This is a genomic window from Kurthia sp. ISK08, assembly GCF_046159805.1.
GTDB classification, from domain to species: domain Bacteria; phylum Bacillota; class Bacilli; order Bacillales_A; family Planococcaceae; genus Kurthia; species Kurthia gibsonii.
This window is the reverse complement of sequence record NZ_JBJXHL010000001.1, coordinates 288,357-346,027: the sequence shown is the minus strand read 5'-3', so window position 1 is coordinate 346,027 and position 57,671 is coordinate 288,357. Positions and strand designations below refer to the sequence as shown.

Annotated in this window: 62 protein-coding genes (2 of these 62 cut by a window edge); 61 read left to right on the top strand and 1 reads right to left on the bottom strand. The window is 36.0% G+C overall.

Annotated features, from left to right (window positions below):
* The 19 genes from recG to ACKVQX_RS01565 all read left to right on the top strand — a co-directional run.
* Positions 1–155 carry the final stretch of an ATP-dependent DNA helicase RecG gene (gene recG, locus ACKVQX_RS01655; protein ID WP_409135964.1) on the top strand. The gene continues 1,894 nt to the left of window position 1, outside the view, so only the last 155 of its 2,049 coding nucleotides appear in the window; the start codon falls outside the window, past its left edge; the stop codon is at positions 153–155.
* A 103-nt stretch (positions 156–258) separates the two neighbouring features.
* On the top strand, positions 259–837 hold the full coding sequence (gene fapR / locus ACKVQX_RS01650; RefSeq protein WP_068454973.1) for a transcription factor FapR: 579 nt from the start codon (positions 259–261) through the stop codon (positions 835–837).
* Complete coding sequence (gene plsX / locus ACKVQX_RS01645) at positions 834–1,826, top strand: phosphate acyltransferase PlsX (RefSeq protein ID WP_068454970.1); 993 nt, start codon at positions 834–836, stop codon at positions 1,824–1,826. The genes fapR and plsX overlap by 4 nt, the downstream gene beginning before the upstream one ends.
* Positions 1,826–2,785 carry an ACP S-malonyltransferase gene (gene fabD, locus ACKVQX_RS01640; protein WP_068454967.1) on the top strand — a complete coding sequence of 320 codons (960 nt, stop codon included), beginning with the start codon at positions 1,826–1,828 and terminating at the stop codon, positions 2,783–2,785. The genes plsX and fabD overlap by 1 nt, the downstream gene beginning before the upstream one ends.
* The gene (gene fabG, locus ACKVQX_RS01635; RefSeq protein WP_121178146.1) at positions 2,775–3,518 is read left to right on the top strand and encodes a 3-oxoacyl-[acyl-carrier-protein] reductase; all 744 of its coding nucleotides are present in this window, start codon (positions 2,775–2,777) and stop codon (positions 3,516–3,518) included. Before fabD ends, fabG begins: the two co-directional genes overlap by 11 nt.
* A 117-nt stretch (positions 3,519–3,635) precedes the next feature.
* Positions 3,636–3,872: an acyl carrier protein gene (gene acpP / locus ACKVQX_RS01630; RefSeq protein WP_068454961.1), complete on the top strand. Its 237-nt coding sequence runs from the start codon at positions 3,636–3,638 to the stop codon at positions 3,870–3,872.
* A gap of 161 nt (positions 3,873–4,033) precedes the next feature.
* Positions 4,034–4,786, top strand: a complete 753-nt coding sequence (gene rnc / locus ACKVQX_RS01625; RefSeq protein WP_068454959.1) for a ribonuclease III — start codon at positions 4,034–4,036, stop codon at positions 4,784–4,786.
* A gap of 10 nt (positions 4,787–4,796) precedes the next feature.
* Complete coding sequence (smc, locus tag ACKVQX_RS01620) at positions 4,797–8,357, top strand: chromosome segregation protein SMC (protein ID WP_068454957.1); 3,561 nt, start codon at positions 4,797–4,799, stop codon at positions 8,355–8,357.
* A 15-nt stretch (positions 8,358–8,372) separates the two neighbouring features.
* A complete protein-coding gene (ftsY, locus tag ACKVQX_RS01615; protein WP_068454955.1) occupies positions 8,373–9,623 on the top strand; it encodes a signal recognition particle-docking protein FtsY in 1,251 nt (416 codons plus the stop codon).
* 338 nt (positions 9,624–9,961) lie between these two features.
* Entirely contained in the window at positions 9,962–10,294 is a 333-nt protein-coding gene (locus ACKVQX_RS01610) for a putative DNA-binding protein (protein ID WP_068454951.1), read from the top strand.
* A 12-nt stretch (positions 10,295–10,306) separates the two neighbouring features.
* A complete protein-coding gene (gene ffh, locus ACKVQX_RS01605; RefSeq protein WP_068454948.1) occupies positions 10,307–11,662 on the top strand; it encodes a signal recognition particle protein in 1,356 nt (451 codons plus the stop codon).
* Positions 11,663–11,818: 156 nt separating this feature from the next.
* Positions 11,819–12,091 (top strand): 30S ribosomal protein S16, encoded by a 273-nt coding sequence (gene rpsP, locus ACKVQX_RS01600; RefSeq protein ID WP_068454945.1) that lies wholly within the window; start codon positions 11,819–11,821, stop codon positions 12,089–12,091.
* Between the two features lie 32 nt (positions 12,092–12,123).
* Positions 12,124–12,357 carry a KH domain-containing protein gene (locus tag ACKVQX_RS01595; RefSeq protein ID WP_068454942.1) on the top strand — a complete coding sequence of 78 codons (234 nt, stop codon included), beginning with the start codon at positions 12,124–12,126 and terminating at the stop codon, positions 12,355–12,357.
* Positions 12,358–12,421: 64 nt separating this feature from the next.
* Positions 12,422–12,937 (top strand): ribosome maturation factor RimM, encoded by a 516-nt coding sequence (gene rimM / locus ACKVQX_RS01590; RefSeq protein WP_068454939.1) that lies wholly within the window; start codon positions 12,422–12,424, stop codon positions 12,935–12,937.
* The gene (gene trmD / locus ACKVQX_RS01585; protein ID WP_068457516.1) at positions 12,937–13,674 is read left to right on the top strand and encodes a tRNA (guanosine(37)-N1)-methyltransferase TrmD; all 738 of its coding nucleotides are present in this window, start codon (positions 12,937–12,939) and stop codon (positions 13,672–13,674) included. The genes rimM and trmD overlap by 1 nt, the downstream gene beginning before the upstream one ends.
* Before the next feature lie 136 nt (positions 13,675–13,810).
* A complete protein-coding gene (gene rplS / locus ACKVQX_RS01580) occupies positions 13,811–14,155 on the top strand; it encodes a 50S ribosomal protein L19 (protein WP_068454936.1) in 345 nt (114 codons plus the stop codon).
* A gap of 117 nt (positions 14,156–14,272) precedes the next feature.
* Positions 14,273–14,839: a signal peptidase I gene (gene lepB / locus ACKVQX_RS01575; RefSeq protein WP_068454933.1), complete on the top strand. Its 567-nt coding sequence runs from the start codon at positions 14,273–14,275 to the stop codon at positions 14,837–14,839.
* A 450-nt stretch (positions 14,840–15,289) separates the two neighbouring features.
* On the top strand, positions 15,290–16,993 hold the full coding sequence (locus ACKVQX_RS01570) for a site-specific DNA-methyltransferase (protein WP_409135963.1): 1,704 nt from the start codon (positions 15,290–15,292) through the stop codon (positions 16,991–16,993).
* On the top strand, positions 16,990–19,230 hold the full coding sequence (locus ACKVQX_RS01565; RefSeq protein WP_409135962.1) for a DEAD/DEAH box helicase: 2,241 nt from the start codon (positions 16,990–16,992) through the stop codon (positions 19,228–19,230). Before ACKVQX_RS01570 ends, ACKVQX_RS01565 begins: the two co-directional genes overlap by 4 nt.
* An 89-nt stretch (positions 19,231–19,319) precedes the next feature.
* Here ACKVQX_RS01565 and ACKVQX_RS01560 read toward each other — a convergent pair whose 3' ends face one another.
* Positions 19,320–20,387 carry a hypothetical protein gene (locus ACKVQX_RS01560; RefSeq protein ID WP_409135961.1) on the bottom strand — a complete coding sequence of 356 codons (1,068 nt, stop codon included), beginning with the start codon at positions 20,385–20,387 and terminating at the stop codon, positions 19,320–19,322.
* 178 nt (positions 20,388–20,565) lie between these two features.
* On the opposite strand from ACKVQX_RS01560, the gene ACKVQX_RS01555 reads away from it, so the two are divergent.
* The 42 genes from ACKVQX_RS01555 to flhB form a co-directional block, all read left to right on the top strand.
* Entirely contained in the window at positions 20,566–20,976 is a 411-nt protein-coding gene (locus ACKVQX_RS01555) for a hypothetical protein (RefSeq protein WP_409135960.1), read from the top strand.
* The gene (locus ACKVQX_RS01550; RefSeq protein WP_409135959.1) at positions 20,976–21,137 is read left to right on the top strand and encodes a hypothetical protein; all 162 of its coding nucleotides are present in this window, start codon (positions 20,976–20,978) and stop codon (positions 21,135–21,137) included. The genes ACKVQX_RS01555 and ACKVQX_RS01550 overlap by 1 nt, the downstream gene beginning before the upstream one ends.
* Entirely contained in the window at positions 21,134–22,594 is a 1,461-nt protein-coding gene (locus tag ACKVQX_RS01545) for an FtsK/SpoIIIE domain-containing protein (RefSeq protein ID WP_409135958.1), read from the top strand. Before ACKVQX_RS01550 ends, ACKVQX_RS01545 begins: the two co-directional genes overlap by 4 nt.
* Positions 22,595–22,658: 64 nt before the next feature.
* A complete protein-coding gene (locus ACKVQX_RS01540) occupies positions 22,659–23,510 on the top strand; it encodes a hypothetical protein (RefSeq protein WP_409135957.1) in 852 nt (283 codons plus the stop codon).
* A gap of 60 nt (positions 23,511–23,570) precedes the next feature.
* Complete coding sequence (locus tag ACKVQX_RS01535) at positions 23,571–23,819, top strand: DNA-binding protein (protein ID WP_165713594.1); 249 nt, start codon at positions 23,571–23,573, stop codon at positions 23,817–23,819.
* A gap of 81 nt (positions 23,820–23,900) precedes the next feature.
* A complete protein-coding gene (locus ACKVQX_RS01530; protein ID WP_409135956.1) occupies positions 23,901–25,157 on the top strand; it encodes a tyrosine-type recombinase/integrase in 1,257 nt (418 codons plus the stop codon).
* A 91-nt stretch (positions 25,158–25,248) separates the two neighbouring features.
* Positions 25,249–26,103, top strand: a complete 855-nt coding sequence (ylqF, locus tag ACKVQX_RS01525; protein WP_068454930.1) for a ribosome biogenesis GTPase YlqF — start codon at positions 25,249–25,251, stop codon at positions 26,101–26,103.
* Positions 26,104–26,207: 104 nt separating this feature from the next.
* A complete protein-coding gene (locus tag ACKVQX_RS01520; protein WP_087680173.1) occupies positions 26,208–26,978 on the top strand; it encodes a ribonuclease HII in 771 nt (256 codons plus the stop codon).
* A gap of 7 nt (positions 26,979–26,985) precedes the next feature.
* Entirely contained in the window at positions 26,986–28,989 is a 2,004-nt protein-coding gene (locus ACKVQX_RS01515; RefSeq protein WP_087680172.1) for a hypothetical protein, read from the top strand.
* Positions 28,986–29,264 (top strand): EscU/YscU/HrcU family type III secretion system export apparatus switch protein, encoded by a 279-nt coding sequence (locus tag ACKVQX_RS01510; protein WP_087680171.1) that lies wholly within the window; start codon positions 28,986–28,988, stop codon positions 29,262–29,264. The genes ACKVQX_RS01515 and ACKVQX_RS01510 overlap by 4 nt, the downstream gene beginning before the upstream one ends.
* 171 nt (positions 29,265–29,435) lie before the next feature.
* Positions 29,436–30,596, top strand: coding sequence for an ADP-forming succinate--CoA ligase subunit beta (sucC, locus tag ACKVQX_RS01505; protein ID WP_068454917.1), 1,161 nt, complete (start codon positions 29,436–29,438; stop codon positions 30,594–30,596).
* 17 nt (positions 30,597–30,613) lie between these two features.
* Positions 30,614–31,516, top strand: a complete 903-nt coding sequence (gene sucD / locus ACKVQX_RS01500; RefSeq protein ID WP_068454914.1) for a succinate--CoA ligase subunit alpha — start codon at positions 30,614–30,616, stop codon at positions 31,514–31,516.
* A gap of 118 nt (positions 31,517–31,634) precedes the next feature.
* Positions 31,635–32,525: a DNA-processing protein DprA gene (dprA, locus tag ACKVQX_RS01495; protein ID WP_409135955.1), complete on the top strand. Its 891-nt coding sequence runs from the start codon at positions 31,635–31,637 to the stop codon at positions 32,523–32,525.
* 94 nt (positions 32,526–32,619) lie between these two features.
* Positions 32,620–34,707 (top strand): type I DNA topoisomerase, encoded by a 2,088-nt coding sequence (gene topA / locus ACKVQX_RS01490; RefSeq protein WP_087680169.1) that lies wholly within the window; start codon positions 32,620–32,622, stop codon positions 34,705–34,707.
* A gap of 151 nt (positions 34,708–34,858) precedes the next feature.
* Positions 34,859–36,169, top strand: coding sequence for an FADH(2)-oxidizing methylenetetrahydrofolate--tRNA-(uracil(54)-C(5))-methyltransferase TrmFO (trmFO, locus tag ACKVQX_RS01485; protein WP_409135954.1), 1,311 nt, complete (start codon positions 34,859–34,861; stop codon positions 36,167–36,169).
* Positions 36,170–36,432: 263 nt separating this feature from the next.
* The gene (gene xerC, locus ACKVQX_RS01480) at positions 36,433–37,332 is read left to right on the top strand and encodes a tyrosine recombinase XerC (protein WP_068454902.1); all 900 of its coding nucleotides are present in this window, start codon (positions 36,433–36,435) and stop codon (positions 37,330–37,332) included.
* A 20-nt stretch (positions 37,333–37,352) separates the two neighbouring features.
* Complete coding sequence (gene hslV / locus ACKVQX_RS01475; RefSeq protein ID WP_068454899.1) at positions 37,353–37,898, top strand: ATP-dependent protease subunit HslV; 546 nt, start codon at positions 37,353–37,355, stop codon at positions 37,896–37,898.
* Complete coding sequence (hslU, locus tag ACKVQX_RS01470) at positions 37,895–39,289, top strand: ATP-dependent protease ATPase subunit HslU (protein WP_068454896.1); 1,395 nt, start codon at positions 37,895–37,897, stop codon at positions 39,287–39,289. The genes hslV and hslU overlap by 4 nt, the downstream gene beginning before the upstream one ends.
* Positions 39,290–39,372: 83 nt before the next feature.
* The gene (gene codY / locus ACKVQX_RS01465; protein WP_068454893.1) at positions 39,373–40,152 is read left to right on the top strand and encodes a GTP-sensing pleiotropic transcriptional regulator CodY; all 780 of its coding nucleotides are present in this window, start codon (positions 39,373–39,375) and stop codon (positions 40,150–40,152) included.
* 704 nt (positions 40,153–40,856) lie between these two features.
* The gene (gene flgB / locus ACKVQX_RS01460; RefSeq protein ID WP_068454890.1) at positions 40,857–41,249 is read left to right on the top strand and encodes a flagellar basal body rod protein FlgB; all 393 of its coding nucleotides are present in this window, start codon (positions 40,857–40,859) and stop codon (positions 41,247–41,249) included.
* A gap of 2 nt (positions 41,250–41,251) precedes the next feature.
* A complete protein-coding gene (gene flgC / locus ACKVQX_RS01455) occupies positions 41,252–41,716 on the top strand; it encodes a flagellar basal body rod protein FlgC (RefSeq protein ID WP_068454887.1) in 465 nt (154 codons plus the stop codon).
* Positions 41,717–41,740: 24 nt separating this feature from the next.
* Positions 41,741–42,043, top strand: coding sequence for a flagellar hook-basal body complex protein FliE (gene fliE, locus ACKVQX_RS01450; RefSeq protein WP_087680168.1), 303 nt, complete (start codon positions 41,741–41,743; stop codon positions 42,041–42,043).
* A gap of 45 nt (positions 42,044–42,088) precedes the next feature.
* Positions 42,089–43,693: a flagellar basal-body MS-ring/collar protein FliF gene (gene fliF / locus ACKVQX_RS01445; RefSeq protein WP_409135953.1), complete on the top strand. Its 1,605-nt coding sequence runs from the start codon at positions 42,089–42,091 to the stop codon at positions 43,691–43,693.
* Positions 43,694–43,711: 18 nt separating this feature from the next.
* Positions 43,712–44,728: a flagellar motor switch protein FliG gene (gene fliG / locus ACKVQX_RS01440; protein WP_068454878.1), complete on the top strand. Its 1,017-nt coding sequence runs from the start codon at positions 43,712–43,714 to the stop codon at positions 44,726–44,728.
* A complete protein-coding gene (fliH, locus tag ACKVQX_RS01435; protein ID WP_409135952.1) occupies positions 44,721–45,491 on the top strand; it encodes a flagellar assembly protein FliH in 771 nt (256 codons plus the stop codon). The genes fliG and fliH overlap by 8 nt, the downstream gene beginning before the upstream one ends.
* Before the next feature lie 6 nt (positions 45,492–45,497).
* The gene (gene fliI / locus ACKVQX_RS01430) at positions 45,498–46,820 is read left to right on the top strand and encodes a flagellar protein export ATPase FliI (protein WP_409135951.1); all 1,323 of its coding nucleotides are present in this window, start codon (positions 45,498–45,500) and stop codon (positions 46,818–46,820) included.
* Complete coding sequence (gene fliJ, locus ACKVQX_RS01425; RefSeq protein WP_409135950.1) at positions 46,820–47,272, top strand: flagellar export protein FliJ; 453 nt, start codon at positions 46,820–46,822, stop codon at positions 47,270–47,272. Before fliI ends, fliJ begins: the two co-directional genes overlap by 1 nt.
* A gap of 4 nt (positions 47,273–47,276) precedes the next feature.
* Entirely contained in the window at positions 47,277–47,912 is a 636-nt protein-coding gene (locus tag ACKVQX_RS01420; RefSeq protein WP_409135949.1) for a MotE family protein, read from the top strand.
* 24 nt (positions 47,913–47,936) lie between these two features.
* Entirely contained in the window at positions 47,937–49,307 is a 1,371-nt protein-coding gene (locus ACKVQX_RS01415) for a flagellar hook-length control protein FliK (protein ID WP_409135948.1), read from the top strand.
* Positions 49,308–49,310: 3 nt separating this feature from the next.
* The gene (gene flgD, locus ACKVQX_RS01410; protein ID WP_409135947.1) at positions 49,311–49,955 is read left to right on the top strand and encodes a flagellar hook assembly protein FlgD; all 645 of its coding nucleotides are present in this window, start codon (positions 49,311–49,313) and stop codon (positions 49,953–49,955) included.
* 13 nt (positions 49,956–49,968) lie between these two features.
* Positions 49,969–50,337: a TIGR02530 family flagellar biosynthesis protein gene (locus ACKVQX_RS01405; protein ID WP_409135946.1), complete on the top strand. Its 369-nt coding sequence runs from the start codon at positions 49,969–49,971 to the stop codon at positions 50,335–50,337.
* An 87-nt stretch (positions 50,338–50,424) separates the two neighbouring features.
* Positions 50,425–51,216: a flagellar basal body rod protein FlgG gene (gene flgG, locus ACKVQX_RS01400; protein WP_068454860.1), complete on the top strand. Its 792-nt coding sequence runs from the start codon at positions 50,425–50,427 to the stop codon at positions 51,214–51,216.
* 69 nt (positions 51,217–51,285) lie between these two features.
* The gene (locus ACKVQX_RS01395; protein ID WP_068454857.1) at positions 51,286–51,513 is read left to right on the top strand and encodes a flagellar FlbD family protein; all 228 of its coding nucleotides are present in this window, start codon (positions 51,286–51,288) and stop codon (positions 51,511–51,513) included.
* Positions 51,500–51,931 (top strand): flagellar basal body-associated protein FliL, encoded by a 432-nt coding sequence (fliL, locus tag ACKVQX_RS01390; protein WP_068457502.1) that lies wholly within the window; start codon positions 51,500–51,502, stop codon positions 51,929–51,931. Before ACKVQX_RS01395 ends, fliL begins: the two co-directional genes overlap by 14 nt.
* Before the next feature lie 33 nt (positions 51,932–51,964).
* Positions 51,965–52,963, top strand: coding sequence for a flagellar motor switch protein FliM (fliM, locus tag ACKVQX_RS01385; RefSeq protein ID WP_068454854.1), 999 nt, complete (start codon positions 51,965–51,967; stop codon positions 52,961–52,963).
* Complete coding sequence (gene fliY / locus ACKVQX_RS01380; RefSeq protein WP_342302616.1) at positions 52,956–54,245, top strand: flagellar motor switch phosphatase FliY; 1,290 nt, start codon at positions 52,956–52,958, stop codon at positions 54,243–54,245. Before fliM ends, fliY begins: the two co-directional genes overlap by 8 nt.
* A 22-nt stretch (positions 54,246–54,267) precedes the next feature.
* Entirely contained in the window at positions 54,268–54,630 is a 363-nt protein-coding gene (locus ACKVQX_RS01375) for a response regulator (RefSeq protein ID WP_068454851.1), read from the top strand.
* A 5-nt stretch (positions 54,631–54,635) separates the two neighbouring features.
* Positions 54,636–55,322: a flagellar biosynthetic protein FliO gene (locus tag ACKVQX_RS01370; RefSeq protein ID WP_068454848.1), complete on the top strand. Its 687-nt coding sequence runs from the start codon at positions 54,636–54,638 to the stop codon at positions 55,320–55,322.
* Entirely contained in the window at positions 55,315–55,980 is a 666-nt protein-coding gene (gene fliP, locus ACKVQX_RS01365; RefSeq protein ID WP_087680164.1) for a flagellar type III secretion system pore protein FliP, read from the top strand. Before ACKVQX_RS01370 ends, fliP begins: the two co-directional genes overlap by 8 nt.
* 18 nt (positions 55,981–55,998) lie before the next feature.
* Positions 55,999–56,268 carry a flagellar biosynthesis protein FliQ gene (fliQ, locus tag ACKVQX_RS01360; protein ID WP_068454841.1) on the top strand — a complete coding sequence of 90 codons (270 nt, stop codon included), beginning with the start codon at positions 55,999–56,001 and terminating at the stop codon, positions 56,266–56,268.
* Positions 56,269–56,272: 4 nt separating this feature from the next.
* Positions 56,273–57,049, top strand: a complete 777-nt coding sequence (gene fliR / locus ACKVQX_RS01355; RefSeq protein ID WP_068454838.1) for a flagellar biosynthetic protein FliR — start codon at positions 56,273–56,275, stop codon at positions 57,047–57,049.
* 3 nt (positions 57,050–57,052) lie between these two features.
* Positions 57,053–57,671: the 5' portion of a flagellar biosynthesis protein FlhB gene (gene flhB / locus ACKVQX_RS01350; RefSeq protein ID WP_087680163.1), read on the top strand. It continues 464 nt past the right edge of the window; only the first 619 of its 1,083 coding nucleotides appear in the window; it begins with the start codon at positions 57,053–57,055; its stop codon lies off the right edge, out of view.

Below are 57,671 nucleotides of genomic sequence, written 5' to 3'. Positions count from 1 at the left end.
CAGACTTAGTACATGACTATCGTGCGCTTGAAACGGCAAGACAAGATGCAACAAACTTTGTAGCTTCTGAAGCTTTTTGGCAAGAAGAAGCTTATGCACCATTACGTCGTGTGATTGAATCATCTGGTATTTTAGAAGGCGAACGAATTGATTAAGCGAGAGAATGTTAGGTGTTTAAAAAACAACACTTGCATTCTCTTTTTTATATTTATATACTGATATTAGTACCAAGTGCTAAAATAAGGGGCGGAAAAAACAATGAAGTATTCAAAAAAAGAGCGACAAAAATTGTTGAAGCAAACCATTGAAGATAATCCATTCGTTACGGATGATCAATTGGCGAGTAAATTTAACGTCAGTGTCCAGACAATTCGTTTGGACCGTATGGAATTATCCATCCCAGAGCTACGCGAACGGATTAAAGATGTAGCAGCACATAATTTTGAAAATGAAGTCAAGACACTGCCGATTGATGAAGTCATTGGTGAGATTATTGATATTGATTTAGATGACCGAGCGATTTCGATTTTTGATGTAAAGGAAGAACATGTTTTTCAACGAAATGGTATTGCGAGGGGACACCATCTTTTTGCGCAAGCCAACTCACTAGCAGTTGCTGTCATTGACGATGATTTAGCCTTAACGGTAAAATCAGACTTAACGTACACAAAACCTGTACACGCTGGAAACCGTGTTGTAGCAAAAGCAGTTGTTACAAAGCAGGATGCGGATACGAACCGCACGTATGTAACTGTGACATCAACAGTTGAAGGAAAAACGGTATTTATCGGGAATTTTGAAATGTTCCGTACGAAAGGTAAGGGTGGAAACGAATGAAAATAGCAATTGATGCAATGGGTGGCGACCATGCACCAAAGGAAATCGTTGAAGGTGTATTTCAGGCAGTAGAAGATTTTAAAGATGTAGAGTTCTTACTATATGGTGACGAAGTGAAAATGGCACCTTATTTAAAACAACACGAACGTGTACAAGTCATTCATTGTTCAGAAGTAATTGAAGGAACAGATGAACCAGTACGTGCAGTTCGTCGTAAAAAAGATGCATCGATGGTGCGTATGGCACAAGCTGTAGCAGATGGCGAAGCAGATGCGTGTGTATCAGCAGGTAATACAGGTGCATTAATGGCAGCAGGGCTATTCATTGTTCATCGTATTGATGGTATTGACCGTCCAGCGCTAGCAACGACATTACCAACTTTAGATGGTGCAGGTTTTGACATGCTCGACTTAGGTGCAAATGCCGATGCTAAACCAGAAAACATTTTACAATATGCCATTATGGGTAGTATTTATGCAAAACAAGTACGCGGTATTGAAAAACCAACAGTTGGTCTATTAAATATCGGTACAGAAGATAAAAAAGGGAACGACTTAACAAAACAAGCGTTCAAATTGTTGAAAGAACAAAATGACATCAACTTTATCGGCAATGTGGAAGCACGTGAATTATTAAACCACGCAGCAGATGTCGTTGTAACAGATGGCTTCACGGGCAACATGGTATTAAAAACAATCGAAGGTGTTGCAGGGAATATTTTTGCGATGTTAAAAGAAGAGTTTTTATCATCGACAAAAACAAAAGTAGCAGCTATGATGATGAAAAATAATTTAAAGAATTTAAAAACAAAGATGGACTACTCAGAATATGGTGGCGCACCATTATTCGGTTTAAAAGCACCTGTTATTAAGGCGCATGGTTCATCGAAAGCACAGGCCATCTACAGCGCGATTCGTCAAACGCATATTATGGTCGAACACCGCGTATGCCAAACAATTGACCAAACGATTTCAAAGGAGAATGCATAATGACAAAAGTAGCGTTTATTTTCCCAGGACAAGGTTCACAAACAGTTGGAATGGGTGCAGAATTAATCGAAGCGAATGCATCAAGTAAAGCGTTTTACACAGAAGCAGATCAATTATTAGGTTTTGACTTATCAAAATTAATGTTAGAAGGACCACAAGAAGAATTAACATTAACATATCATGCGCAACCAGCTTTATTAACAACAGGTGTAATGGTTGCACAGCAATTAATGGATCATGGTATCCATCCAAACTTCACAGCGGGACACAGTTTAGGTGAATATGCTGCACTTGTTGCTTCAGGTGTTATGCGTTTTGAAGATGCGGTTGTAGCCGTACATAAACGTGGTCTTTTTATGAATGATGCAGTTCCAGCAGGACAAGGTTCAATGGCAGCTGTACTTGGTTTAGATGCAGAAGCATTACAAGCTGTAACAGATGCTGCTTCAGAAGAAGTGGGAGAAGTTGTACAATTAGCAAACTTGAACTGCCCAGGACAAATTGTTATTTCGGGTACAGCGAAAGCAGTAGAAGTAGCAAGTGAAAAAGCAAAAGAAGCAGGCGCGCGTCGCGTATTACCATTGGTTGTGAGTGGACCGTTCCATTCAGAATTAATGCGTCCAGCTGCTTCGAAATTACAAGAGATGTTAGCAGACATTCAGATGAATGATGCGAAAGCACCTGTAATTGCAAATGTCACAGCAAAAGCAGTAACGGATGCTACAGAAATTCGTTCACTATTAGTCGAACAACTATACTCACCTGTTCGTTGGGAAGAAACAGTACGTCAACTAGTAGCAGAAGGCGTAGATACATTCATTGAATGTGGTCCAGGTAAAGTATTAAGTGGATTAGTGAAAAAAGTAGATCGTAAATTAACAACATACTGTGTATTTGATGAAGCATCATTACAACAAGTTGTAGAAGCAGCGAAGGAGTGGAATACAAGTGAAGTTTAATGGACAAGCAGCAATCGTAACAGGGGCATCGCGTGGAATCGGACGCGAGATCGCACTTAAATTAGCAGAAGAAGGCGCTAAAGTAGTTGTAAACTATAGCGGTTCAAAAGAAAAAGCAGAAGCAGTAGCAGCAGAGATTATTGCAAAAGGTGGCGAAGCAATTGTACACCAAGCAAATGTTGCCAATGCGGATGAAGTAAAAGGTTTAGTTGATGCGACAATGGCTGCTTTTGGCTCTGTAGATATTTTAGTGAATAATGCGGGTATTACACGCGATAACCTGATTATGCGTATGAAAGAAGAAGATTGGGATGCAGTAATTGATACGAACTTAAAATCAGTATTCTTATGTACAAAAGCAGTAAGTCGTCAAATGATGAAACAACGCTCAGGTAGTATTGTAAACGTTGCATCTATCGTAGGTGTGGCTGGTAATGCAGGTCAAGCAAACTATGTAGCATCTAAAGCAGGCGTGATTGGTTTAACTAAAACGACTGCAAAAGAATTTGCAGCACGTCATATTCGTGTAAATGCAGTAGCACCAGGATTCATCGAGACAGAAATGACAGATGTACTACCAGAAGATGTAAAAGAAACAATGTTAACACAAATTCCACTTGCAAAATTAGGGCAAGCAAAAGAAATTGCAAATGTTGTTGCCTTCCTTGCATCAGATGAAGCAAGCTATATGACAGGTCAAACTTTACATGTCGATGGTGGTATGGTAATGTAACTTTTGCATTAAATGCACGAAAAAATATATTCAAAATCAATAGAGTAAGGTATACTACAAAAAGTGGTCATACCAGTTGTGACGAATATGCAAATTTATTGAGGGGAGGTGAGTATTTTGGCTACAGTACTTGAACGCGTAACAAAAGTTGTCGTTGACCGTCTTGGTGTTGACGAAAGCGAAGTAACATTAGAAGCTTCTTTCAAAGAGGACCTAGGTGCAGACTCACTAGATGTTGTTGAACTAGTAATGGAACTTGAAGAAGAATTCGATATGCAAATCGACGATGAGGATGCTGAAAAAATTTCTACAGTTGGATCAGCAGTAAGCTTCATCGAAAGCAAAATTGGCTAATTCGATTTTACATACTTCAGAAGTATGTATACTTATCATAAAGTCCCCGTTTCTTGAAATGGGGGCTTTTTTATGCAGATTGCTAAATAATTTTGCACTATTGAGCATAAACGAGTAAAATTGACTATGTACGTAAAGCTAAAAAATAAGAGGTTGATAAAATGAGAATAGAAGAATTATCTCAGAAAAACAGTGCGATTTCTGAGCATGCGAAAAAGAAGTTTGAAGAATTACAAAAGAATTTAAAAATCAGCTTCCACAATAAAAACCTACTATATAATGCTTTCACACATTCTTCTTACGTAAATGAACATCGACGTAAAGGATTTGAAGATAATGAAAGATTAGAGTTTTTAGGAGATGCTGTATTAGAGCTAACTGTTTCTAAGTTTTTATTCCTAATGTTTCCTAAGATGACAGAGGGTGAACTAACGAAATTGCGTGCTGCGATTGTCTGTGAGCCATCATTAGTAACTTTTGCAAATGAGTTATCCTTTGGTCATTATGTCCTTTTAGGAAAAGGTGAGGAACTGACAGGTGGTCGTGAACGTCCGGCATTATTAGCCGATTGTTTTGAGGCATTCATTGGTGCACTTTATTTAGACCAAGGTTTAGAAACAGTTGTTGCATTTTTGGAAAAAGTTGTTTTCCCAAAAGTTGAGCTCGGCACATTTTCTCATGTTGTAGATTTTAAAAGTCAGCTACAAGAAATGATTCAACAAGCGAATTCTGGTGTGTTGACTTATGAGATTATTAAAGAGCAAGGACCAGCCCATAATCGTACGTTCATTTCACGCGTTACATTAAACGGTGAAACGCTTGGAGAGGGTAATGGTAAATCGAAGAAGGAAGCTGAACAAAAAGCCGCACAAACAGCGATGCGCGCGCTAAAAGAGCAGTTCCCAAAAGGGTAGGTGAATTACGGTGTATCTTAAACGATTAGAAGTGATTGGATTTAAGTCATTTGCTGAACGAATTGGGATTGATTTTGTACCAGGTGTGACGGCGGTAGTTGGTCCGAATGGTAGTGGGAAAAGTAATGTAACCGATGCAATTCGTTGGGTATTAGGTGAACAATCAGCTAAATCACTTCGTGGTGCCAAGATGGAAGACATCATCTTCGCAGGAAGTGAATCGCGAAAAGCACTGAATTTTGCAGAAGTTACATTAATCCTTGATAACGAAGACGAGCGTTTACCAATTTCGTATAACGAAGTTAGTGTAACGCGTCGTGTTTATCGTTCAGGCGAAAGTGAATATTTATTAAATAAACAAACTTGCCGTCTAAAAGATATTACAGATTTATTTTTAGATTCTGGTTTAGGTAAAGAAGCGTTCTCGATTATTTCACAAGGTCGCGTTGATGAAATTTTAAATAGTAAGCCTGATGATCGTCGCGCTATTTTTGAAGAGGCTGCAGGTGTTTTAAAGTATAAAAAACGCCGCAAAAAAGCAGAACATAAATTGTTTGAAACAGATGATAACTTGAATCGCGTACTCGATATTCTACATGAATTAGATGAACGAATTGAACCACTTCAATTACAAGCTTCAACTGCTAAAGACTATTTAGAGATGAAGGACACACTACGCCAATTTGATATTGGTGTATTAATTCATGATATTGAACAAATCGACCACACCGTTGAGAAGTTATTACAAGATCAACATCAGTGGAATACGTCGCAACAAGAAAAACTTGTCGAAATTCAAAAGTTGGAGCAGCATATTGCGTCAATGAAAGACGAGTTACTTCAAGTTGGTCAAAAACTAGATGCAGATCAAAAAACAGTTGTAGAAGTGAGTGAAAACTACGCACGACTACAGGGCGAACAAAATCTATTTGCAGAAAAGCAAAAAAATGCTTCTGCGCAATTAAGTAAGCTAAAAGAATCTTTAAAACAAGCACAGTCTAAAAGAGATCAGTGGCAGAAGTCGCTTATTGAAAAAGAGCATGCTTTAAAAGAAGCGCAAAATCATGTCCACAAGTTACGAAAACATGTGAAACAATTAGAAACGGATTTAAATCGCTCAACAGATGAATTAGATGCAGAAATTGAAGATCAAAAAAGTACATATATCGAACGTTTAAATGAACAAGCGGCAACGAATAATGAACTGAAAAGTATCGAACAACAAATTCAACAGCAGCGTCAGTCCGATGAAAAAATCACATCAAAATCAAGTGAATTAACAACTGAGTTGCAACAAGCACAAGCAACGTTAGCAGAAGTAGAGCCGAAGTTAGATGCAATTCGATTAGAAATTGCAGAGCATTTAAAAGACTATGAAGCGACACAAGCCGAATTACAAAAAGCGAATACTCAATTAGCTGAAAAGCAAAAAATGCTTTATGAAGGTTATAATCACGTACAACAATTACGTTCAAGACGTGATACATTAGCTGAACTAGAGGCTGATTTTGCAGGGTTTTATCAAGGGGTTAAAGCTGTATTAAAGGCGCGTGAACAAAACCAATTACAAGGTGTACAGGGGGCAGTTGCAGAGTTAATTCATGCAAAAGGAGCTTATACACAAGCGATTGAAACAGCGCTTGGGGCAGCGATGCAGCATATTGTAACGGCAACAGATGAAGATGCAAAAAGAGCCATTCGTTATTTAAAACAAGTGCGTGCAGGACGTGCGACATTCTTACCGATGAATATTATGAAATCGCGTAAGTTATCACAAGCAGCGTTACAACCAATCCTTGATCACCCTTCATTTATTCAAACGGCTGATGAACTTGTTCAAGTTGATGAACGTTATCGTAGTATTGCAGAAAACTTATTAGGGCATATTCTAGTTGTAAAAGACTTAGATGGTGCAACGCAAATTGCGAAGTTTTTACAATATCGCTATCGTGTTGTCACATTAGATGGTGATGTTGTGAATGCGGGTGGTTCGATGTCTGGTGGCGGTGCGAATAAGCAACAAAATACCGTATTCAGTCGTAAAGCAGAACTGGAAACATTACAAGCAAATTTAGTCGAGATGGAAGAAACAATTCAGCAAGCTGAAAAGGTTGTGGCTGAATGGCAACAAAAAGCACAATCTGCTGCAACACTACTTGACGTACAACGTGATCATGGTGAGCAATTACGTGTTCAAGAGAATGAATTAGAAGCTACGTATCAGGCGACTGTGACGCAAGAGAAGATGTTACAACAAAGCCTATCTATTTATGGTTCTGAACAACAAGATACAACGTCACGCCATGCGATGCTTGTAACAAAGCAAGAAGCTTTAGTACAACAACTCGATCAAACAGCGAAAGAAATTCAACACTTAGAACAAGAAATTGAGCGTTTGAACGAATTGAAAGTTCAAATGAAGACAGCGCGTGATACATTATTAAATGAATTAGCGAATCAGCGTGAAGACCATGCACAAGCAATGGGTAAATTCGAAAGTATTCAAACTTCTACAGAAGAAACAAGAAGTTACTTTAATGAAGCAGCCGAAGAAGTATCTAAAATTCGACGTGAAATCGAATTTGTTACAAAAGGTGATGCAACTAATGGGCTTTCTGAAGAACAGTTCGAACAAGAGATTGCAAAACAATTAAAACGTAAGCAACAACTCGAAACAGCGATTGAACAATCCGTTGAAAAACGTGCTAACTTACAGCAACGCGTTGATGAAGAAACGACTACATTAAAAGAGATGCAGCGAATTCACCAACAATTTGTCAATGAACAAAACCAAGTGAAAATTCAACTTGGAAAACTAGAAGTAAAGCGCGCAAACGCTGTTGAACAATTACAACAAAACTATGATTTAACGTTTGAAGAAGCGCAACTAGAACCTGCATTAGAAGTGGATTTAGAAGTAGCGAAACGTAAAGTAAATATGCTATCTCAATCTATTAAGGAGCTAGGAGATGTCAATATTTCTGCGATTGAAGAATACGAGGCTGTTGCAGAGCGTCATGAATTTTTAACATCACAGCGTAATGATTTACTCGAAGCGAAAGACACATTGTATGAAGCAATTCGTGAGATGGATGAAGAGATGACGACGCGCTTTGGAACAACATTTAAACAAATTCGCATACACTTCCAGGAAGTGTTCAAAGAATTATTTGGCGGAGGTAAAGCAGATTTAATTTTGCTAGAACCCGATCAATTATTAACATCAGGTATTGAGATTGTTGCACAACCACCAGGGAAAAAACTGCAAAATCTAGGTTTACTTTCAGGTGGCGAACGTGCATTAACAGCAATCGCTCTATTATTTGCCATCTTGCGCACACGCCCCGTTCCATTCTGTATTTTAGATGAAGTAGAGGCAGCGTTAGATGAAGCGAATGTATCGCGCTATAGTCAATATTTGAAAAAATTCAGTGAAGATACACAATTCATTGTGATTACACATAAAAAGGTAACAATGGAAGGCGCGGATGTCTTATATGGTATTACGATGCAAGAACAAGGTGTATCTAAGTTAGTATCCGTTAAGTTAGAACAAGAAACAGTGTCCTAAAGGAGCGAATAAAACATGAGCTTTTTAAAGCGTATGAAAGAAAAATTGATGGGTGGACCATCAAAAGAAGAAGTGAAAGAACCAGAACAACAGGTAGAAGAAGTTGTTGAAACAGAAGAACCAGCTCAAGCGGAATTACCTGCTGTAGAAGAAGGAAAAGAGCAGGAAGTCGTTGAAGAAACAACAAAACCTGTTGAAGAAGAAACGGTTGAAACTGTACAAGAAGAAAAACAAGAAGTTGCCATTGTTGAAGAAGTAAAAGACGAACCAGAGGCAGAAAAAGAATCAAAAGGTTGGTTCCGTTCAGCTTTCTCAATTACTGAAAAGTTCAAATCAGGATTAACGAAAACACGCGACTCATTTACATCAAAAGTAAATGACTTAGTTGCACGTTATCGTACGGTAGACGAAGATTTCTTTGAAGAATTAGAAGAAGTACTTTTACAAGCCGATGTTGGTTTTGAAACGGTTATGGAATTAACAGAAATTCTACGCTATGAAGTACAGAAGAAAAATATCAAATCAACAGATGGAATCCAAGCATTAATCTCTGAAAAGTTAGTAGAGATTTATGAAAAAGCTGGAGACGACCATATTGAATTGAATTTACAACCAAAAGGCGAATTAACGGTGATTCTATTCGTAGGTGTAAATGGTGTTGGTAAAACAACAACAATCGGTAAATTAGCACACCGTTTAAAATCAGAAGGACGTTCAGTTATGTTAGCTGCTGGTGATACATTCCGTGCAGGTGCAATTGACCAATTACAAGTATGGGGCGATCGTGTCGGTGTTGAAGTGATTAAGCAATCGGAAGGTTCAGATCCAGCGGCTGTTATGTACGATGCTGTACATGCAGCGAAGAACCGCGGTGTGGACGTATTAATTTGCGATACAGCAGGTCGTTTACAAAATAAAGTAAACTTAATGAAGGAACTTGAAAAAGTACATCGCGTCATCTCACGTGAAGTACCAAATGCACCGCATGAAGTGTTGTTAGCACTTGATGCAACAACAGGACAAAATGCATTAATTCAAGCGCAAACATTTAAAGAAGCAACGAATGTTACAGGAATTGTCTTAACAAAATTAGATGGTACAGCTAAAGGTGGTATCGTAATTGCCATTCGTAATAAACTGCATATTCCAGTAAAATTCGTAGGGCTTGGTGAGAAGATGGACGATTTACAACCATTTGACCCAGAGCGCTATGTATATGGCTTATTTGCAGATGCGTTAGATGAGCAACTAAAAGAAGAAGAATAGGCTTCTCTTTGAATCCTAAGGTCTTGAGAATCTACGGATTTTCAAGACCTCTTTTTATGCCTTTTGCATGTGAGCGAAGGAATTTTCCTTTTCGATTGTCTAGGAAAATCCCCGACATGCTAGAGTCACAACCATCTCTTGATTGAAGACAAAAAGCGTCTTCAAGTCGAGCTGTTGAGTGCCTTCTGCATGTGAACGAGCCGATTTTACATTCTGATAAGACAAGTAGTTTTACTTGACAGAAATAGGGTTTTTCATTAATATACAAAGGAATATGTCTACGAATGTATAAAAAATACTACACATGATAGAATAGATGTGTTAAGGAGAAGTTAACGATGCTTTTAGATAAAACAACACGTATGAATTTCCTTTTTGATTTTTACCAAGCATTATTAACGGATAAACAGAGAAGTTATATGCAACTTTACTATTTAGATGATCTTTCTTTAGGCGAAATTGCTGAATCGTATGAGGTGTCACGTCAAGCGGTTTATGATAACATTCGTCGAACGGAAGCGATGCTTGAGGAATATGAAGAGAAATTACAGCTTTTCCATAAATTCAAAAAAAGACAAAAGATTACAGACAAATTATCAGCTTGCTTACAAGATGACACAACAGAAAAGGCAGATTTATTGCCACTTGTTGAGCAATTGAAGCAAGACTAGGGGGCGACAATTATGGCTTTTGAGGGTTTAGCAGAGCGACTCCAAAGTACGATTCAAAAGATTAAAGGGAAGGGTAAAATTAACGAACAAGACGTTAAAGAAATGATGCGCGAAGTTCGTTTCGCTTTAATCGAAGCCGATGTTAACTTAAAAGTAGTAAAACAATTTGTTAAAACTGTAAGTGAACGTGCAATTGGTCAAGACGTCATGAAAAGTTTAACACCAGGTCAACAAGTTATTAAAATTGTACAAGATGAGTTGACGAATTTAATGGGTGGCGAACAAAGTCTTGTTAAATTTGCGACGAAACCACCAACTGTTATTATGATGGTCGGTTTACAAGGTGCCGGTAAAACGACAACTACAGGTAAATTAGCAAATCTATTACGTAAAAAATACAATAAAAAACCGTTGCTTGTAGCAGCCGATGTTTATCGTCCAGCAGCTGTAAAGCAATTAGAAACACTAGGTAAGCAATTAGGTATTCCTGTATTCCAAAAAGGTACAGAAGTATCGCCAGTTGATATTGCTAAAGAAGCATTAGAACATGCCAAAGAAGAACATCTCGATGTTGTGATTATCGATACAGCTGGTCGCTTGCACATTGATGAAAATCTCATGCAAGAATTAAAAGATATTCGCGCTTTAAAAGAGCCAGATGAAATCTTCTTAGTTGTGGATGCAATGACAGGTCAAGATGCTGTCAACGTTGCGAACAGCTTTAATGAAGCAGTTGGCATCACAGGTGTTGTTTTAACAAAATTAGACGGTGATACACGTGGTGGTGCGGCGCTATCTATTCGTACAGTAACTGAAAAACCGATTAAATTTGTCGGTATGGGTGAAAAAATGGATGCGCTTGAAACATTCCACCCAGAGCGTATGGCATCACGTATTTTAGGTATGGGTGATGTTTTATCATTAATCGAAAAAGCACAGGCACAAGTAGATGAAGATAAAGCAAAAGAATTAGAAGAAAAGTTTAAAACACAAACTTTTACATTTGATGATTTCCTAGAGCAAATGGCTCAAGTGAAAAAAATGGGACCATTAGAAGATATCTTGAAAATGATTCCAGGTGTGAATAAAATGAAGGGCTTAGATAATATTAATTTTGATGATAAACAAATTGATCATATCGAAGCCATCATTCAATCGATGACGATTGCAGAGAAAACCAACCCTGAAATTATTAACGCAAGTCGCAAAAAGCGTATTGCAAAAGGTTCAGGTTGTACGGTTCAAGAAGTAAATCGTCTCATTAAGCAATTTGATGAAATGAAAAAAATGATGAAGCAAATGACAGGTATGTCGACTAAGAATAAGAAAAAGTTCAAATTACCGGGAATGGATTCATTATTTAAATAAAATAATGTGTGTTAAGAAAAAATACTTTACAAGCTATTGTAATTTCATTTGATTTAAGGTAAAATAATGTGTGTTAAGAATAAACACTTTACAAACAATCGAAAGCTTGATATTATACTATCTTGTGTGAAACTTATTCGGAGGTGCAAAATAAACATGGCAGTTAAAATTCGTTTAAAACGTATGGGTGCTAACAAAGCTCCTTTCTACCGTATCGTAGTTGCTGATTCACGTTCACCACGTGACGGTCGTTCAATCGAAACAATCGGTACTTTCAATCCATTAACTTCTCCTGAGGAAGTTAAAATCGACGAAGCTAAAGCTTTAGCTTGGTTAGGTAACGGTGCGAAACCATCAGATACAGTACGTAACTTGTTCTCAAAACAAGGAATCATGGAAAAATTCCATAACTCAAAAAAAGGTAACTAATATTACTTTTTAAATAATCGGGGGTGACATTTGTGGAACAACTGATCGAAACAATCGTAAAACCTTTAGTCGATTTTCCGGATGATGTGAACATTACTGTTCAAGAGAGTTCGAATCGAATTGTTTATAAGCTTTCTGTAAATCCTCGTGATGTCGGAAAGGTCATTGGCAAACAAGGTAGCGTTGCAAAAGCAATTCGTGCAATTGTTTACTCAGCCGCAAGCAGTCACCGCATGAAGAAGACATACGTCGATATTCAAGATTAGCAGAAAAGGAGGGAGCTTATGTTCCTTCCTTTTTTGTTTAAAAAAATTAAAAGAGGTGTATCCAATGGAATGGTTTAACGTAGGAAAAATCGTCAATACACATGGTATTCGTGGTGAGGTACGTGTCATTTCGCAAACAGACTTCCCAGAAGAACGTTACGAAGTAGGCGCAGAATTAGGTATTTTTATTCCAGGTGAAAAAAAACCAACAATCGTAAAAGTGGCTTCTGCACGTGCGCATAAAAACTTTATCTTACTAACATTTGAAGGATATCCATTCATCCAAGATGTAGAAAAATTCAAAGGTTCGGAATTAAAAATTCACGAAAAATATTTAGATGATCTTGGTGATGATGAGTTCTACTATCACGAAATCGTAGGTTGTACGGTATTCGATGAAGAAGATAATGAGATTGGTGAGATTACAGAGATTCTTCAAACAGGTGCAAATGACGTTTGGACAGTTAAAGGTGTAAATGGCAAAATGCATTATATCCCTGTCATTTTAGACGTTGTGAAAGAAGTCGATGTTGATGAAAAACGCATCACAATTGAACTGATGGATGGCTTATTATCATGATGAATATCCATGTATTATCGTTATTCCCTGATATGTTTGAAGGTGTTTTCGGTTCGTCTATTTTAAAGAAAGCACAAGAAAAAGGCGCTGTACAAATGAATGTGACAGATTTTCGTTCTTTTTCACAAAATAAGCATAATCAAGTAGATGATTATCCTTATGGTGGTGGTGCAGGAATGGTGCTGAAGCCAGAACCTCTTTTCCATGCAGTAGAAGATTTAGTCGCACAAGGTAAAAAGCCGCGCATTATTTTAATGTGTCCGCAAGGTGAGCGCTACGATCAAAAGAAAGCAGAAGAATTGGCTAAGGAAGAAGATTTAATCTTCTTATGTGGTCACTATGAAGGCTATGATGAGCGTATTCGAGAGTACCTTGTAACCGATGAAATCTCGATTGGTGATTTTGTATTAACAGGTGGCGAACTAGCCGCTATGACGGTCATTGATAGTGTCGTACGCCTTCTTCCAGGGGTTTTAGGACAAGAAGCTTCTCACGTCAATGATTCGTTCTCAACAGGATTACTTGAGCATCCACATTATACACGTCCTGCAGATTTTCGCGGCATGAAAGTTCCAGATGTATTAATGTCAGGAAACCATGCAAAAATTGAGCAATGGCGTATGGAGCAATCATTAAAGAGAACGTTTGAACGTCGCCCAGATTTGCTTGAACACATTGAATTAACAAAAGAGCAACAAGCTTATTTAAAACAATTAAAAAATAATTCAAAGCTGTAAAGTATATTAGCTTGCAACCGACTTTGAAGTATGATAGTATTTAAAATGCATTTCCTATGAGGAATGCCGTATTACGATGTTCCGCTGTAGCAACCAAGAGCGATCTATAAGAGCATCTGTCTAAGGAGAGAATAAAATGTCAAACATTATTACAGAAATTACTAAAGATCAATTACGTACAGACATCCCTGCATTCCGTGCTGGTGATACTGTAAGCATCGACGTTAAAATCGTTGAGGGTACTCGCGAACGTATCCAAAAATACGAAGGCGTTGTAATCAAACGTCGTGGTGGCGGTATTAGCGAAACTTTCACAGTGCGTAAAATTTCTTACGGTGTTGGTGTAGAACGTACATTCCCTGTACATACACCAAAAATCGCTAGCTTAACAGTTACTCGTCGCGGTAAAGTACGTCGTGCGAAACTATACTACCTACGTAACCTACGTGGTAAAGCAGCTCGTATCAAAGAAATTCGCTAATTTCTTAGCTGTTAAAGAGAGTACTATCCAATCGATTTCTTTTGGATAGTGCTTTTCTTTTTGCCTGTAAAAAGAAATCCTTGTACAATGAGTATAGAATGTAGAGGGAGGCGCGCTATGGAAACGAAACAAAAGAAAGAAAAGAATGAGCTATGGGAATGGACGAAAGCTTTAATTATCGCTTTTGCATTAGCAGCCTTCATTCGTTATGTGCTATTTACACCGATTGTCGTAGATGGGGAGTCGATGATGCCTACTTTACACAGTGGTGATCGAATGGTTGTGAATAAAGTTTCTTACAAGATTTCCGATATTCATCATAGCGATATTGTCGTTTTCCACGCTCCGGAGAAAAGAGATTATATTAAGCGTGTAATTGGTTTGCCGGGTGATACGATTGAATACAAGAATGATGTATTATATCGGAATGGTAAGGCGATTGACGAACCTTATTTACAACAATTTAAAAAAGCCATTCAAGATGGTGGCACATTAACAGAAGATTTTCAATTACAAGACTATGTACAAAAAGACAGAGTACCAGAAGGATATGTATTTGTAATGGGTGATAATCGACGTAATAGTAAAGATAGTCGACATATCGGACTCATTCCAGAGAACAAAATTATCGGTAAAGCGAGTATCGTTTTCTGGCCACTCGATCAATTTGGCTTAGTGAAATAGATGTAGGAGTGAGAGAATGACCATTCAATGGTTGAATGACCTGAATAATAACTCCTTAAAAACACGAAGCTGAAAATCGATAAAAACTGAATTATGATTAGCGAAAAGTCCTTATAAATTAAGGGCTTTTTCTTCTTTCACTCTCGAAGTAAATATGTGGTGAAGTTTAATGGGATTTTAATTTTTTATAATGTGTTGATCAATAATAAGCAATAAGCTTCTGATTGTGCCCAAAGATTTGCCCAATCAAAATTTAATGAATTATTGAATAGTACCCATATATAATATTTCTTAAATAGTTATATACCTATATGTTTGTTATAATAGTACTATCTAAATTAGATTAAAAAGAGGTTAACTATAAAATGATAGAATATAAAAAGGGGTTCGGAAAAAATATTTTTGAAGTAGCCCTAAAATTCGATTTTACTAGAGAAAGAAGTGTTTTTTATGTCTGAAAATGTTTTTAATGATCGTCCTCATAAAAATGAGAAAGATGATTCTATTGCTTACGTTAAAATCCTAATTGATAAAGCACGAGAGGAAGCTCGTAAAGATGATATTCCAAAGCTCGAAAAACTGATTCAAATGCTCAATACTAAAAAGTATGGGTTAGTATGGGAAGAACATACAGAAAAAGTTGAAGAAGAAATGAAAACTAAAATTCCTGTTTTTATAGAAGATGCAAGTAAAAAAATTAATGATAAGCCCGATTCAGAAGATTTTAACTTTCTTTTGGAGGGAGATAACCTGCATAGTCTGCATCTTTTGGAGAAAACCCATGCTGGCAAGATTGATGTGATTTATATTGACCCTCCTTATAATACGGGCTCAAGTGATTGGCGATATAACAATGATTATGTCGATAAAACAGATGAATTTAAGCATTCAAAGTGGATATCATTTATGACTTCACGGCTTAAAATAGCGAAAAAATTGTTAAAAGAATCTGGATTTATTACGGTTGCAATTGACGAAAAAGAAATCCATAATCTTAGACATATTCTTGATGATATCTTTGGAGAAAATAATAAAGTAGGTATGGTTACTGTTCTTCATAATCCAAAAGGCAGAAATCAAGCAAGGTATTTTTCTGAGAACTCGGAGTTTTTCTTAGTATATGCTGCAAACGCTTATGAAGCTGATTTTCAAAAAGTTGCTATAAGTGACGAAATTAAAGAAACATTCACTGAACGTGATGAAAAAGGTGCATTTAGATGGGAAAATTATTTGCGAGCTCGTACATCATGGTCACGTCAGAATCGTCCAAATAATTTTTATCCAATTTATGTACTTGATGATGGAACGCTGAGTTTGGAAAAATTTGAAGGAGCTACTGAAGTATTTCCATCAACTGCGTCAGGAGATTTTTCTTGGAAGAATATTGCATCAACTTTTTCGAAATTAAATGTACCTAATTATTTTAGAGCAGTTACTACTGAAAATGGCGATATTATAATCCAACATAAATATTATGAGCAACAAGTGTTTAAAAATGTTTGGATTGATAAAAAATATCAGAGTGAATTTAACGGAACTAATATGTTAAAGAAACTTTTTGATGGAAAAGCCCCATTTAATTTTTCTAAGTCAGTGTATCTAGTCCAAGACCAGATAAAAATGTTGGGGGATAAAAATGCTTTAATTCTGGACTTCTTCGCTGGTTCTGGCACAACTGGTCAAGCAGTCATCGAACTCAACGCCGAAGATGGCGGTAGTCGCAAATTTATCCTTGCTACAAACAATGAAAATAATATTGCTGAAGAAGTAACCTACGAGCGTATGAAACGTGTTTCTACTGGTACTGAAAAATATGAAGCACATCCTCTAAATCTCAAATACTTTAAAACAGACTTTGTCGTAAAAGAAGAATTTCCTGATATTTCTCTTGAATATGAATTGTTGAAGTATGTAACACCACTTGTAGAACTGGAATTTGGCATTGATATTACTAATCCTAAAGTTCAAATTGTTTTAAACGAAGAACAGCTTGAATTATTGATTAATAATAAACAACTTATTAGTGATTCAACACTTTTCATACATCCCGATGTTTTCCGGGATGCAGAGCAAAATCAAATTTTACAAGATCTGCAAATTAAAGTACAAGAAATCCCGAATTATTTCTTTGGAACGGAGTTGTGGACGAAATGATACAATTAAAAAATTTCCAACAAGATGTGGTCGATAAACTTTTGGCTTTTATAGCACCTGAATATGGCGTTAATAACTTGACGATTAAGGCGCCAACTGGAGCAGGTAAAACTATCATGCTTTTATCTTGGATTGATGAATATATTCGCTCAACTGGAGATAATATTGCTTTTGTTTGGTTTACGCCAGGTGCAGGAGAACTTGAAGAACAATCACAAGATAAAGCAAACAGCTTTTCAAGTATCAAGGCGCAATCTGTAGATGATGCGCTACTGAATGGCTTTGAACGAGGTTCAGCGACTTTTATCAACTATGAACGTGTAGTCGGTAAAAAATCAAAAGCAATGCTTACAGATAGTGAACGTGATAATTTGGTTGATAAAATCGAAAAAGCCTTTCAAAATGACCGTCATTTTATCGTGATTATCGATGAAGCACATCGCAATGATACAGACAAAGCACGTGATATTATTTCACGATTTAAGGCGTCTAAAACGGTTCGTGTGTCCGCAACGATTGAAGACCCTAATACACCTGACATAGTTGAGTTCTATGAAGTGCTAGAAGAATCAGTCATTGCATCTGGTTTGATTACAAAAGCGGTAGTTGTCAATGAAGCAATCGATACAAGTCTTGATGGAACAGATGAGTTTGCGATTCTATTTGATGCAGCCGAAAAGAAACGCCAACAAATTGTTGCTAACTATATTGAGAATGGAATAACTGATATCAATCCACTCGTACTGGTTCAACTTCCAGATGAATCAACACCCGACTTATCTTTACGTATTGAAAAGCATCTTCGAGAAAAGATGCATAAAACGTATGAAGATGGCAAGCTTGGCATTTGGCTTTCTGAACAAAAAAGAAACGTTATTGATGTAACTAAACTTGATAATAAAGTAGAGTATCTGATTATCAAACAAGCAATTGCGACAGGTTGGGATGCACCACGTGCTAAAATTTTAATCAAAATCCGTGAAAACATGGGAGAACAGTTTACAGTTCAAACACTTGGAAGAATCCGCCGTATGCCACAACCTTGGATAGGTCACTATAATGTTGATGTGCTTGATAATGCCTACCTCTATACTTTTGATACAGATTTCTTAAACGGGGTATTTGCACAAGGAGCAGCAGTTGCACCAACTCCATTATTAAATCTGAAAGATAAAGGTAAAAATTTAAAGCTGATTTCTGAACGAGTGATTAATTATGATGAAGTTCTGAATGAAAAAATGATTCTTAATAATATATATGTAGGATTGAAAAAACGTTTTAATTTTACAGATGACTTAGAGGCTAACAAACATATTCTAGAAGCTAATGGTTATATCTTAGGGAACAAAATATTAACAACGTTCAAGCAGGGGCGCTTTGACACGCTGAAAAATGTAGAAAATCTTATTGATCGAGAACGCTGGGTAGAAGCTGATTATCAAGATAATCGAATAGACTTACTCCATGCTTTCCACGAACTTGATCGTGTAATTCATTTACCAGTATCTAAAGTTGAAGCAATGCTTAAGCGTTTCTTCTTATGGCGAGGTTATTCTCTTGTAACTTCCATTTTAAAATTAGATGCGAATGAATGGACGGCATTCATTTTGAATAATTGGCGTGCTTTACGTGAAGAATTCAGAAAAATAGATGTAGCACAAGCGATTCAAGGAAGTCTTGATTTAGATAATATCCAAAAGAATGATTTTACGATTCCCTTGACAGAACGATATACGTATAATCCAAAATTGCCAGATACAAAAATGGTTCAAACTAATGTTTATCAAGGGTACACGACAGCATCTATTGCAGTTCGACCAAGTATTGTTGAACGTTTGATGGAACGCTGGCTTGAAGAACATTCGGATATTGTTGATTTTGTGTATAAAAACGGAGATAAGGGTCCTCAATATTTTTCACTTGTTTATAGTACTAACGGTGGAGTTTCACACTTTTATCCTGATTTTATTATCCAAATGAAGAATGGTGATGTTTATATCATTGAAACCAAGGGCGGTGAAGATGTCAAAGGTCGTGATAAAAACATCGATTCTTATGCACCAGCTAAATATGAAGCATTGAAGAAATACGCTGCAAATTACGATATCAAGTGGGCGTTTGTACGTGATATGAATGAGGAGCTATATTATCTCAATAATGGCGAATGGGTAGATGAGATGGTAGTTGATAAATGGCAACCTATTATTAAACTTTTCGGACCTACAGAAGAAAAGTAGAGTGTCATAAAGTATGAGATTAATATGATCAACCAAAGAAAGCAAAGTCTAATTTGACTTTGCTTTTTTTATGGTTTCTGTGAAAAAAGTTAAATCTGATTAAAAACTTGTCGCTTCTCATTTCTTATAATTATTTGTTGAATATCTTCTAAATTGTGAATGTATTGTAATGAGCAATCTATTAAATACTTTCTAACGTCATCAGTATCTTTTGATGACGTTTTTTCTATTTCTGGAAATATAAATTTAGCTTGTGCTTTCCAATCAGAGATTAATAAGTTTCTTACTCTTAAACCAAGTGAATTTTCATTAGGTTTATATCCATTTAACATTTTTCTCAATGAATTAAGAGCAAAATCGCTTAAATCTCTATTTAGATTTTTTAAATTACTTCGTTTCTCAATAAATTCATTGAAAATTTTTTCGAATTTTTGACCGCATTTAGAATATAAATATTCTATTGCCTCAAATCGAATTAAGGAATGTTCTTCATAAATACCATCTTCCTTAATTCCGTAAAAATATGCAGGTGTTTTATAAGATTTTTCTTTAATTCCGTGAAAGTATGTAGGTTTTTCATATGATTCTTGATTTGGTACGAGGGGCATTTCAATTTCTTGTGTAATGAACATTTCAAAAAACGTTTGATTCTTGGCATATGGAATGAAATCAACCAGAATTTCCTTAATCTCTTTTGAAAAATCATTTTCCATGTCTAAAAGATCAGTTATTAAGCAAATAAAAATTAATGGAATAAAATCTTTTTTTTCTTTCTTCGTTCCCCAAAGCATGTCACAAATGGATTCAAATTTTAGATTCCTTTGTAAAATCCCATAGTACCCATCGTCAGCGTTGTTTCTAGGTGTTGGAATTAAGGATGGATTTGGAGATGTTCTTCCTTTTGGAGCATTTTTATTATTGTTTAGTACTCGAGAAATCATCTGAGGGTCAAATTTAGTTTTGATTTTAACTATCTTATATATTGCTGGTTCATCTTCCCCTTGACCAGTTGGGTCAATATATGCTTTTTTAACTAATTTCTTTTTTTCTTTCCAACCTGCAATTTGCTCATTAGTTAGTTTTAGTAAATCTTTTTTATCTTTTAATCGTTTTGCAACTGTAGAATATATAAGTTCAGAGGCAGTATTAAATTCCAAAATGAATCTCCTTAGTGTATTATTTTAAATTTTTCTATTGAAATATACACTAATTATACACTGAAATTAGTGTGCTACAATCATTTTATCAAGCGCTTGATAGTTGTTATGAGGTTGCGGACTCCGTAATTAATTTAATATAGCTAGTCGCAAATAGCTGTAAGGAGGATTATTAAATATGTTATTAGGAAAAGCAAAAATTGCTGAAGCAGTTATTTCAAATGTTGAGGTACCAAGAATAGCAGTCATCCAATCTGTAAATAGATCTCCACGTTACTCAGAATCAGGTGAAGCTATTCAAGATTCTGTTGCAAAAATCTCTTGTCAATTCGTAGATGCTGAACTAGCTAAACTAATACAGAAATCAGGGGCTGATTCTTCTGAACTAAAGACCTATCCTTTAGAGTTGGTAGGGGAAGAACAAGACTTACTTAATATATCTATTAATGAGCTGCTTGGTTCAGAAGTAAAACTTGAAGATGCAAAAGTCATGTTGAAATGGGAACAAGGCAGAAATGGTGGCGGATGGCGAGGTTTAAAGCTAGTCTTAAATGTTTCAGAAACAACAAATGAAAGCGAGAAAAAATAATGGATAAAAAAGAATTAGCAACTTGGGCATATCTTAATGAAATCGAATACTGCCTCCAAGATGAAACATTAAATAGAACGCGTGCTTTGGAACTTATTGATATTGCTCGTGATATTTTGACAGGTAAGATAAAAGGCGATTTTGAGGACTGCGGAAAATGATAGAAAAATTTATCGAATGGTTTTCTCGCCTCCCCCCACTTGGAGGATTTCTGAGTAAATTGACCGTTGATGAAAATCAGGTACAGGTTGCTTATAAAAAACGTAAACTTTATATTTTGCTTACAAAGATATGGGCAATGATTACTTTCTTATTGTTGATTGTGTATAACTATAAAAATGTGATTCCCAGCTTTTCAAAGGGAAGAATAATTTTTGATAATCAATCATTAAACCTTATGTTACTCTTCGCACTCGTGATCATCATTGCAATTTCACTCTGGGAATTTCTCCATTCCAAATATTCACCTATTGAAAAATGGAAACTTGAAAAATTGCTAAGAGGATTTACAGAGGAAAGCGATTTACTACGCCAACATGATAATTCGTTTAATCAGACAAAATCTGTTAAATGGATTTATTCAGTTACTGATGGTTTACTCACCTTTAAGCTCATGACTGGTGGACACGTTAATGCAGAGATGGAGAAGGATATTACTCGTAGGCTACATGGATATTTTGTAAAGGAAACTAAAATGTCTTGGATACTTGAAAATCGAAGAATTAAAGACGGATTGATTATAATGGTGTTTTCTCACGAAAAAGATGAACGGCTGATAATAGATGATCTATCTAAGATACAGAAAACTAACGAACTAAATATTCAGCTCACAAAACGCTTATCATGGACTACACGTCAGCCTATGGGTCTGATAGTCGGTCCTACCGGTTCAGGAAAAACAAGTCTATTAAAAGGCTTAATCATTAGTTTTCTTGCAAGTAATTATAAAAATAAGATATTTACAATAGACGGAAAAGGAGCATTTTTAAGTGTTGCTATGAATCGCATTGGGAGAGTTTCTACTGATGCACAATCCTCTTTGGAACTAACTACTGAGCTTTGTCAAATTATGCAACAGAGATATGGAGAAATAAATGCTGATGTTAATTCTGAAAGGGATTTAACTCATGCTGAATTATTTAAACAAGGTTCAATTTTACTCATTGCAGATGAATTATTGTCACTTGTTGTAGAAATGCAAGCTAAAGATAAAATTTTAAAACCTGCTGAACGCATTTATCCACAATTTTACTCTAATTTAATGAGCTTAATTGTAAAAGGAAGACAAGTATCAATATCAGTAGTTGTTAGTGGACAGATGATGCCAGCTTCTATATTACCTACAGAGGCAAGGGATTCTTTAGGATTAAGGGTAGCGTTAGGACGTATGTCGCAACAACAAGCTCAAGAGATATTTGGAGTGGGATTAAAAGATTTACCACGATCAGACACTTCTAATTATGGTGGATTGATTTGGTTGGATGGGCTTGATTGGGAAGCACCAAAACCCTTTTTAAGTCCTTACTATGATGATGAAAAAATACCGTTTAAAGAAACATTGTCAAAATTAGCTGAGGCTGAAGGCGGTGGCTTGCCACAAGCCGAGTGCCTCAGCTAGGACTTGCGTGTACTACTTGACATACACGCAAGATAAGCTGAATAGAACAAGAAAAGAGATTAAAATGGTTGAATATAATTCAAAAATTATTAGGTTCGATCACCATATAGAAATAATAAAATATGGAGAAAATCGAATAAGAATATTAGGTGAAAAATGTAAATCTAATCGAGTTTTGAAATGCGTTGACAGTGAAGAAGCAAAAAAACAACGAGTTTTAGAGCAAGCATATCGAATCAAAAGAAAAATTAAATATTATTGTCAAGCCAATGATTTTGATTTATTTTGGACACTTACACTTAACGATAGTAAGATAAACGCAAAAAATTATGTTTATTCAAGACAACGATTACAAGCATGGTTAAAGTATCAGCGTGAAAGATATGGGAAATTTGCTTATCTTTTCATACCAGAATTGCATAAGTCGGGGAGAATACATTTTCATGGTGTAACGGGTGGTTTATCGCCACCGCTTGTAGAGGCTCGTTATCCTAAAAATAAGAGGCTTATTAAAAAGAAAGGTATTCAGATTTACAATGCTGAAAATTGGCAGAATGGATTTAGTACGGTTTCCAAAATTCAAAATAAAGAAAAATCCGCTAATTATATCACAAAATATATTACAAAAGAGTTGCTCGAAATGCCAAGTGCATTTCATCAACCTAGATACTTTGTAAGTCGAGGTTTGAAACAACCTGAAATTTCTTATGTCGAGCTTACAGATAGCTATTTTAAAGATTTTAAGCCATCATTTGTTGTTGGTGAAAAGAATTCACTTGAAAATAAATTTGAAGCCGATATTTCTATCTATCGAATGGATATTTCAGAAGATGGGGAACTACTTCAAAATAGTTTTACAGAAACAGTTTGGAAATTAAAACAAACAAAAAGCCCTGACGGCAATCAGGACTTCTAAAAATAATTTTGCAATGTCATTATATCATATTGCGGTATAAGTGACAGATCGAGGTGTGATATGAAAGTAAAGTTTGTACCAGTTGCTAATAGTCGAGCAGAATGGGGAAATAAAAGTGCCATTTTGCAACGCTACGAAGGATTAAATATCTATACGCTTAATCGTTGGATTTCAGAAATGCGTAATAATAAAAAGTTTAGATCTGGTGTTATCAATCCAACACATAAAATAGTATTTATTAGTTTTGAAATTTTTGAGGAATTTTTATACTGGAAACAATATGGATATTCAAAAGTTAAGGCAAAATAACTGAGAAAATGATAAAATAGGATTGGCTAATCATAATTCTATTTTATCTTTTTTCTTATTATAGCTTGGAAAGGATAAAATATGTATTTTGAAGAAAGAAAAAATAAAAATGGAGAGAGTTTTTATGTAGCTGTAGAACGCTATGTTGACCCTCTAACAGGGAAGAAAAAACGTGCCTCAGTCGTTTATCGGACTAATACTGTTCGAGCGAGAAGGCAAGCAGAACGAGAGCTGGTCGATAAGATTGATGACTTGATTTCAAAAAAACAAGGCTATTTTCAAGGGAAATCAATGCTAACTTTTTACGACTTAAAGAATAGTTGGTTTGATACTTGGAGAACAGCTGTAAAACCTCAGACTGTAAAACGTGAGGTACTTGTGATTGATAGGCTTTCGGAGTTGATAGCTGATGATATTCTACTTGAGAAAATAACGCCACTATTAATTCAGAATTGCTTAAATGAATATCGAGAAAAATATCATTCAACGCATTCTACTATGCAACATATTAAATGTACTCTGAATAAAATATTTGATTATGGTGTTCTCCATAATGTAATAGGGTTTTCTCCATCAAGAGTAGTAAAGCTTAGTGCTACTGTTGAAGAAAAGCGAGCTAAGAAAATTAGGCTTGAAAAGAAGTTTTTAGATGAACGAGAAGTTGAAGCCTTACTTTCAGAACTTAAAGGGCGTCGAAATCAAAATTATTATGACTTAGCACTTTTTTTAATCGGTACTGGTTGTCGAATTGGAGAGGCTTCCGCTTTGACTGAATCTGATATTGATTTTGAAAATCATTTAGTTACGATTGATAAATCTTTACAGGCTCATGATTTAAAAGTGGATGACTTTTATCTAGATACTACTAAAACTGAAGCAGGCGAACGAGTGGAACAACTTCCTGAATTTGTGATGCAAGCCCTAAAAAGAGTGATTAAACGTAATAAGCAATTTGAAAAACATATGGAGAATTTCCCCTCAGAAGTTTTTAGACAATCGGACTTCCTTTTCAAAACAGAATATGGTGCACCAATTACTTCTCACAGTTTCAGGGAAATCTTAGGACGTATAAACAAGGTGCTACAAATAGAATGCCAAGAAAAGTATGGCTTTGAATGGATAAAAAACGCTGTTCCGCATAGTTTTCGTCATATCCATATTACAGTTCTGCGTAATGATCCAAATATCCCACTTAAAGAAATCCAAGCCCGTGTGGGACATGTTCAAGTGGAAACAACGAATGGATACACTCATTTAATGAATAATTCTCAAGAAAAATCAGTAGAAGCAATTAGTCGCTTTGTTGAAAAAATGGACGTAGGTGAAAGTAAGGCGTAAAGTCGTATTTTTGCCCAAAAACTGCCCAAAAATAATAAGTTAAGGTATAAAGGGCTTTCAAAGCCTATATACAAAAGGAGTAATAAATAGTATGACAATTCAATGGTTCCCAGGGCATATGGCGAAAGCTCGCCGTCAAGTAACAGAAAATTTAAAGCTAGTCGATATCGTATTTGAACTAATCGATGCGCGTTTACCGATGTCATCACGTAATCCAATGCTAGATGATATTATTCACCAAAAAAATCGTTTACTTATTTTGAATAAAGCAGATATGGCTGATGAAGTACAAACAAAGCGTTGGGTCCAATATTTCACAGATAAAGGACATCATGTTGTTGCGGTCAATTCGCTTGATTCAAAAGGTTTAAAGCGTGTTGTAAAGGCAGCAGAAGCAGTGCTGAAGCCAAAATGGGATCGTATGCGTGCAAAAGGTTTAAAAACACGTGCTATTCGTGCGATGATTGTTGGAATTCCGAACGTTGGTAAATCTACAATGATTAACCGTTTAGCGAAGAAAAATATCGCAAGAACAGGTAATACACCAGGTGTGACGCGTTCACAACAATGGATTAAAGTTGAAAAAGAACTTGAATTACTTGATACGCCCGGAATTTTATGGCCGAAGTTTGAAGACCAAGAAGTAGGTTATAAGCTAGCTTTGACAGGCGCGATTAAAGATACGATTACGAACATGGATGATTTAGCGATTTATGGATTACGTTTCTTAGAAAAATACTATCCAACTCGTTTAGAAGAACGCTATAAAATTACAACTGTTGCAGAAGAAGTGGTGGAGACATTCGATCATATCGGACGTTTACGTAATGTAAAAGCAGCAGGTGGAGAAATCGACTATGATCAAGTATCGGAATTAATTGTACGCGATATTCGTAATGAGCATTTAGGAAAGTTAACATTCGATTTCGTCGAAGATTATGAATAATGCAATCTAAGGCTGTTCTTTCGCTATAATAAAGCGAGAGGGCAGTTTTTTTATATAAAAATAAGAAAAAGAACCGATAGAAAAGTTAGATGAGAGGGAATTAGATGAAGACAATTAAAGCGATTAAAGAAGCGTTAGCACAAGAACATACATGGCAAGAATGGATGACGGAACTTGAACAAGATGAACGAGAAGGTGTAAAGAAAGCACTGCAATCTTGGAAACGTCAGCAAGAAAAAAGAGAGAAGCTACAACAAGAGCATGAAGCAAAAATTCAATTTGATGATGCCTATCGTACACATGAAGGATCATACATTGCAGGAACGGATGAAGCAGGTCGTGGGCCACTAGCAGGACCTGTTGTGACTGCGGCAGTTATTTTACCAGCAAAATGTGATGCATTAATTGGGTTAAATGACTCGAAACAACTATCACTTGAAAAAAGAGAACAATTTATGCGACTCATTGAAGAACATGCTCTTGCAAGTTATATTCACTTTCAATCAGAAGAAGCAATTGATACATTGAATATTTACGAAGCGACAAGACAATCGATGAAGGCATCAATTGAAGGTTTATCAATTCAACCTGATTTTGTATTAGCCGATGCGATGACATTGGATATTACAATTCCACAAGAATCGGTTATTAAAGGAGATGCGAAAAGTTTAGCGATTGCTGCAGCTTCTATTTTAGCGAAAACCGCGCGTGATCATTATATGGAACAAATGGATGAAAAGTATCCAGGCTATGGATTTGCGAAACATGCGGGTTATGGCACAAAACAACATCTAGAAGCCATTCAACATTTAGGTGTGACACCGATTCATCGTAAGACATTTGAACCAATTAAATCGATGTTACAAAAGGAGTGAGAGAACTATGAATTTATCTGGTGTGAATGTGGGGCAAATTCAAGGAGCTGCGAATACTGCGCAACCTGTTTCGATGCAGGAAGGACAAGTGTTACACGGAACTATTAAAAAATTGTATCCAAATCAACAAGCTGAAATTAATATTGGTGGTCAGAAGATGATGGCGAAACTTGAAACACCAATGCAAGCAGGAAATACACATTTCTTTCAAGTAACCGCAACAACGCCCGATTTAACGTTAAAAATGGTTAGTGGTCCAGTTGATGAAAAAGCATCCTTAATGGATCAAACTAAACAAATGATTGATACGATGAAATTGCCACAAACCAAAGAGATGCAACAAATTGTGTCACAATTAGTTAAAAATAATATTCCATTTAATAAAGAGCAATTAATAGCAGCGGAACAATTATTAAAAGGTGCAAATGGTACTGAAAGACCTCAAGCATTGGATGCTTTACAAAAGATGATTGAATTGAAACTACCCATGACATCAACAAGTTTACAAGCCGTTATGGAAGGGAGTTTAAAAGGTGGTTTTACAAATTTACTTGGAAATTTAGAGCAATCAATTCGACTAGATGCACAATTAGCACCTCAATTAAAAGAAGCGATCTTACAACAGTTGGCACAGCTGAAGTCACCTTTAAGTGAACAAACTGGAAATATTGCACTTGGAAAATTACTTGGTAGTAATACACCAGAAGCAGGGCAAATTTTACAACAAGCGGGTGTTGGAGCAAAAGCGGAAACGACTGACATTGTAAAACAGTTATTTCAACAATTTAAGACGGAACCGAATGAAGCCATTCGTCAATTGTTACAACAGCCGATGACGAAAGAGAATTTGCAAAACTTATCGCAAGCGATTCAACAACATCCGACTTTAACAAAAGATCAACAACAAGCGATTCAGCAGGCGATTACGCGTATGCAATTAGCGCCGAGTGCATCGAATCAAGCGCAAGTCATTCAAGAAGTCACAACACAACTAGCAAGTGCGAAGGAGAGTATTCCTCAGTTGATGAGCCAACTGAAAAACGCAACAGCTGAAACGCAACCAGCGATTATTCAAAAATTAGCCACTGCTGTTGCAGAGAATCCAACTTTAACAATGCAACAAAAACAAGAAGTGATTGCACAATTAGGACAAGTGCAGAAGAATGGGGCTGAAAACGTCTTTAAAGCGCTTGTAACTGCTTTTTCAACACAAGTTGGTTTACAACCTACAGAAGAAGCAACAAGTCAATTAAGCCAATTACTAGGCGTTTCAAAAGACCAGTTAAGTTCACTTATGCAAAATTTAACACGTACATTGCAGCAACAATTGACACCTTTTGCACAGCAAATGTTACAAGATGTTGAAAATCTGCAAATGACCCAATTATCTGGACATGCTGTACAAGCTTCCATGAAAAAGACACTAAGTGAGCTTGGATTGAGTCTTGAAGCGAACATTTTACAATCGAACCCAGAGCAGGCGCAGCTCTCATCGACATTGAAATCACTCATGCATGCCCTTGTCCATGAAAATGTCACAAATTCGACAAGGAATTTAGCAGAGCAAGTAATTGGACGTATGAATGGACAACAATTACTGTCAATGGATCAAGGACAACAGCAACAAATCGTTATGCAAATCCCATTACAATTCTTCGGAAAACGAATTGATGCGACATTGCAGTGGTCAGGAAGCAAGAATAAGGATGGGAAAATAGACTCAAATTTTGCACGAATTATGTTCTATTTACATCTTGAAAATCTGCATGAAACGGTTATAGATATGCAAGTGCAAAGTCGCGTTGTGACGCTAAATATTTATACTGAAAATCAGCAAAGTCAAGGGATAATTGACCCTTTAAAAGAGGTGTTAAAGGCTCGATTAGCAGAGCAAGATTATCGCCTTTCAGGTGTTTTTCTGAAAAAGTTCGATGAGCCTAAACCAACTGTTAAACAACAGTCGAAAATCATCGGCAAAAGTGAAGATGGAGGGGTCGACTTTAGAATATGAAAAAAGAAAATCGTAAAGAAGCTGTCGCCTTATCATTTAATCCTGAACAATCAGAAGCACCAAAAGTCATTGCGAAGGGAAAGGGGCTTGTTGCGGACTCTATTTTGAACAAAGCACAAGAAAGTGGTGTGCCAATTCAAGAGGATCCAAACCTAGTACAGTTATTAGGACAGTTAAATCTAAATGAATCTATCCCTGAAGAACTGTATCAAGCTGTAGCGGAAGTATTTGCATTTATTTACAAATTAGACCAAATTAATGGTAAAAATAAATAAAAAAAACACTGATTTTTTATGCGAAAATCAGTGTTTTTTTACATTAATTTAGAAAAAAGACGTATATTGAATGATATTTTAGCATAAAATAGATTGTGGACAACTTTTTGAATATTTAATACAATGGAGGAGAAGTAGCAATGCTTTACAATTGAGATGGGAGGCAATTTGATGAATATCCATGAATATCAAGGTAAAGAAATTCTTCGCCAATACGGGGTGGCGGTTCCGAAAGGACGCGTAGCTTTTTCTCCAGAGGAAGCAGTGAATGTGGCGAAAGAACTGAGCTCAGATGTTATGGTAGTAAAAGCTCAGATACATGCAGGGGGTCGAGGTAAAGCAGGCGGTGTTAAAATTGCGCGCAACCTTGAAGAAGTACGTGCTTATGCGAAAGAGTTATTAGGAAAAGTTCTTGTAACACATCAAACAGGTCCACAAGGTAAAGAAGTGAAACGACTGTATGTTGAAGAAGGTTCAGACATTAAGAAAGAATATTACTTAAGTTTAGTCGTAGACCGTCAAACATCACGCGTTACATTAATGGGTTCCGAAGAAGGCGGTATGAACATAGAAGAAGTCGCTGAAGAAACACCAGAAAAAATCTTCACAGAAGTAATTGATCCAGTGGTAGGTTTAACAGGTTTCCAAGCACGTCGTTTAGCGTTCAATATCAACATTCCAAAACACCTAGTAAATAAAGCTGTGAAATTAATGCTTGGTATTTACGAAGCATTCATTGATAAAGATGCATCAATTTTAGAAATTAACCCACTTGCTGTAACAGGTGATGATGAGGTAATCGCATTAGATGCGAAATTTAACTTTGATAGCAACGCATTATATCGTCATAAAGATATCGTCGAGTTACGTGACTACGATGAAGAAGATGAAAAGGAAATTGAAGCATCAAAATACGATTTAAGTTACATCGCATTAGATGGTAACATTGGTTGTATGGTAAATGGTGCTGGTTTAGCTATGGCTACTATGGATACAATTAGTTACTACGGTGGTTCACCGGCTAACTTCTTGGACGTTGGGGGCGGTGCTTCTGCTGAAAAAGTAAAAGAAGCATTTAAAATTATCCTTTCTGACCAACAAGTTAAAGGTATTTTCGTTAATATCTTTGGTGGGATTATGAAGTGTGACGTAATTGCTGAAGGTGTAGTAAAAGCAGCTTCAGAACTAGGATTAGAAGTACCGCTTGTTGTGCGTTTAGAAGGTACAAACGTAACAAAAGGTAAAGAAATTCTAAATGAATCAGGCTTAAATATTACTGCAGCTTCATCATTAGCAGATGGCGCAGAAAAAATCGTAAAACTTGTTGGATAAGAGAGGCGGACTATAAAATGGCTATTTTTATTGATAAAGATACAAAAGTGTTAGTTCAAGGGATTACAGGCTCTACAGCTCTTTTCCATACGAAGCAAATGCTTGAATATGGAACAAAAATTGTGGCAGGTGTTACACCAGGTAAAGCAGGCACAGTAGTTGAAGGTGTTCCGGTATTCAATACTGTTTCAGATGCAGTTGCAGAAACTGGTGCAAACGTATCCGTAATCTATGTACCAGCACCATTCGCAGCAGATGCAATTTTAGAAGCTGTAGACGCAGAATTAGATATGGTGATCTGTATTACAGAACATATTCCTGTAATCGATATGGTAAAAGTGAAACGTTATATGGAAGGCAAGAAAACACGTTTAATCGGACCAAACTGCCCAGGTGTTATTACAGCAGATGAGTGTAAAATCGGTATTATGCCAGGATACATCCATACAAAAGGTCATGTAGGTGTTGTATCTCGTTCTGGTACATTAACGTATGAAGCAGTACATCAATTAACTGAAGCTGGAATTGGCCAAACGACAGCAGTTGGTATTGGTGGAGACCCAGTAAACGGTACAAACTTCGTGGATGTTTTAAAAGCATTTGAAGAAGATCCAGAAACATATGGTGTTGTAATGATTGGTGAGATTGGCGGTACAGCTGAGGAAGAAGCAGCTGAATTCGTTAAAAATCACATGACAAAACCAGTTGTCGGTTTCATCGGTGGTCAAACAGCACCTCCAGGAAAACGTATGGGTCATGCAGGCGCGATTATCTCAGGTGGTAAAGGTACAGCAGCTGACAAAATCAAGGCTTTAAATGAAGCCGGTATTGAAGTTGCACCAACACCAGCAGCAATCGGTGAAACATTTATTAAAGTTATTAAAGAAAAAGGTCTATACGAAAAGTGTAAAACACATTAAGATGTAAATAGATGAGCTAATTATTTTAGCTACGAGTAAACAGGAATCTTGCGCAAGCGGTTCCTGTTTTTCGTTGCTAGAAATCAGGTCATCTTTATATGAAGAGGAGGCGAATGCCATGCATTCATTTGACGCGGCACTTCACGCACTACATTATGTGCGTCAGTACCCACTGAATCGCTTGTACCCCTTATTACAAGTAGATCCAGAACTTGAAACCCTCCCTCATATGAAACCCTCACAACTTGCATACTATTTTCAAATTACATTAAAACAAGCAATACAACTTCATGCAGAATTCCATCAAGTTTACCAAACAGACTGGCATGCTTTTTATACAAAACAGCAGATAGTCCCAATCCCATTTTATAATGAACACTATCCTATTTCTTTACTAAATGTGTATGATCCACCCGCGATGCTTTACTGTAAAGGTGACATAACGTTATTGCAAAAATATAAAAAAATCGCTATAGTTGGTTCAAGAAAAGCTACCAATTATTCACAAAAATGTTTAACAGCTATCATACCACCTCTTATTTCGCAAAATATCGCGATTGTAAGCGGTTTAGCGAGAGGGGCAGATAGAATGGCTCATGAGACAACAATCGCTCATTTAGGCAATACTATAGCTGTTTTAGGAAATGGTTTACATTATCACTATCCGAGGGAACATAAAACATTGCAGCTAGAAATGGAAAAAAAACATCTCGTTTTAACAGAATATCCACCGCATATGCCACCTCAAAAGTGGCAGTTTCCGAAAAGAAATCGCATCATAAGTGGACTGAGTGATGGTATTGTACTAACTGAAGCAGAATTAAAGAGTGGAACAATGAGTACAGTTGAATATGGTTTGGATCACGGTAGAAATATTTTTTCAGTTCCTGGAGATATTTTTTCACCCCTCTCTGCAGGTCCAAATAAGTTGATATATGAGGGTGCAACGCCTGTTTTACATGGGCAACAAATAATAGAAGAAATGAAGAATAATTCATCACGAAAATGAAAAATGGTTGCAAAACTTGATTTTCTGTTATACATTTTGCAACAGGTAATTGTTTTCAAAATATGAAACTTCACCTCTACAAGGGGGCAAACACATGTCGGATTATTTAGTTATAGTGGAATCGCCCGCAAAAGCAAAAACAATCGAGCGATATTTAGGAAAAAAATATAAAGTAAAAGCTTCCATTGGTCATGTGCGTGATTTACCACGTAGCCAAACAGGAATTGATACAGAGAACAACTATGAACCGCGTTATATTACAATTCGAGGCAAAGGTCCTGTCTTACAGGAATTAAAAACAGCTGCTAAAAAAGCAAAAAAAATCTATCTCGCAGCCGATCCAGACCGCGAAGGAGAAGCGATTGCTTGGCATTTAGCAACTGCTTTAAATATTGATATTGAATCAGATTGTCGCGTTGTTTTTAATGAGATTACAAAAGATGCAATCAAAGAATCATTCAAACATCCACGTCCAATCGATTTAGACTTAGTTGATGCACAACAAGCACGTCGTATTTTAGACCGTCTTGTTGGATATAATATTAGTCCTTTACTATGGAAGAAAGTCAAAAAAGGTTTGTCAGCAGGTCGTGTTCAATCAATTGCACTGCGTCTGATTATTGACCGTGAAAACGAAATTAAAAACTTCCAACCAGAAGAATATTGGTCAATCGAAGCTTCTTTTGAAAAAGGTAAAAAAGTATTCGATGCAGCATTCTATGGTACGACAAGCGATAAAATTAAATTAACAAATGAAGCCGAAGTTCAAAACATATTAAAACAAATCAAAGGTGAAGATTTTGAAGTAGCAAAAGTTTTAAAGCGTGAGCGTAAGCGTAATGCAGCGCCGTCATTCACAACATCTTCTTTACAACAAGAAGCAGCGCGTAAATTAAACTTTAGAGCAAAGAAAACGATGATGTTAGCACAGCAATTATACGAAGGAATTGACCTTGGTAAAAAAGCAGGTGGCATTGTCGGGTTAATTACCTACATGCGTACAGACTCAACGCGTATTTCAGAAACAGCGAAAAAAGAAGCGCATGAATACATTCTTGAAAATTATGGTGAAGAATATACAACACCTGTTGAACAACAAGCGAAAAAATCTGAAAAGGCACAGGATGCCCATGAAGCAATTCGTCCAACATCAACAATGCGTCATCCGGATACATTAAAAACAGTTTTATCTCGTGACCAACTTCGTTTATACCGTTTAATTTGGGAACGATTCATCGCCAGTCAAATGGCTTCTGCTGTATTAGATACAGTAACAGCAGACTTACAAAACGGTGATTTACTATTCCGTGCAACTGGTTCACAAGTGAAGTTCCCAGGTTTCATGAAGGTATATATCGAAGGTTCAGATGACCAAAAAGAAGAAAAATCTAAAGATAAGTTATTACCACCGATGGAACAAGGCGATCTTGTTAAAACGGTTGAAATTGAACCGAAACAACATTTCACGCAGCCACCACCACGTTTTTCAGAGGCACGTCTTGTTAAAACGTTAGAAGAGCTAGGTATAGGTCGTCCATCTACGTATGCACCAACGCTAGATACAATTCAAAAGCGTGGTTATGTCACACTTGAAACAAAGCGCTTTGTACCAACGGAGCTAGGTGAAATTGTGCATAGTCTAGTGCTTGAATTCTTCTCAGACATTGTGAATATTGAATTTACAGCGAAGATGGAGAATGACTTAGACTTAATCGAAGAAGGACAAAAGCAGTGGGTAGAAGTCATTGATGAATTCTACAAAGACTTTGAAAAAGACTTGAAACATGCGGAAGTAGCGATGGAAAAAGTCGAAATCAAAGATGAACCTGCAGGAGAAGACTGTGAATTATGCGGTCATCCGATGGTATTCAAATTAGGTCGATACGGTAAATTCATGGCATGTAGCAACTTCCCAGAATGTCGTAACACAAAAGCGATTGTGAAGGAAATTGGTGTGAAATGTCCAACATGTAAAGAAGGCGAAATTGTTGAGCGTAAGAGTAAAACAAAACGTATCTTCTACGGTTGTAATCGTTATCCAGACTGTGACTTTGTATCATGGGATAAACCAATCAGTCGTCCATGTCCGAAATGTAACGAAATGCTTGTTGAAAAGAAAATCAAAAAAGGTGTTCAAATTCAATGTACGTCTTGTGACTACAAAGAAGAACCGACACAATAAAACAAATGAAGGAGTCGTTTTTAAACGGCTTCTTTTTCTATGTTAGGAACAATATTTCGCGTAAATAACACTTTCAAGCTAAGCTATTTTTATGATACAGTAAGCAAGAACATTTTATTTTAAGAAGTAGAGAAAGTAGGTCGTACAATCCATGACATATGTAAATGTAATTGGTGCTGGTTTAGCAGGTAGTGAAGCAGCATGGCAAATTGCCAAACGTGGTATTCAAGTAAAACTTTATGAGATGCGTCCAGTAAAACAAACACCGGCACATCATACAGATAAATTCGCAGAGCTTGTATGTTCAAACTCATTGCGCGCAAATAACTTAACAAATGCAGTTGGCGTAATTAAAGAAGAAATGCGTAAACTTGATTCAATTATTATTGAAGCAGCAGATTCTTGTTCAGTACCAGCAGGTGGCGCTTTAGCAGTTGACCGTCATGAGTTTGCTGGCTATGTAACAGAAAAAGTGAAAAATCACCCGCTTGTTGAAGTGATTCATGAGGAAGTAACTGAGATTCCGAAAGATGGTATTACCGTAATTGCAACAGGTCCGTTAACATCACCAGAACTTGCAAAATCTATTCAAGAGGCGACAGGACAAGACTATCTGTACTTCTATGATGCAGCAGCTCCAATCATTGAAAAAGATAGCATTGATATGGATAAAGTGTATTTAAAATCACGCTATGATAAAGGCGAGGCAGCATACCTAAACTGCCCAATGAACGAAGAAGAATTTAATGCTTTCCAACAAGCTTTAATTGAAGCAGAAGTAGCACCTTTAAAAGAATTTGAAAAAGAGAAGTATTTTGAAGGGTGTATGCCAATTGAAGTAATGGCAGCACGTGGTCCGAAAACGATGCTATTTGGTCCAATGAAGCCAGTAGGTTTAGAAGATCCTAAAACGGGCAAACGTCCACATGCCGTTGTTCAACTTCGTCAAGATGACGCAGCTGGAACACTATATAATATAGTAGGTTTCCAAACGCATCTAAAATGGGGCGAGCAAAAACGTGTATTCCAAATGATTCCTGGACTTGAGAATGTTGAAATCGTTCGTTATGGTGTCATGCACCGTAATACATTCATCAACTCACCAAAAGTATTAGCACCGACATATCAATTAAAATCACAACCGAACGTATTCTTTGCAGGTCAAATGACAGGTGTTGAAGGATATGTAGAGTCAGCTGGTAGTGGTCTAATTGCAGGGATTAATGCGGCGCATATGGCAATGGAACAAGATTTAAAAATCTTCCCTGCTGAAACAGCGCTTGGTAGTATGGCGCGCTATATTACAGAAGCAGATTCAAAACACTTCCAACCAATGAATGTAAACTTCGGTTTATTCCCAGCACTTGGTGAAAAAATTCGCTCAAAACAAGAACGCGGCGAAAAACATGCTGAACGTGCTTTAGCAAGTATTGAAGCATATATTGAGTCCGAAAAATTGTAAAAAAGTCCACCTAGTACGGACATTTGTTTGTATTAGAAAAAGATTTGATAAAGCCGAGCAAAGTTGATATACTTTGTTAGGCTTTTTTATTGTGTTTTTGACTTGTGTGCTATTTAATGGCATGTCCTTTTTTAGTACAGTTCACGAAAACGCCGTAAATCTACAGAAAATTAGCATAGTCAATATAATTTGAAGTGCTTTGACTTTCTTTTATTTTCTGATAATGCGAAAATAAAAGAAAGTATGGAAAACGAGGTGTTCAAATGCGTATTAGTCAACATGAAGCACTCCAACAATTTATTACATATATTCAGTTGGAGAAAAACTATTCTGCTCTAACATCTGAAGCGTATCAACAAGACTTACAAGAATTCTTTTCATTTTTAAAACAAGAACAAGTAACTACGCTAGAAGAAGTAGAATATGTACATGCGCGTTTGTTTGTCACACAACTATACAACGAAGAAAAAGCAAGGGCGACAATCTCACGAAAGATTTCGTCTATTCGTTCGTTCTTTCGCTTTTTAAACCGTGAGTTTCAGTTGAATGATGCATCTTTCCAATCGCTTTATCATCCTAAAAAAGAAAGTCGACTACCACGCTTTTTTTATGAGGAAGAATTGAAAATGCTATTTGAAGCAAATGAAGGGGAAACACCTAAAGAGAAAAGAGAACTCGCAATTTTGGAGTTATTATATGCAACAGGCATTCGCGTAAGTGAATTAACATCGATTCAATTAAAAGATGTTGATTTTTCATTAAGTATTTTACGCGTAATGGGGAAAGGGAGAAAAGAACGATATGTTCCTTTTGGACAATTTGCACACGAAGCTTTGCAACTGTATGTGACCGATGCGCGTCCTATTTTAATGAAGAAACAGCAACATGATTCGCTTTTTGTTAATATGAGAGGTGAGCCACTAACTGCTCGTGGTGTACGGTATATTTTGAATGAGATGGTAAAAAAAACAGAATTAACGACGACGATTTATCCACATATGATTCGTCATACATTTGCCACACATTTATTAAATCAAGGGGCAGACTTACGTACAGTGCAAGAGCTACTTGGACATGCAAGCTTATCATCTACACAGGTGTACACCCATGTCACGAAGGAACATCTTCGCAATACCTATATGAACGCTCATCCAAGAGCGTAAAATGACGAGGAGTGAGCAATATGGAATTACATGCAACAACGATTTTTGCAATCCAACATAAAGGGCAGAGTGCAATGGCTGGTGACGGTCAAGTAACACTCGGAAATTCAGTTGTAATGAAGCATACAGCAAGAAAAGTAAGACGATTGTTTAATGGACAAGTGCTTGCTGGTTTTGCAGGTTCTGTAGCAGATGCTTTTACGCTCTTTGAAATGTTTGAGGGTAAATTAGTTGAGTACAATGGTAACTTACAACGTGCAGCTGTAGAAGTAGCCAAGCAATGGCGCGGCGATAAAATGTTACAAAAATTAGAAGCACTTTTACTTGTAATGAACAAGGATACATTACTACTTGTGTCTGGTTCTGGAGAAGTAATTGAACCAGATGATGGGATTTTAGCAATCGGTTCAGGTGGGAATTATGCGTTATCAGCAGGTAGAGCTTTAAAACAATATGCAGGTGAACAAATGACAGCAAGAGAAATTGCAGAGGCTTCACTGAATATAGCTGCAGATATTTGTGTCTTTACAAACCATAATATTATTTTGGAGGACTTAGACATATGAATGAACAAACACCAAAACAAATGACAGAGTATCTCGATCGTTATATTGTCGGTCAAACGAATGCAAAAAAGTCTGTAGCGGTTGCATTACGTAATCGTTATAGAAGACAACTACTATCTGAAGAAATGCGCGAAGAAGTTGTACCGAAAAATATTTTAATGATTGGACCAACAGGTGTTGGTAAAACAGAAATTGCACGACGAATTGCAAAATTAGTTAAAGCACCTTTCTTAAAAATTGAAGCAACAAAATTCACAGAAGTCGGTTATGTGGGACGCGATGTAGAATCGATGGTACGTGATTTAGTCGAGGTGTCTGTTCGCCTTGTAAAAGAGGAAAAACGTGCAGAAGTAAAAGACGAAGCAGAAATATTAGCAAACGAAAAAATCGTGAAATTACTTGTACCAAGTCTCAAAAAGAAAAAGCAAGCAAATACGACGAATCCATTCGAAATGTTATTTGGTGGTCAACAACCTCAAGAAGAAGCTACTGAAGATGATCCACAAATTCGTGTTAAACGTTCTCAAGTGGCAGAAGATTTAAAAGCTTTGAAACTTGAACAAGAGATTGTAACGATCGAAGTGACAGAGCAACCTTCCAATATGCTAGGTGCTTTTACAGGTATGCCAGGTATGGATATGGGTGGTAATAATATTGGAGACTTACTGTCAAATATGATGCCATCACAGAAGAAAAAACGTAAAGTGACAGTGGAAGAAGCACGTCGTTTATTAACAATTGAAGAAGCAAATAAATTAATCGATGAAGATGAAGTATCGGCAGAGGCTGTTCGACGCGCAGAACAATCAGGAATTATCTTCATTGATGAAATCGATAAGATTGCTGTAAAAGGTAATAGTGGTGGTCCTGGTGTGTCACGTGAAGGTGTACAGCGTGATATTTTACCAATTGTTGAAGGTTCAACTGTGAATACAAAATACGGTAGTGTCCGTACAGACTTTATGCTATTTATCGCAGCAGGTGCATTCCACATGTCAAAACCATCTGATTTAATTCCAGAATTACAGGGACGATTCCCGATTCGCGTTGAATTAGATAAGCTGACAAAAGAAGATTTTGTACGCATTTTAAAAGAACCACATCATTCACTAATTACACAATATAAAGCACTTTTAGCAACAGAAGGTGTTGAAATTGACTTTACAGATGAAGCAGTTGATAAGTTAGCTGAAATTGCTTCAAAAGTAAATCAAGAGACGGATAATATTGGTGCACGCCGTCTGCACACTATTTTAGAAAAGTTATTAGAAGAATTATCATTTGAAGCTTCAGATATCTCACCAGCACATATTGATATCACGCCAGCTTATGTAGAGCAAAAATTAGGTGATATTGCTGAGGACAAAGATTTGTCAGAGTTTATCTTATAGTTTATAATGTAAATTGAACAAACAATTAAAAAACTTTTGAATTTTCTGTAAATAATAGAAAATTCATGGGAGGACATAAATCAATGAATTTATTAGAAAAAATCCGTAAAATTAACTCGATGCTACAAGCATCAGCTGGTAAAGCGGTTAACTTTAAGGAAATGGCGAATACTTTAGGTATGGTAATTGAAAGTAACGTATTCATCGTTAGTCGTAAAGGTAAGTTATTAGGTATTGAGATTAACCAACAAATTGAGAATGAACGTACTGCAAAAATGTTTGAAGAACGTCAATTCCCAGAAGATTATACAAAAAAACTATATGACTTTAGCGAAACTGTGTCGAATATCGACGTTGACGATGAACATACAGCATTCCCAGTTGAAAATCGTGATGTATTTAAAAACGGTTTAACAACAATCGTACCAATCAATGGTGCTGGTGAACGTTTAGGTACACTAATTCTTGCGCGCATTGATAACCGTTTTGAAGACGAGGATTTAATCCTTGCTGAGTACGGTGCAACTGTAGTTGGTATGGAGATTCTTCGTGAAAAAGCAGAGGAAATCGAAGAAGAAGCACGTTCAAAAGCTGTCGTACAAATGGCAATTAATTCATTATCTTATAGTGAGTTAGAAGCAATTGAGCATATCTTTGAAGAGTTAGATGGTTCTGAAGGTTTATTAGTTGCCTCTAAAATTGCAGATCGTGTAGGGATTACACGTTCAGTAATCGTAAACGCATTACGTAAGTTAGAGTCAGCAGGTGTAATTGAATCACGTTCTTTAGGTATGAAGGGAACATATATTAAAGTATTAAACGCAAAATTCCTAACAGCATTAGCTGAAATTAAAATGCGTTAATTAAAAGAATAAAAGCTTGAGGCACAAAGATGTTGTCTCAAGCTTTTTTTATTCCAAAGATATACAAATTTTTATTTTTGCGTTATATTTTGTTAGAAGGTAGAAGAATGGATTTTTAAAAAACAATATATCCCTTTAAAGTGCATATTTTCAATATTAAAATATGTATTTTTTGTGAAGTTAAAAAAAGGGGTAACAAAAAATAGTTGATATACCAACCTTCTTTATTGTTTTTTTGATAATTATTAAAATCTCTGAGATAAAAAAGTAAAAAAATATACTTTTTGAAAAAGCTTTGAAATGTTATAGTATTCACTTGAGGACGAGGTAACAGTAATTTTCTCATATGTTACAAATCGAAAAAAAGTCGTCTAGTAAAAAAGTCTTTCTAATTTTATGATGAAGTTTTTCAAACAAATTAATTTAGATTTTGGAGATTATTTTTAAGTGTTTCTAAATGAATTGAAAAGGACTTAAGGTGGGTGTAGAAAGTAACATGGTGATAGTGTAAACTTTTGAAAACAACATTGAGATGATGGAAAAACTTTTGTATGCAATAAAACTAGCTCGTGAACAATAAAATGAGCATTTATACCTATTCTAATATATCTAATATCAATAGACACTTTGGATTATCTTTATTACAATTATAATAGCTAAAGAAAAATTTCCTACGTAAATGAAAAAGTAATGAGGTGAGTTAATTGGATCTTTTTGGAGGAACAATTAAAAATCTGGAAAATGGATTGAATTATGCAACGGTCAGACAAAAAACAATTGCACAAAATATCGCAAATGTAGATACACCGAACTATAAAGCAAAATCAGTTAGTTTTAAAGACTTACTACAAGAAGCAAATAATAAAGCTTTAACAGCAAATCGTACAGATGCAAGACATATTAACTTTACTGGTGAATCGACAACACCAGGCGTATATAGCTATGCAAATTTAAAATACCGTCAAGATGGTAATGGTGTTGACATGGATACAGAACAAGCTAATTTAGCTAAAAACGCAATTTACTATAATGCTCTAATTGAACGAGTAAGTAGTAAGTTCAACACATTACAAACTGTGCTCAAGGGAGGTAACTAGAAATGTCGATTTTTCAAAGTTTAGATACGACTGGTTCAGCCTTAACAGCGCAACGTTTAAGAATGGATGTTATTTCATCTAATATGGCAAATGCTGAAACAACTCGCGCACGTCAAGTGAATGGTGAGTGGGAACCATATAGAAGAAAATCAGTTGTCCTGACAGCGCAAGAAGGTTCAGGGTCTTTTGCAAGCCATTTGAATGCAGCGATTGGCTCAAGTAGTAAGTCAGCAGGAAATGGCGTAAAGGTAACACGAATTTCAGAAGATAATGAAACACCTTTTAAATTATCATATGATCCAAGTAATCCAGATGCTGATGAACAAGGCTATGTGAGGTTACCAAACATTGATTCTTTAAAAGAGATGACAGATTTAATATCAGCAACACGATCGTATGAAGCAAATGTAACCGTATTTAATGCAAATAAAGCAATGTTAACAAAGGCTCTGGAAATAGGAAAATAATAAAAAATAGAAGGGGTGAATCCGATGGATGTTTCACAAGTAGGTCTTACACAACCGATTGCACCAACACTGAATCAAGCTGCACCAACCAATCAAGTTGAATCAAAAGTAAGTTTTGGAGACACATTGAAACAAGCGATTAATTCGGTAAACGAAGCACAACAAAAATCCGATTTAATGACGAATAAACTAATTGCAGGCCAAGACGTTGAACTATCAGATGTTATGATTACTGCTCAAAAAGCAAGCGTCACATTAAATACAGCATTGCAAATTAGAAATAAAGCAGTAGAAGCTTATCAAGAAATTATGCGAATGTCTGTTTAATTTGTAGCAAAGACGTATTTAATGTAATCGGAGGCCAAACATGATATGAATGAAAGAATAACCAAACTAAGAACCGATTTGACTAATTTTTGGAAGAGTAGGTCAAAACGACAAAAAGGAACAATGATTGGTTTATTAGCAGCCATTATTATTGGTGCAGCACTCATTACATACTTTATGACACGTGTAACGTATTCACCATTATATTCAAATTTGACAGCGGCAGAAGTGGGTCAAATCAAAGCACAATTAGATACACAGGGTGTTAAGTATGAAATTACTGCAGGTGGTACAGCTATTTCAGTACCATCAGATAAAGTAGATGAATTGGTAGTAAACTTAGCTGCTCAAGGTCTTCCAAAGAGCGGTGAAATTGATTATTCATTTTTCTCACAAAATGCAAGTTTTGGTATGACGGATAATGAATTTAATGTTATTAAAGTAGCATCTATTCAAACTGAATTAGCGAATTTAATGAAAAACATCGATGGTGTTAAAGATGCTAAAGTTATGTTGAACTTACCAGAACAAAGTACATTTGTTAGTGAAAGTGATAAAAATAAAGATGCGAGTGCTTCTATTGTTTTAAATACAGCACCTGGACAGCAGTTTAGTGAAGAACAAATTCGTACATTATACAACCTAGTAGCTAAAAGTGTGCCGAATCTAAGTACTGATAATATTGTCATTACGAATCAATACAATGAATATTTTGATTTAGCAGGTGGCGATGCAGAATCATCGAATGTAGCGAATGCAGGAAATCAATTGGCAGTTAAAAAGCAAATTGAAAGAGATTTACAACGTCAAGTACAAGGTCTACTAAGTAATATTATGGGTAACGGAAAAGCAATTGTAACAGTTACTTCTGATATTGACTTTACAAAAGAGAATCGTGAAGAAAATTTAGTTGAACCAGTAGACAAAGAGAATATGTCCGGTATCGAAATTAGCGCTCAAAAAATCAATGAAACATATACAGGGAATGCAGCTGGTGCAACTGGAACACCAGAAGCTGAAACAAATACAGATAATTTTACAAACTATCAAGAAGGAACAAGTAATGGTAATGGTGATTACGAAAAAACTTCTGAAACAGTAAATAAAGAAGTGAATCGAATTAAACGTCAGATTGTAGAAAGTCCATATCGTATTCGTGATTTAGGCATTCAAGTGGTAGTTGAACCACCAACAGCCGATGATCCAGCTTCATTAGATCCAGCAACGCAAAATGATATTAAAACGATGTTAGATTCAGTTGTTCGTACATCGATTGATAAGAGTTCGGCAGGAACATTATCTGACGAAGCAGTTGACCAAAAAGTAACCGTTTCTGTGCAACAATTAAACGGTAAACCAGATACAACACCGAATACAACACCAGCGATTCCTTGGTGGGTATGGGTAATTGGCGGTATTTTAGTAGTTGTTATTGGACTATTAGCGTTCTTCATTATTCGCTCACGTCGTCGTCAGAACGAAGAGGAGTACGAGGAGTACGATGAAGAATTTGATGAGATTAATGTAGATGATATATCAGATGAAAAAGAGACAGAAGGCACTGTGAGAAGAAAACAACTTGAAAAAATGGCGAAAGAAAAACCAGAAGACTTCGCTAAGTTACTTCGATCATGGATTTCTGAAGAATAGGAATGGGAGGTTAATGCAGTGGCAACAAAGAAAGAGAAAGAATTATCTGGCAAACAGAAAGCTGCACTCTTGTTAATTTCTTTGGGACCTGAGGTGTCGGCATCGGTTTATAAACATTTAAATGAAGAAGAAATCGAACGTTTAACATTAGAAATTTCGAGTGTAAAGCGTGTTGAACCCGAAATTAAAGAAGAAATTATAGAAGAGTTTCATAATATTGCATTAGCGCAAGATTATATTTCACAAGGCGGTATTGGTTATGCCAAAACCGTATTAGAAAAAGCACTTGGAAACGATCAAGCACAGGCGATTATTAATCGCCTAACTTCTTCTTTACAAGTACGACCTTTTGATTTTGCTCGTCGTACAGATCCAGCGCAAATTTTCAACTTTATTCAAAATGAGCATCCACAAACAATTGCTTTAATTTTGTCTTATCTCGAACCGCAACAAGCGGGAACGATTTTATCATCGTTACCACAAGAAGTTCAAGCAGACATCGCGAAGCGTATTGCGACGATGGAATCGACTTCACCTGAAGTAATTAGTGAGATTGAGTCTGTTTTAGAGCGAAAGCTATCGTCTACAATGACACAAGATTACACAGAAACAGGCGGCGTAGATGCAGTTGTAGAAGTACTAAATGGTGTAGACCGTCAAACAGAAAAAACAATTTTGGATGCACTCGAGATTCAAGATCCAGAGCTTGCAGAAGAAATCAAAAAACGCATGTTTGTATTCGAAGATATCGTCACATTGGACAACCGTTCGATTCAACGTGTTATTCGTGATGCGGAAAATGCTGATTTAATGTTAGCGATGAAAGTATCGAGCGAAGATGTGAAAAGTATTCTATTTAAAAATATGTCACAACGTATGGCAGAGACATTCCAAGAAGAGATGGAAGTTATGGGTCCTGTTCGTTTGCGTGATGTCGAAGAAGCACAAACAAGAATCGTTGCTATTACAAGACGTTTAGAAGACGCAGGCGAAATTATTATTGCTCGTGGCGGAGGAGATGACGTCATTGTCTAGAATTATTCGTTCCACAGCTGAAGAATCAAATATACGTGAAATTAAAATTCGTAATTTTTCTTTTACAGAAGAATTAGAAACAGATGAAATAGAAGGAAATATGTCTGTGACCTCTATTTTAGATGAACAAAATCGTATTCGACAAAGCTTTGAAGAAGAAGTAGCAAGTACGCGTGCACAAATGGCACAAGAACAACAAGCGCTTCAAGAAAGCTTGGCACAACAACGTCAAGCTTGGGAACAAGAGAAACAACAACTACAACAACAAGCATATGAAGAAGGTTTTCAAAAAGGCTATGTAGATGGCGAAATGAAAATTCGTGAAGATTTGCAACAAAAAGTAAATGAAGCAAATCAATTAGTTCATGCAGCTGTTGAAAATGGAAATGTGTATTTACAAGAACAAGAACGTATTATTTTAGATTTAGCAATTCAGTCTGCAAATCGAATTATTGGGCGCAAAATAGAAGAAAATCCAGATGTATTTTTAGATATTGTGAAGCGTGCATTGGTAGAGGCAAGAGAATCGGAGTTTATTAAAGTATTTACTTCAAGTACATACTATTCATATGTAACGAGTAAGCGAGATGAGCTCGAAACACTTTTACCACCTAATTTATTGTTTACAGTATTTGTCGATGAGCAGTTAGATGAAACAGCATGTTATATCGAAAGTAATCATGGGCGTATGATTGTTACATTAGATGAGCAACTAAATGAATTAAAGAAAATATTATTAGCAATTTTAGAAAGTGAGGATTGAACGTGAATGAAAGCAGTCGACTTATTACAACGAATTACAGAAGTACCGACATTTAAAAAGTACGGTCGTGTGTCACGAGTTGTCGGCTTAATGATTGAATCCAATGGACCAGCCAGTTCGATTGGTGATGTCTGCAAAATTCATGTACATTCTTCTCATACAGGTCATCAAGAAATTTTGGCTGAAGTAGTTGGTTTTAAAGATGACATCGTTGTTCTAATGCCATTTACATCATTAAAGGATATCTCGATTGGTTGTTTGGTAGAAGGTACGAACCAACCACTTGAGATAAAAGTAGGGCCAGAACTCATCGGTAAAATTTTGGATTCGATGGGGCGACCGATTGACGGCTCATTGCTACCACGTGGCTTAGCTACGGTACAAACAGAAGGAGAGCCACCTAATCCGTTAACGAGACCACCAATTAATGACACATTAGAAGTTGGTGTAAAAGCGATTGATGGAATGTTGACAGTTGGTAACGGTCAGCGTATCGGTATTTTTGCTGGGTCTGGTGTTGGTAAAAGTACATTATTAGGTATGATTGCGCGTAATACAAAAGCAGATTTAAATGTTATTGCACTAATTGGGGAACGTGGTCGTGAAGTACGTGAGTTTATCGAACGAGACTTAGGACCCGAAGGTTTGAAACGTTCCATTATAGTTGCGGCAACGTCAGACCAGCCAGCGTTAATGCGAATCAAAGGTGCTTTTACAGCAACAGCTATTGCAGAATATTTTAGAGAGCAGGGCTTAAATGTAATGCTTATGATGGACTCTGTTACACGTGTTGCCATGGCACAACGTGAGGTTGGACTCGCAACAGGTGAACCACCAGCGCAAAAAGGTTATACCCCTTCTGTTTTTGCGATTTTGCCTAAGCTCTTAGAACGAACTGGTACAAATGAAAAAGGCTCAATCACAGCTTTTTATACGGTTTTAGTAGATGGTGATGATATGAATGAGCCAATTGCTGACACTGTACGAGGTATACTTGATGGCCATATCGTATTAGACCGGAACTTGGCAAATAGAGGGCAATATCCTGCGATTAATATTTTAAAATCAGTTAGTCGTTTAATGAATCATATTGCAACACCTGAACACGTGGCAGCCGCTACAAAATTAAGAGAACTTTATTATACGTATATGAAAAATGAAGATTTAATTAATATTGGTGCATATAAAAGAGGCTCTTCACAAGAAGTTGATCAGGCGATTCAATATGAACCAATCATTACGTCGTTTTTAAAACAAGGTTTTATGGACCCCGTTTCAATGGAACAAACTGTGAATGAATTAACGAATCTTGCAAGAGGTGTTATGTAGTGGCGAATGCTTATCAATATCGTTTTAGTCAAGTAATGGACATAAAAGAGCAAGAAAAGAATGAAGTCGAAATGGCTTATAAAGAATCGGTTACTTCTTTTGAAGAAATCGCTACACATATGTATGACGCATTAAAAAAGAAAGAAGACTTACTCGCATTTCAACAAGAAAAAATGCAGTCGGGTCTTAGTATTTTAGAAATGCATAATTATGCGAATTTTATTGATAGTATGGAAAAAAAGATTGCTGATTTACAAGAAAAAGTAATTCAAGCACGTTCAAAAATGCAATGGTTTGAAGAAAAACTTTTAGAAGTATCGCTTGAATTTAAAAAATATGAAAAAATGCAAGAACGTGATTATGAGGCCTATCAAAAAGAAGAGGATCGTTTAGAAATGATTCAATTAGATGAGATTTCGCAAATTGCATTTTATAACAAGGAAGTATGGTGAAGTCATGGCAAAGAAACCTGTAGCGTCTAAAAAACCGCGTAAAAAACAGTCTGTGATGGATCCGAATGAGCAAAATTCTGAACCAAAAGGACCTGGGAAATTACAAAAACTATTCTTTTGGGTCATTATTCCTGTACTATTTGCATTGGCCGTTGGATTAATTGTAGCGGAAGTAACAGGTACGAACGTATTTGAAAAAGCAAAAACACTCGTGGGGAAAAATTCGGACCAAACAGAACAAACAACAGAGCAATCAATTGAAGATTATAATAAAGAAATTGTGAAATTGCAGGCGCAAGTGAAAGAAAAAGAAGCTCTTGTAACGAAATTACAATCACAAATTGATGCCAATAAGACAGATACATCAAAATTAGAAGTAGAGAAAAAGCGATTAGAAAAAGAAGTCAAGAAATTACAAGATGGTAAAGCAGATAATAAAACTGACTCCACACTTCTAACGAAAACATATGAGCAAATGGCCCCTAAATCAGCGGCAGCCGCAATTTCAGCAATGAAAAATGAAGAAGCTTTAAGTATTTTAAATAATTTAAAGCCAGCGACATTAGCACCGATTTTAGAGAAAATGACACCTGAAAAAGCAGCTTATTATACAGAAGCAATGTCTCAAGGTGAAAAATAAAATGGTTTGAAGGGAGGTGAATATATGGTAATGGTCGGGTCTTTAGATCGTGTTGCAATAGGAAAGTCAGATGCGAAATCGGTTGCGAAGTCTAGTAGCAATACAACAGATTTTTCATCTACACTAAATAAAGCGCAACAAGCATCGAAAAACGAAACAAATCAAAGTTCTTCAAAAAATGGCGTGACAACTGCACAAAAGCAAAAAAATGAGGTTCAAACACCTTCAACAAATGCAGAAAATCAGCAAAATAAAGTAGAAGAAATAAAAGAAGATGTAGTAAATGAGCAGTCTTCACCTCCACTAACACTTGAGTTTTTATTACCCACTCAAAAAATAGATGAACAAGTAACTAAAGTAGAAGAAGTTGATTTTTCATCTTTACTACAAGCAACATCTGTTCAGCAAATTATTGAGATTATGGGTGGACAATCTTTAGTTGAAGGAGAGCAATTAAGTTTAGATCAAGTAGCAAAAGCTTTAGGAATGCAAACGCAAGATTTACAAAATTTAATTACCAAGCTTACAAATACAAATCAACAAACACAGTCATCAGGAACTACTGATTTATGGACAGAGCTAGGCAAAGTAGATCAAAAAGTAATGGCTGCTCTACAACAAATTGCTGCTGCAATTAATGGGCATGGAGATGCAAAATTAACGAAAAAAGAAGCGCAACAAGCAGTTGCCTTGTTTAAGTTGATTGATTTAGCAGCACCTAAAACAGATTTAACTTTAAAACAGGAATCACAAGCAGCGCAAATGAAAAATTGGTTATCGAATTTAGCAGGACAAATTTCTGAAAAGACGGCTGAAAAAGAAACCATGTTACCTTTTGCAAAAGCAACCATTCGATTCCCAGCACCTAAAGCAGTAGAAGCACCTACAAATCAAGTTACAACTGCTACAACGTTACAAGGCACAAAACCTTCTGTTGTTACAATACAATTGCCAAGCAACGGAACTTCACAAGCACAATCTGCTAAATTCGTAGAAGAATTTCAGAATGTACTAAATCGTGCTCAATTTGCAAGTAATGCAGCTGGAACAAGATTATTAATTAAGTTGTATCCAGAACATCTAGGAACGATTCGAATTGAATTAGTTCAAAAAGATGGGATGTTATCTGCTAAACTATTAGCTTCTAACACAGCAGGAAAACAAATGATTGATAGTACATTGCATCAGTTAAAACAAGGTTTCGCAAATCAAAATATCCAATTGGATCGCCTAGATGTAGCACAGGCACTTACAGAACCAAATAAGAGTGATCGTGGTAATCAATTCGGGCAACAGTCATCTCAATCACAGCAAACTGAAAAAGATGAAACTAGCGAAAACAAACAGGACGAGTTGAAAAGTTTTGATGAAATATTAGCAGAAATGGAGGAGTAGGAAATGGCAGACGTTAAGGGAATTACAGCAGATTATTATTTACCGACAACTGAAAAGAAAACAGGTGATAGTAATCTAGGTAAAGATGACTTTTTAAAAATTCTTATTACACAACTACAAAACCAAGACCCTACAAGTCCAATGGATGATAAAGAATTCATTGCGCAAATGGCTCAGTTTTCTTCATTAGAACAAATGAGTAATATTGCGACAGGTATGAATAATTTGACTGCTATAACGCAGCAATCGCAATTAATTCAATTCAATTCATTTGTTGGTAAAACGGTGACTTGGCATGAAGCTTCAAAAGAGTTAGATGAAGCAGGGAAGCCAATTGTGAATACAGGAACTGAAAAAGTAGTTAAAGTTCAATACGACGGTGCGGAAGCAAAATTTGTTTTAGAGAGTGGTAAAGTAATTAGTGCTTCAAATATCTCAGAGGTAACAGAGGCAACAAATGCTGGCGGTTCTAACTCATTGATTGACGCGAGTATGTTAATTGGTAAAAAAGTAAGCTTTGTAGATGATGAGGGCAAAACAACAACAGATACAGTGACTTCTGTATCAAAAAAAGAGGGCAAAATTCAATATGCTCTATCGAATGGACAAACGATTACAGCAGATCAAATGACGGCTATTTCAGCGTAACTGAGGTAAATTCTTGAATCCGATTAGAATTGTCCAACCACCCATCACATACAATAGTAAGCTTACACAACCAAAAAATAATGAAACATCAAAGACACAGTTTCAAGAATTACTAAATGAAGCACAACAAACGCTGAAAATTAGTAAACATGCATCACAGCGAATTACACAACGTAATATTAACATCAGTGATGTGGAGTGGAATAAGATTGAAGAAAAGATGCAAGTTGCTAAAAGTAAAGGTTTAAATGAATCCTTATTTTTAACACAAAATGCAGCTTTAATTATAAATGTAAAAAATGCGATTGTTGTAACCGCATTGGATCGAACAGAAGCCGGTAATCAAATATTTACGAATATTGACAGTGCTATTTTAATTTAAATCTGGCGGGACCTTGTAAAAGGGCGCCTTCTGTACTATCGACTGACTGAGATAGTACACTTGAAAATCGAAGGGAGAAAATCAATTATGCTACGTTCTATGTATTCAGGTATCAGTGGTTTAAAGAATTTCCAAACTAAGTTAGATGTCATCGGGAACAATATCGCAAATGTTAACACATATGGCTTTAAAAAAGGCCGTGTTATTTTCAAAGACTTAATTTCACAAACTGTTGCAGGTGCCAGTGCGCCAACAGATAATCTAGGGGGTACGAATGCAAAACAAATCGGTTTAGGATCGAGTTTGGCTGCAATCGATACAATCCATGATAAAGGTTCAACACAAAGTACAGGACGTACGCTAGACGTCGTAATTAACGGTGATGGCTACCTATCATTTACAGATGGGGATAATACGTTTTATACACGTGCAGGTAACTTATATTTAGACCGTGAAGGAACGCTTATCGCACCAGACGGTAAAAAATTAGTTTCTGCAGACGGGAACCAAATTCAAATTCCTGCTGATGCTACGAATTTGACAATTGGTCAAGATGGTACAGTTTCTTATACGCAAGCAGGAGCAATTGTAGCCGCTGGTCAAATTGGTATCACACGCTTCCCTAACCCAGAAGGTTTAACAAAAGTAGGCGGTAACTACTACCAAGTGTCGAATAACTCAGGTGATCCATCAGATACAAAAACACCTGGAGCAGATGGTAATGGTACAATTGAATCTGGTTTCGTTGAGATGTCAAACGTTGACTTATCAGAAGAATTTACAGAAATGATTGTTGCACAACGTGGTTTCCAAGCAAACTCTCGTATCATCACAACATCAGATGAGATCTTACAAGAGTTAGTTAACTTAAAACGTTAATTTTTGATATTGTTTAATTAAAAAGGAGGGGGGCTGGGCTGGCTCTATCCAGACTAGCCCTATATTCCTATGATTCATGTAACAAGATTAAATGGAAAAACATTCACTTTAAACGCATTATACATAGAATCGGTCGAGGAGTTTCCTGATACAACCATCACGTTAACGACCGGACGAAAATATGTTGTGTTGGAAAAAGCGATGGAAGTAGAAAAACAAATAGTCGCATTTTATAGACAAGTACAACTCCTATCAAACCCGCATTTAAGAGGTGAAAATGAAGATGAAGAAGAATAAATTATTAACCATTATGCTTATAATTTTAGTATCTATTACATTGATTGGTGTGGTTGCACTTGTTGTGGTAACACAGCTTTCAAAAGATGGTGGTGCTAATGCTGAACCGAGTATCGACGAAATAATTGAACAATCTGTAGATGTACCAGAGATTAGTACAAACCTAAATGACCGTCGTTATGTGAAATTATCTTTAAAAATTCAAACAGATAGTAAAGAAGCAGCTGAAGAATTAACAAAACGAGATTTTCAAATTAAAGATATTCTTGTAGAGGTTCTTTCAGATATGAGTAGTAAAGATTTACAAGGTACAAAAGGTAAGGAATTATTAACGAATGCATTAAAAGCTAAGTTTAATGGCTTAATGCAAAACGGGGAAGTACAAAAAGTATATATCACCTCATTTGCAGTATCGTAATCGATGAATTAAACAGGAAGAGGAGGTGAGCAGATGGCTGGAGATGTTTTATCACAATCCGAGATTGATGCGCTCTTATCCGCATTGTCGACAGGAGAAATGTCGGCAGATGATATTAAAAAAGAAGAAGAAACAAAAAAAGTAAAAGTATATGATTTTAAAAGAGCTTTACGTTTTTCAAAAGATCAAATTCGTAGTTTGACTCGTATTCATGAAAATTTTGCTCGCTTATTAACTACATTCTTCTCTGCTCAACTTAGAACATATGTACAAATCACAGTAGCATCTGTCGATCAAATACCTTTTGAAGAATTTATTCGTTCTATTCCAAATATGACATTAATTAATGTCTTCGAAGTACCACCTTTAGATGGAAATGTCTTGATGGAGATTAATCCTAATATTGCCTACTCTATGTTGGACCGTTTAATGGGGGGAGAGGGATCAAGTCATAGTAATGTTGATAATTTAACAGAAATTGAAACGAAAATTATGACGAACCTTTTTGAGCGCTCTTTTGATAATTTAAGAGAAGCATGGGTAAATATAGCGGATATTGATCCAATCATGACGGAATTAGAAGTTAACCCACAGTTTTTACAAATGATTTCACCAAATGAAACAGTTGTTGTCATTTCTTTCAACTCTATTATTGGTGAGACGAGTGGTATGATTAATATTTGTATTCCTCATGTTGTATTAGAACCTATTGTACCGAATTTATCTGTACGCTATTGGATGCAAGCTAATACGAAAGAGGTATCGCCAGAACAAAAAGCAATTATCGAAAATAATGTAAATAAATCTGTACTGCCATTAGTTGCTGAATTAGGTACTGCACAAATAAGTATCGAGGATTTCTTATTATTAAGAGAATCGGATGTTTTACAGTTAGATAAATTAATTACAGATCCACTTTATTTAAAAGTAGATGAAGTACCTAAATTTATTGTGCAACCTGGTAAAGTGAAAAAGAGAATGGCTGTTCAAATTTTAGAGTCTCTGGAAGGAGGAGATGGTGATGATGAGTGATGAGATGTTATCACAAGAAGAAATTGAGGCACTATTACGTGGTGAATCATTAGATAAAAAATCAGATGAGGATGTTGAAGATCCTTTAAACAGTGACTCAGAAGAGTATAAAATAGAAGACTATTTAGATGATATGTCACGCGATGCGCTAGGTGAAATAGGAAATATTTCATTTGGTAGTTCGGCTACAGCATTATCGTCACTTCTTGGTCAAAAGGTTGATATTACAACACCTTCACTTAGTATGATTAATCGTAATAAATTAGAAGAAGAATTTCCACATCCGTATGTGGCTGTACAAGTCGAGTATACAACAGGATTAATGGGAATGAATTTATTAGTTATTAAACAATCAGACGCTTCGATTATCGCAGATTTAATGCTTGGAGGAGATGGATTAAATCCTGCAGAAGAATTGAATGAGATTCACTTAAGTGCTGTACAAGAAGCTATGAATCAGATGATGGGGTCGGCAGCGACGTCAATGTCTACAATCTTCAATAAAAAAGTGGATATTTCACCACCTTCAATTGATTTGATGAATTTTTCAAATAATGAAGGCACTGAAAATATTCCAGATGATGACTTATTAGTAAAAGTTTCGTTTAGATTAAAGATTGGTACACTAATTGATTCAAATATAATGCAATTATTACCTTTAAATTTTAGTCAAAACTTAGTAAAATCATTGATGAACCCTGATGCGGAAGAACCAGTTGAATCTGTTGAAGAACAACCGACTCCAGAGCCAGAGCAACAAATAAGCCCACAAGCTTCAGCAAATGGACAAACTACTTCACAAGAGCAACAGGTACAACAACCGATGTATCAACAACCTGATCCAATGCAACAAGCACAACAACCAATGTATCAGCAGCCAATGCAACAGCAACAACCGATGTATCAGCAACCGATGCAACAGCAACCAATGTATCAACAACAACCTGTACAACAGCCACAAATGAATGTACAGCAAGCGCAGTTTGTTGATTTTGAACAGGCTAATTTAAAACAAACTGAAGCGCGTAACTTAAATATGTTGATGGATATTCCATTACAGGTAACAGTAGAATTAGGTCGTACGAAGCGTTCAGTAAAAGAAATTCTTGAATTAGTAAGTGGTTCAATTATTGAATTGGATAAATTAGCAGGTGAACCTGTAGATGTGTTGGTAAATAGTCGTCTAATTGCAAAAGGAGAAGTAGTTGTAATTGATGAAAACTTTGGGGTTCGAATTACGGATATCTTGAGTAAAGAAGACCGTTTAAATAATTTAAGATAGATTTTATTGGAGGAATATACAGATGGCAAAAAAAATATTAATTGTAGATGACGCAGCATTTATGCGTATGATGATCAAAGATATACTAACAAAAAATGGTTTTGAAATTGTAGGAGAAGCAGCCGATGGTGCACAAGCAGTTGAAAAATATGCAGAATTAAAACCAGATTTAGTTACAATGGATATTACAATGCCAGAAATGGACGGAATTGCAGCCTTAAAAGCAATTAAAGAAACAGATCCAGGTGCTACAATTATTATGTGTTCAGCTATGGGACAACAAGCGATGGTAATTGATGCAATTCAAGCAGGTGCAAAAGACTTTATCGTAAAACCATTCCAAGCAGATCGCGTAATTGAAGCAATTCAAAAAGCGTTAGGTTAAATTCAATGTTCAAGCAATCATTCAAAAAACGCTATTTATTGGCTTTAATCGTAATGATTTCTGTATTCTCTTTTTCAGCATGGAGCACACCTGTTGCTTATGCTGAAAAAGATGGTATGGTAAGCGATAATTTCGAGCAAAATAACAAAGAAAATCAAAATAAAGCTGAAGTAAATAAGGCGGACTCATCTGAAGATTCGACAATTAGTTCTGGGATGACTGCATGGGAATACTTGAAAATTTTGTTAGCCTTAGCTTTTGTTGTAGGGCTTTTATTCTTTGTGCTTAAATTAGTCAATCGTAATAATAAAAAGTACCAATCGAACCAAATGTTACAAAATTTAGGTGGAGTATCTTTAGGCCAACAAAAATCAGTGCAATTACTCAAAGTGGGAAATTCGCTATTTTTAGTGGGTGTTGGTGAAGATGTTCAAATGATTAAAGAGATTACAGATCCAACAGAGCAAGAGGCTTTAATAAAAATGCATGAAGAGAAGCATAATCTAGCTGTACAAACACCTTATATCGCTGAAATGTTTCAAACAGTCAAAGATAAATTTTCAAAGCAGCCTGTAGAACCAGCTACAAGCGATTTTAAAGAAGCATTAGATGAAAAACTTAACAAAATAAAAAAGAATCGTCAGCAACAATTAGATGATTGGAGTCAAAAGGAGAAGAAAGACGATGAGTGATTTACTTCAAGCTTTTTCCGATGGTAGTGGCTCAACCGTCTCAACTTCTGTGAAATTAATGCTGTTGTTAACTGTTCTATCATTGGCACCGAGTATTTTAATTTTAATGACATCGTTTACGCGAGTTGTTATCGTACTATCCTTTGTTCGAACATCTTTAGCAACACAACAAATGCCACCGAACCAAGTCATTGTCGGTTTAGCCTTGTTTTTGACATTTTTTATAATGGCTCCTACATTCCAAGAAGTAAATAAAGAAGCACTACAGCCGTTATTTAAAGAAGAAATTACATTAGATGAAGCATATGATAAAGCAAGTGTTCCATTCAAAGAATTTATGAGTAAACATACGCGTCAAAGTGATTTAGATTTATTTTTAAGTTATGCAGGTGAAGAACAGCCTAAATCTGTACAAGATATCTCTTTAACGACGCTTGTTCCAGCTTATACTCTCAGTGAATTAAAAACAGCATTCCAAATGGGATTCATGATTTTTATTCCATTTTTAGTTATTGATATGATTGTTGCCAGTGTTTTAATGTCGATGGGTATGATGATGTTACCACCGGTTATGATTTCATTACCATTTAAAATTTTATTATTTGTACTTGTAGACGGATGGTATCTCGTAATGAAGTCTCTATTACAAAGCTTTTAAAGAAAGGGGAAGGATTATATGTCACAAGAGTTTGTTATATCAGCAGCTGAAAAAGCAATCACAGTTATTTTAATGGTTTCCGGCCCCTTACTATTAGTTGCTTTGATTACGGGATTACTGGTTAGTATCTTCCAAGCTACAACACAAATTCAAGAGCAAACACTTGCTTTTGTACCTAAAATTGTTGCTGTATTAGTTGCCTTAGTTTTCTTTGGTCCTTGGATGTTAACGCATATGTTATCTTATACACGTGATATTTTTGCAAATTTAACGCGGTTTATAGGGTGAGTATATGACAGAGATTATACCTAAGCTTCCGGTATTCTTTTTAGTTCTAATTCGTTTAAGTGCCTTTTTTGTGACAGTACCTTTCTTCTCATATAAAACAATACCTGTAAAAGATCGCATCTTTTTAGCTGTAGTACTTGCTTGGATTATGAGTTATACGATGGAAGAAACGGTTATTAAAATTGATGATGCTTACGCGATGCTTGTTTTAAAAGAAGCGGTAGTAGGACTTTCACTTGGTTTACTTGCATATATTATTATATCGGCCGTGCAAATTGCTGGTAGTTTTATCGATTTTCAGATTGGCTTTGCAATTGCTAATATTATTGATCCAATGACAGGAACTCAAAGTCCATTAATTGGTCAGTTTTTCCAAACAATTGTACTTTTATTATTAATTACAACAAATGCACATTATATGTTGCTAGATGGAATATACTATAGTTATGAATATATTCCATTACAAAGTGTATGGCCGAACTTTGGTGATCCAGCAGCAAGTACATTTATTATGAAGACATTTACAGCCGTATTTGCAATTGCTTTTCAAATGGCAATTCCAGTTGTTGCAACGGTATTTTTAGTCGATTTAGCTTTAGGGATTACAGCAAAAACAGTACCACAATTAAACATTTTCGTTGTAGGTTTTCCGATAAAAATTGGTGTTAGCTTTATCATTATGATTGTTACAATGGGCGTTATGGTAGCAGTTATGCAAAAGCTATTCCGCGTGATGTTTGAAGCAATGCGAGATTTTATGGTGATATTAGGTGGTGGATAGTCAATGCTTTTAAAATTAGATCTACAGTTTTTCGCAGGTGAAAAAACAGAGAAAGCAACACCGAAGAAAAGGCAAGATGCACGAAAAAAAGGTCAAGTTTTAAAAAGTCAGGACGTAACCAGCGCGTTTGTCTTGCTTGCCATCTTTATGTACCTCTTAATAATGGGGTCATATTTAAGAGAAAATTTATTAACATTTTTTAGAGAAACATTTACGCATACCGTGTTAATTGAATCGATTTCTGTTGAGTCGGTTATGGAAATGTTCAAAGATATTTTAGTCGAAATGGCTATAATCCTCTTACCTATTATGGCAATAGCAATGATTGCCGCAGTTGCAGCGAACTTTTTTCAATTCGGTTTGCTTTTCACAACTGAAACGTTAAAGTTTGATTTGAAAAAAATTGATCCTATTAAAGGATTTAAACGTATTTTTTCAATGCGTGCGATTATTGAATTGCTTAAATCAATTTTAAAAATCTCTTTTATCGGAACAGTTACAACGGTTATTATCATTTTAAATTTGAGTGATGTACTTAGTTTATCGTTTAAGACACCAGGAGATTCTTTAACTACAATCGCTAAATTAACGGTATTAATGGGATTAACAGCAAGTGTTGTAT

What these genes read in the sequence shown, in the direction of transcription:
- ftsY (WP_068454955.1), top strand. Translation starts at nt 8,373, where the DNA reads ATGAGCTTTTTAAAGCGTATGAAAGAAAAATTGATGGGTGGACCATCA.
- ffh (WP_068454948.1), top strand. Translation starts at nt 10,307, where the DNA reads ATGGCTTTTGAGGGTTTAGCAGAGCGACTCCAAAGTACGATTCAAAAG.
- fliM (WP_068454854.1), top strand. Translation starts at nt 51,965, where the DNA reads ATGGCTGGAGATGTTTTATCACAATCCGAGATTGATGCGCTCTTATCC.
- fliP (WP_087680164.1), top strand. Translation starts at nt 55,315, where the DNA reads ATGAGTGATTTACTTCAAGCTTTTTCCGATGGTAGTGGCTCAACCGTC.
- ACKVQX_RS01550 (WP_409135959.1), top strand. Translation starts at nt 20,976, where the DNA reads ATGGATAAAAAAGAATTAGCAACTTGGGCATATCTTAATGAAATCGAA.
- fliF (WP_409135953.1), top strand. Translation starts at nt 42,089, where the DNA reads ATGAATGAAAGAATAACCAAACTAAGAACCGATTTGACTAATTTTTGG.
- ACKVQX_RS01610 (WP_068454951.1), top strand. Translation starts at nt 9,962, where the DNA reads ATGCTTTTAGATAAAACAACACGTATGAATTTCCTTTTTGATTTTTAC.
- ACKVQX_RS01395 (WP_068454857.1), top strand. Translation starts at nt 51,286, where the DNA reads ATGATTCATGTAACAAGATTAAATGGAAAAACATTCACTTTAAACGCA.
- ACKVQX_RS01570 (WP_409135963.1), top strand. Translation starts at nt 15,290, where the DNA reads ATGTCTGAAAATGTTTTTAATGATCGTCCTCATAAAAATGAGAAAGAT.
- plsX (WP_068454970.1), top strand. Translation starts at nt 834, where the DNA reads ATGAAAATAGCAATTGATGCAATGGGTGGCGACCATGCACCAAAGGAA.
- hslU (WP_068454896.1), top strand. Translation starts at nt 37,895, where the DNA reads ATGAATGAACAAACACCAAAACAAATGACAGAGTATCTCGATCGTTAT.
- fliL (WP_068457502.1), top strand. Translation starts at nt 51,500, where the DNA reads ATGAAGAAGAATAAATTATTAACCATTATGCTTATAATTTTAGTATCT.
- hslV (WP_068454899.1), top strand. Translation starts at nt 37,353, where the DNA reads ATGGAATTACATGCAACAACGATTTTTGCAATCCAACATAAAGGGCAG.
- ACKVQX_RS01545 (WP_409135958.1), top strand. Translation starts at nt 21,134, where the DNA reads ATGATAGAAAAATTTATCGAATGGTTTTCTCGCCTCCCCCCACTTGGA.
- fapR (WP_068454973.1), top strand. Translation starts at nt 259, where the DNA reads ATGAAGTATTCAAAAAAAGAGCGACAAAAATTGTTGAAGCAAACCATT.
- ACKVQX_RS01540 (WP_409135957.1), top strand. Translation starts at nt 22,659, where the DNA reads ATGGTTGAATATAATTCAAAAATTATTAGGTTCGATCACCATATAGAA.
- ACKVQX_RS01375 (WP_068454851.1), top strand. Translation starts at nt 54,268, where the DNA reads ATGGCAAAAAAAATATTAATTGTAGATGACGCAGCATTTATGCGTATG.
- ACKVQX_RS01415 (WP_409135948.1), top strand. Translation starts at nt 47,937, where the DNA reads ATGGTAATGGTCGGGTCTTTAGATCGTGTTGCAATAGGAAAGTCAGAT.
- rplS (WP_068454936.1), top strand. Translation starts at nt 13,811, where the DNA reads ATGTCAAACATTATTACAGAAATTACTAAAGATCAATTACGTACAGAC.
- ACKVQX_RS01555 (WP_409135960.1), top strand. Translation starts at nt 20,566, where the DNA reads ATGTTATTAGGAAAAGCAAAAATTGCTGAAGCAGTTATTTCAAATGTT.
- trmD (WP_068457516.1), top strand. Translation starts at nt 12,937, where the DNA reads ATGAATATCCATGTATTATCGTTATTCCCTGATATGTTTGAAGGTGTT.
- ACKVQX_RS01530 (WP_409135956.1), top strand. Translation starts at nt 23,901, where the DNA reads ATGTATTTTGAAGAAAGAAAAAATAAAAATGGAGAGAGTTTTTATGTA.
- fliE (WP_087680168.1), top strand. Translation starts at nt 41,741, where the DNA reads ATGGATGTTTCACAAGTAGGTCTTACACAACCGATTGCACCAACACTG.
- ACKVQX_RS01370 (WP_068454848.1), top strand. Translation starts at nt 54,636, where the DNA reads ATGTTCAAGCAATCATTCAAAAAACGCTATTTATTGGCTTTAATCGTA.
- trmFO (WP_409135954.1), top strand. Translation starts at nt 34,859, where the DNA reads ATGACATATGTAAATGTAATTGGTGCTGGTTTAGCAGGTAGTGAAGCA.
- topA (WP_087680169.1), top strand. Translation starts at nt 32,620, where the DNA reads ATGTCGGATTATTTAGTTATAGTGGAATCGCCCGCAAAAGCAAAAACA.
- flgC (WP_068454887.1), top strand. Translation starts at nt 41,252, where the DNA reads ATGTCGATTTTTCAAAGTTTAGATACGACTGGTTCAGCCTTAACAGCG.
- ACKVQX_RS01565 (WP_409135962.1), top strand. Translation starts at nt 16,990, where the DNA reads ATGATACAATTAAAAAATTTCCAACAAGATGTGGTCGATAAACTTTTG.
- sucD (WP_068454914.1), top strand. Translation starts at nt 30,614, where the DNA reads ATGGCTATTTTTATTGATAAAGATACAAAAGTGTTAGTTCAAGGGATT.
- flgD (WP_409135947.1), top strand. Translation starts at nt 49,311, where the DNA reads ATGGCAGACGTTAAGGGAATTACAGCAGATTATTATTTACCGACAACT.
- rpsP (WP_068454945.1), top strand. Translation starts at nt 11,819, where the DNA reads ATGGCAGTTAAAATTCGTTTAAAACGTATGGGTGCTAACAAAGCTCCT.
- ACKVQX_RS01535 (WP_165713594.1), top strand. Translation starts at nt 23,571, where the DNA reads ATGAAAGTAAAGTTTGTACCAGTTGCTAATAGTCGAGCAGAATGGGGA.
- xerC (WP_068454902.1), top strand. Translation starts at nt 36,433, where the DNA reads ATGCGTATTAGTCAACATGAAGCACTCCAACAATTTATTACATATATT.
- lepB (WP_068454933.1), top strand. Translation starts at nt 14,273, where the DNA reads ATGGAAACGAAACAAAAGAAAGAAAAGAATGAGCTATGGGAATGGACG.
- flgG (WP_068454860.1), top strand. Translation starts at nt 50,425, where the DNA reads ATGCTACGTTCTATGTATTCAGGTATCAGTGGTTTAAAGAATTTCCAA.
- sucC (WP_068454917.1), top strand. Translation starts at nt 29,436, where the DNA reads ATGAATATCCATGAATATCAAGGTAAAGAAATTCTTCGCCAATACGGG.
- rimM (WP_068454939.1), top strand. Translation starts at nt 12,422, where the DNA reads ATGGAATGGTTTAACGTAGGAAAAATCGTCAATACACATGGTATTCGT.
- fliY (WP_342302616.1), top strand. Translation starts at nt 52,956, where the DNA reads ATGAGTGATGAGATGTTATCACAAGAAGAAATTGAGGCACTATTACGT.
- ylqF (WP_068454930.1), top strand. Translation starts at nt 25,249, where the DNA reads ATGACAATTCAATGGTTCCCAGGGCATATGGCGAAAGCTCGCCGTCAA.
- ACKVQX_RS01515 (WP_087680172.1), top strand. Translation starts at nt 26,986, where the DNA reads ATGAATTTATCTGGTGTGAATGTGGGGCAAATTCAAGGAGCTGCGAAT.
- ACKVQX_RS01520 (WP_087680173.1), top strand. Translation starts at nt 26,208, where the DNA reads ATGAAGACAATTAAAGCGATTAAAGAAGCGTTAGCACAAGAACATACA.
- dprA (WP_409135955.1), top strand. Translation starts at nt 31,635, where the DNA reads ATGCATTCATTTGACGCGGCACTTCACGCACTACATTATGTGCGTCAG.
- ACKVQX_RS01510 (WP_087680171.1), top strand. Translation starts at nt 28,986, where the DNA reads ATGAAAAAAGAAAATCGTAAAGAAGCTGTCGCCTTATCATTTAATCCT.
- ACKVQX_RS01420 (WP_409135949.1), top strand. Translation starts at nt 47,277, where the DNA reads ATGGCAAAGAAACCTGTAGCGTCTAAAAAACCGCGTAAAAAACAGTCT.
- fliI (WP_409135951.1), top strand. Translation starts at nt 45,498, where the DNA reads ATGAAAGCAGTCGACTTATTACAACGAATTACAGAAGTACCGACATTT.
- fabD (WP_068454967.1), top strand. Translation starts at nt 1,826, where the DNA reads ATGACAAAAGTAGCGTTTATTTTCCCAGGACAAGGTTCACAAACAGTT.
- fliQ (WP_068454841.1), top strand. Translation starts at nt 55,999, where the DNA reads ATGTCACAAGAGTTTGTTATATCAGCAGCTGAAAAAGCAATCACAGTT.
- rnc (WP_068454959.1), top strand. Translation starts at nt 4,034, where the DNA reads ATGAGAATAGAAGAATTATCTCAGAAAAACAGTGCGATTTCTGAGCAT.
- codY (WP_068454893.1), top strand. Translation starts at nt 39,373, where the DNA reads ATGAATTTATTAGAAAAAATCCGTAAAATTAACTCGATGCTACAAGCA.
- fliR (WP_068454838.1), top strand. Translation starts at nt 56,273, where the DNA reads ATGACAGAGATTATACCTAAGCTTCCGGTATTCTTTTTAGTTCTAATT.